Consider the following 57,671-nt stretch of genomic DNA (forward strand, 5'->3'; position numbering starts at 1 on the left):
TTTTATTGCCGATATTTAAAAAATATTGCTAAATTTTAAAAATTATTGATAATATTTTAAAAAATCAATCAAAAAAGGTTTTTATTATGGATAAAAAGATTTTTATAGTTAGCTTTATTCTGCTAGCTATTTTCACAATAGGGGCTGTTGGCGCTTCTGATGTATCAGAGCTGACAGCAAATGATTTAGATGATAATGCTTTATCTCTAAATGATGGTGAAGATTTGCTTGCTGGAGATGAATCTGGTGAATCTGGCAAGGAATCTTATTTTAATAATGATAATAACTATAATGATGAAAATAGGGTAAATGCGAATAATCTTGATTATGGTGCTGGTGATAATGATGCATCTAAAGACAAGGTCCTATCTGATAATGTTTCCGATTATATCTATGCCACTACCCTTAGCGTATCTGTCGATGACACTCCTCAAAGCCAGTATCCTACCGCCACTGTCAGCTTAAATGATTTGAGTGGCAATCCTGTTGCTGAAGCCAGCGTTTCCGTCAGTGTCGATGGTGATGATTATATGACTGTAATCACCACAACAGATGGTACATGCCCTCTTTCACTTGATAACTATCTGTCTGTAGGCAGTCATAAGGTTGGGGCAGAGTATTCCGGCGATGGGACTTATGGACCTTCAAGCGCTTCCACCACATTCAATGTATTGGAAGAATATTCCTCTTATCTAAATACAGATTTGTTCATATATACAGGCACTGGCAGGGAAGGGGGCTATACTTCTGTTACAGGTAAGCTGACTCATATAAATCAGCCTATATCCAATGCTACAATTTCCCTTTATGTCGACGATGACTTCTATTCTAATCTGACCACTGATAAGCAAGGCGAAATCGAGGGGATGTTATTCAATATAAGCGTAGGCCGTCATGAGCTTAGGGGAGAATATGTAGGTGATCGAGGATTTGAACCCTCAAATGCCACCAAATACTTCAATGTCTTGCCTAAGGATTCAGTTTCCAGCAATATTCAAATGACACTGAATGCCTCTGATGCTCAAGTGGGAACACAAGCTAATGCATATGTCTTATTGGAAAGACAATATGGAGGCCCTATGGAGGATGCTACAATTTCCATCAGCGTTGATGACGTATTTTATATGAATGTGACCACTAACGCCCTAGGTTATGCTTTCTTTGATTTGTCTGATGACTTGTCTGTAGGCAGCCATAAGCTTTCTGGAGAATATCCTGGCAATGAGTATACAGGCTCATCAAGCGCTTCAATCACTTTCAATATTTTACCAGTGGACGATTCCAGCTATAACTTCACTGTTACCGAATATGCAAATTACTTAGACACTAATACCACAGTTCTTGATATTTCATCAAAATACTATGTCAACGGAAGCTTTAATGTTTCAGTTGTCTCTCCAAACGGAACTCTGTCCACTTTCACTCAAGACTGCAGTCCTGATGGCCATAATAATTGGTCAATGGCTGATTTTGGAATTGATGGCATTGGAAGCTATATCATTTCCGGATCTTTAATCTTTAAGAATGAGACATTAACCCATTTTGACAATCAGACCTTCCATGCAATCTGCATCAGGCCGATATATATGGAAAGCACTGAAGCCAACAATCCGTTGGATATCCTGGTGGTATATAATTCAAGCGATGCAACCAAGGTCTCTGTGAATGGCTCCGGCCTATTTGAAGGACGAAAAATCACTGATGGTCCTATAGTCTGGAATCTTACAGACTTAAACATCACTGAGCTTGGAGACTATAACATCAGCGTTATGTCATATGACAGCAAAGGCAATCTCATTGACAGATTTGACTATAATCTGACCATTGGCCCTAATGGGGACGACTATAAACTCTATGCAAAGATAGATCCAAACTCTTACAGTACTGATGATGTGGCTGTAGCATTATATTGTCCAAATGCATCATGGGGAAATGACATAGAGGTTCATATTTATATGGGCAACCCTCTTGAAGTTCTCACCTTTTTCCCAGATAGCGTTAGTCCTACAGAAGCAGCGTCTTTTAAGAAATACACATTAGCTGATTTGAGAATTGAAAATAGCAATGATTATAGGGTTGAGATTAAGGACTTTGCTCTCAACCAATTCCCAGGGATTTCATTCAACATAAAAGTCTGCTATAGCAATATGATTCTCGTCAGCGGAAACGGAAGCTTTGAGATTGACTTTGATGGTGCGTCAGTCAATGCAACCCTAACAGATTCAAATGGAAATCCTATTTCAAATGCTAGCGTTTCAGCTTTAGTTAATGGAGTAGAGTCTAACTGCACTACAGATGATAATGGTAATCTAATAATTCCATTTGAAGGCAATACAACTGTAAAATTGACTTATATTGATAATAATGGAGTTGAAATAAAAGGCACCGGGAAGTATGTCAAGGAATCTGTCATTAAGAATAGAACTGAAACCAAGATTATCTATCAAAACATGACAACCACTACAGTCAATTCCAATGTAGACGGAAGGATAGGCAAGTACTTTGAAGTAAGTCTGCAGGACGCCGATGGAAACCCAATTGCAAACAAGACTGTATTCATAGGATTCAATGGAAAGGTCTACAACCGTACCACTAACTCTACAGGTGGCGTAAGCTTACAGATCAACCTTGGATATGCTGGAAAATATACATTTGCCATAGCATTCCTTGGAGATGATGATTATATGGGCTCATTTGAAGTTGCTTTAATCACTGTAAACAAGCAGACTCCTAAGATTACAGCAAGCTCTAAGGCTTATAGGCCTAATTCCAAGGCTAAGTCTTTAGTTGCTACATTGAAGTCTGCAAAGGGCAATGCAATAAGCGGCAAGAAGATAAGCTTTACCATTAATGGAAAGACCTATTCAACAACTACAAATGCAAAAGGACTTGCTACATTGAATGTTTCTTTAAGTAAGAAAGGAACTTACTCCTGTACTGCTAAATATGCAGGAGATGGAATGTATAAGGCAACTAGTACTAAGTTTAGTGTAAAAATAGCTTAAGAGGATTATTCCTCTTATTTTTTCTTTTTTTAGTTATTAAAATTTATTTTTTTAATCCCCTTTTTAGGGATAGGTATGATTTTTTCTTTTTTTAGAAGTAAACTATTCTTTTTATCTTTTTTTAGGAATAGGTTATTATTTTTATCTTTTTTAGGAATAGGTTATTATTTTTATCTTTTTTTAGAAATAGATTTTTTTGATAGTGTTGGCACTTTTTGGCACCTTATTTTGTGTATTTTTGGCACTTTCTGGCACTTTCTTTCAGTGTAATTAGAGACTGTTCCTTACTCCTTTTTCCTATTGCTTACTTTAGATAAGTTTTTCCACTTTCACATCAATTTTTACTTCAAAATATTAAATTGATTTAAAAGTGTTAAATTGATTTTATCCTGTTAGGTTTACTATATATTATAAATAGTAAACCGAGTATTATTTTTTTAAGATATGGGGTAATAATTAATCTTATTTTAACAAAAAAACTTATATAATAGTTTTTACACATCTATGTTTACAGATGTTTTTTATGGATTTCATCTTTGTAATTTGGATATAAATATTAGTGTAAAAGACGTATTTTTGAAAAGTATATTCTTAAGTGTGGAAATAAAGTTTAAAGATGTATTTTTTAAAAGTATATTCTTAGTTTTTTTTGAGTGAATGCGTATTTTGGAGGGGCTTTTAATGAAGATTAAAGGTGATTATATGACTGTAAAAGTCTTTATAAGCAGTAATCAAAATGAATTCTTTGAAGAAAGGAAGTTAATCAAAAAAGAGCTCGAATCTGATTCCATGTTTAAAAACTATGTTGATGTTTTTGTTTTTGAAGAAAATGAAGCAAGATCCTTATCTCCACAGGAAAATTTCATCGAAGGATTATATAATTCCGATGTATATATCGGTCTTATCGGATCATCTTATGGCGATATAAAGGACAATGGATTATCCTCTACAGAATATGAATATGAGATTTTCAGCAGACTTAAGAACAAACAGAATATCTATTTTTTTATAAAGGATTCCAATGAAAGAGAAGATAAGGCTCTGGATTTCATTGAAAGAATTAAAAGCGATACAAGCTTTAAAATTTTTCACAATACTGTAGAGCTCATTGAAGAGATAAAAAGGAGCCTAAAGGCACATATAAATCAGAGTCTAAGCAATCAGGAATTTGACTTTCAATTGTTAGCAGAATCCAGTTGTGACGATGTTAGCAAGGAAGCTTTAGATTTGCTTTTTGATTCCATTGATTATCAGCCTATACTGGATTTATTAGGTAATCGTGATATGGAGAGCATATTAGAAATCTTAAGCTTGGGAAAGAAAGATTTGTCAGGAACTTTTCGTTTAAACAATGCCGGTGCCTTATTTTTAGCAGAAAACATTGAAAAGTTTAACATTGAGCATGAAGTGAAACTGGTTAGGTTTAAAGGGAATACCAAATTGGAAATGATTGACAAATGCTATACCACCAGTCCTTTCTTTATTCTTTTAAAGGAGTTTGAACATTTCTATTGGAAAAACATTAAAGTGGGCTCTGTCATTAACGGCTTGCGACGTGTAAATATTCCAGAATATCCCTTTAATGCCATCAGGGAGGCTATGATAAATGCTTTGGCCCATAGGGATTATAGCTTTAAGGGCAGTTTCATTCAATTTTATATCTATGACGATAGGATTGAGATAATTAGTCCGGGAAATCTTTTGTATCCATTAAAGGTTTCTAATTTGAAGAATATTGAAGTCCCTGTGCACCGAAATAAGAATATTTGTAATTTGTTCTCCAAAACCATTTTTATGGAGCACGTTGGCTCTGGAATTCAGCGCATGTGTGATGAGATGAGAAAGTCTGGCTTGAGGGAACCTGAATTTATAAACGGCGAGGGATTCTTTAAGGTAATATTTTGGGGACCTAATGGAAAATTGATCTATCCGGAAGAGGCTGTGGATAATAATGTTTTGGACCTAACTAAAGTAGGGTTGAATGATAGGCAGATAAGAGCATTGTCAAGAATAGTTAATGAAAAAGTAAAATATTCCTATGAAAGATATTCTAATGAGTTTGATGTGTCTAAATCAACTTCTAAACGAGATTTAAATGATTTGGCTAAGAAAGGGCTAGTTATTGAAAATAAATCCAATAGAAGAAATTATTATTTTGTTGAATAATTTTTTCTATTTTGGTTTGTTCTTGGCACTTTTTGGTATTTTTTGGCAGTTTGTGGTTTTTGTCTGTTGGTATTTTTTGACACTTTTTTAGGTCTCTTATCAATGAATTTTTTAAGCAAAAATATTGATAATAAGTCATTTTATTTTAATGTATAGTTTACCATATATTACCAAACTCTTATTTTATATTTGTTTTTCTAAAATTTTAATGTATAGTTTACTATTTATAAAAATATTAGTTTTCAGACGCTCTCACATCATTTATAAGCTATTAAAATCAAAATAATTTTGCGGAAAAATGAAGAATTTGTTTTGAAAATATTTTTTTAAAGGGTGATATGTATGATAGACGAATCAATACTCAATTTATTTAAAGACGAAAAAATAAGGTCCATTTGGGATGATAAGACAGGAGATTACTACTATTCAATTGTTGACCTTATTTCAATCATTACCGAAAGCAAAAATCCTGATAAATATTGGTCTGATTTGAAAAGAAAGATGAAAAAGGATGAATACAACCTATTGAATAAATATATAGTTCAGATGGAAATGCCCTCCTCTAATGGCAAGATGCGTTTGACAGATGCAGGGGATATTGAAACGGTTTTGCGAATAATACAAGCAGTTCCATCACCAAATGCAGAGCCTTATAAGGAATGGCTAGCCCAAGTGGCCAACGAATGCCTTGAAGAGTATATAAATCCTGAATTAGCTATTGAAATGGCAATAGGCGCTTATCGCAAAAAGGGCTATAGCGAAGAGTGGATCAGTCGAAAGCTCTTTAGCATGGAGATAAGAAATGGCCTTAAGAAAGAGGGTTTTAAAGAAAAGACAAATAGGGAGCATGTTTTAGATAGTTTAGCTTAAGTTTCGCAAATGAAATCATAAAGGCTAAAAACCCTGAAGAACTTGAAAAAAGTGAAGAACTAGCTAAATATGGGGAAAAGATAGCGAAAAACGCAAGATGTGAAATAGAAGCTGGAATTGCTTATAGTATTTTAACTGAAGAAAATTCCAATCAGAGAGTATTTGGAAAATGATTTAATTAAAAATGTTTTTTATAGAAAACTTTTTTATATAATTTGGAATATTTGTTTCTTATAGAAAACTTTTTAATATATTTTTTATAAATAGTTTCTTATAGAATACTTTTTTATATAATTTAGAATATTTGTTTCTTATAGAAAACTTTTTTATACATTTCTTATAATTTAATTTTTTAGAAAACATTATTAATAATTTTTATTTTTTATAAAGAACTTTAATTAGGAGCTAAATCATGGTGAAAAGAGAATTATATATGAATAAAATCAATAGCTTCATTGATAAGGATTTAATAAAAATAATAACCGGTGTAAGACGTAGCGGCAAATCTTACTTTTTTAAATTAATCATTAATGAACTAAAGGAAAGAGGAGTGGCTGAAGAAAATATTCTTTTAATAGATTTTGAACTTCCTCAATACAGACATATAAAAACAAGTGAAGAGTTAGATGAGATTGTATTGGATTTCATTGATTCACATCCTGAAAAAACATATCTCTTTTTTGATGAGATACAAAATGTTTCCGAGTGGGAGCTGTCTGTAAATTCATATTATAAATTATCAAAAAGCGATATTTACATTACCGGTTCCAATTTTAAATTATTATCTAAAGAATTAGCTAGCTTTTTAACAGGGCGTTATGTTTCAATTAACATGTATCCTTTTTCATTTAATGAATTTATTGATTATAAAAAGGAGATTGGGTCTCTGCCTATAAATAGCAATGAATTAAATACCGAGCTTGAAAATTATTTCGATGAATATTTTCGCTATGGCGGTTTTCCTACAGCGATTTCTTCTAATGACCATAAGGAGATAATATTGAATGATTTATATTCATCAATTATTTTAAATGACATCGTCACAAGATATGAGATAAGAAATGTAGGCCTATTCAGTAGGATAATCAAGTTTTTAATTGAAAATGTAGGAAATTTGATATCTGCCAATTCCTTGTATAATTATTTAAGAGGACAAGGTATGGAAATTACCAAACCAACAATATACAATTATCTAAATTATTTGGAAAGTGCTAATATACTATCTAAAATTACAAGGGAGGATTTAGTAGGCAAAAGAGAAATTAACGGTTCTGAAAAGTATTATTTGATAGACCAAGGATTTTATAGGTCCCAGTTGGAGATTAAACAAGAAAATACTGGCAGAATCATAGAAAATATTGTTTACTTGGAATTACTTAGGAGAGGTTACACAATCACTATAGGATGCATTGGAAAATTGGAAGTTGATTTTGTATGCAAAAGGAACAATGAGAGGATATATATTCAAGTTGCATATTATTTAAGCAGTGATGAAACCATTGAAAGGGAATTTGAACCTTTAAGGAGAATATCAGATAACTATCCGAAATATGTTTTATCCATGGATAAGACAGACCAATCTCGTGAAGGCATTAAACATTTAAACATAATTCAATTCTTAAGATCTTCTGAAGATATTTGATTGCTTTTAAATTTCCTCAAAAAATGCTATTTCACTATAATCTCCTAGTTTATTTTATTTTACTATAATCAAACTAATCGTTTCTTTATTAACTATTTTACACCATACAAACTAATAATTTCCTTTTTAAATTAATTTAATTAATTCTTATAAAATATAAATAGAAATTTTTATATGTTTATATTATATACTTTTAATTAATAGTATTACATTTAATTAATATTATTTGACTCAATTAATATCTTTTGATGGAAGATGATGAAAATGACTAAAAAGAATCTTTTTTTAATTAGTTTAATACTACTAATTATTCTTACAATTGGTGCTGTCAGCGCAGCTGATGATTTATCTGCATCATCAGATCTGACAGTTGAAGATTCTGGAGAAGCCATAGCTACGGCTCCTGAAGAATCTGTTCTGATTAATGAAAATAATGGAGATTCGATTGCTGATAAGGGGCTTAGTGATCCTATCTCAAATGAAACTGCGAATATCGCAATAGATGAAAAGACTACAAATGATAAAGCTATTTCTGAAGAGGATAATTCCATTTATTCTAAAGACAAGGCTAATGTTCTTCGTGAAAATGAAACACCTGTTATTTTGACTATAAATGCTCCAAATATCTATTATGGTGAAACCGCTAATGTAACTGTTTCTGCAAGGTATGGGGCTGGGCCTTTAGCCAACAGTAGCATTAATCTTGCTCTTGATGGCGCAGCTGGTGAAAATATTTTAATTTTTGATGACGGTATTGCTCAAAAGAATTATACTGGTTTAGCTGCAGGCAATCATGCTGTTGTAGCATCCTTTAGCGGATATGGTCCTTATCCTTCTGCAAGTGCTTCAAAAAGCTTTGAAGTTTTAACCCCGACAGTCAATATAGAGATAGAAGCTAATGATATCTATTATGGGGAAAGAGCTTATGTCACTCTTCATGTAACCTATGGAAACCAGCCTTTTGCCAATAATACTATCCAAGTATCTCTTGATGGCCAAAGCAGTACAAGTTTTATCGTAGAGGATGATGGCAATATTCAAGTGACTTATTCCAATTTGGCTCTAGGCAGTCACACTGTTTCAGCATACTTTAGCGGATATGGTCCTTATCCATCTGCAAGCGCTTCAAAAGACTTCAAGGTTTCAAAAAAGGAAACTGCTGTATCATTGAGCGTGTCCAATCCTCAGCTTGATAAGGGTGATGAGCTTCGTTTCACTCCTAGCGTAATTTCAAACGGATTTTATGTTATGGCTAATTCCTATTCCATTATGGTTGATGGCATGAGTAATTATTCTTATTGGACTGAAAACGGCACTTATTTCCTTTCAACTTCCTCTCTTAGTAGTGGAAATCATACTCTTACTGTAAGTTATGCTGGAGATGCGAGTTTCTTGCCTTCATCTGCAAATGCCACTTTCACAGTCAATTCTTACAAGGCCACTTTATCATTAATGATGATTGAAACAGAGCTTTATCCGGGGGATGATTGTTATATTTTCATTGATCTCTATGACAGCAATACTCATCAGTCAATTGCAGCTAATATTACAGTAAGCGTTGGCAATAATTCTTATCTGTATCCTATTCGAGTGAATTCAAGCTTTAATCTTCCTACTGATAATCTTGCTCCTGGAGTTTACAATGTAACTGCATTCTTTGATGGAAATGGTCTATATGATCCTGAAACTGCAGTTGGAACCTTGACTGTTCTTTCTAAGAAGGAAACTACTTTATCATTAAGCATATCCAATCCTGTTCTTAGTATTGGGGATGAGCTTCGTTTCATTCCTAGTTTAACTGGAGATGGGTCTTACATTTGGGGTGCTTCCTATACAATTAAGGTTGATGGCATGGGCAATCAGACTTGTAGGCTTGTTAACGATACTTATTTCCTTTCAACTTCCGATTTTGCGATTGGTAATCATGCCCTTACTGTAAGTTATGCTGGAAATGGTGAATACATGCCTTCATCTGCAACCGGTTATTTCGAAGTTACTCCTAAAAAGGCCAATTTATCATTAAACATGTTATCAACAGAGCTTTATCCTGGTGATGACTGTTATCTTTACATTTATTTGACTGACAGCAATACTCATCAGTCAATTGCAGCGAATATTACAATAAGCGTTGGCAATAATTCTTATCCGTATCCTATTCGAGAGAATTCAAGCTTTAATCTTCCTACTGATAATCTTGCTCCTGGAGTTTACAATGTAACTGCATTCTATCCTGGAAATGATCTATACGGTCCTGAAACTGCAGTTGAAACCTTAACAGTTATGGAGGAAAACGCTACAATCAAAACAGAAACCTATCTAAGCATAATTATGGCTTCTGGAGATAAATATCTTGGAGACAATATACCATTCTCAGTTAGCCGAACTCCATCTGGAGTTTCACTCTTTGGAGATAATTACATCTTTAGCATTGACGGAGTTGAGTCTCAAGATATATTCTATGAGAATTTCTCCTATTTCATTGTAACTGAGAACCTTTCCCTTGGAAACCATAACCTTACAGCATATTATCCAGGAGATGAGATGTACTTGCCTTCATCTGCAAGTCAGAACTTCACACTTATCTCTAGGCCTAAATCAGATGTCTTATTAAGCATAGAGGCAAATGACACTTTCATTGGAGAGGATGCGACTATTATAATCAATATGATTGATGAATTAGGCAATCCTATTGATGGAGCTAACGTTTACCTTTATATGGATAATAAGGAATTTGCTCTTCCGTTAGTAAATGGTGTCGCTCAATTCTCCTACTCTAATTTATCATTAGGCACATATCTAGTTAGCGCATTATTTAACGGAACTGAATACTATAATCCTGCAAACGCTTCTGCAAGCTTTGAAGTTCTAAATGCAAACCTAACTGTAACCAAGGATAACTTCTTCCAATTCTTCAATAATAACGGAGTATTGAATACAAATGCAACTGACTTAAAATTTGTAGGTGAATTTAATGATTTAGGCATTACAAGCATAAAAATCAACAAGCCAGTTTCCATTGTAGGTGAAAATGCAAATATAATCAACATTCCAGTGATTGTCTCTTCAGATGACGTATCCCTTGCAAACATTGCATTTGCCTACAACGGTTCAGAGCCTATAATATATGCAAACAATGTGGCTAATCTAGAAATCATAAACAATGCATTCTCCTATAAATCCCCTTCAGATAAAAGCTATGCAGTAAACATTACAAAATCTGAAAATGTAACAATAATCGACAATTCCTTTAATGTAGTGGGTGGAAACAATACCTATGGTATTAATATAGATGCAATTGGCTTTGAAATCGATTCCAACGATATCTATGTTGAATCCACAGAGTATTATGCCTCAGCAATCAACATCAACGGTCCAAGTTCAGGAAATGTTTTAAACAACACCATTAATGCATACGCTCCTATGATGGTCTATGCAATCAATACAGACCCATCTAGCGGAACCCTTGAAACAAGCTACAGAGACAATGTAATTGAAGGAGAATCCTACTTTGCAATCGGTATTTACGACGATTCAGAAACAATCACCGGTAACGAAATCAAATTGACTGCTAACTATGCAATAGGAATTGTAGCTCTCTCTGAATCTAACATTGAAGACAATAAAATCAAGTTAGATGCTACAAATGTCGGTGACGAGGATGTTGAAGATGATGAAGTTGACGTTCAGACTGCAGGAATTGTAATCAAGAACAATGTTCAAGTTACAGGAAACAATATCGATTCAAGCGACGCATCCATTGCAGTTGTCTCAGGAAGCTCCACCATTAACAATAATGCATTGAATGGTCATGTAACCGTTGGAGGAGACAGCAGCGACAATAATATCGTAAACAATATCATCAACACAGAATCAGAATATGCAGTTGAATTGACCACAACAACCGGAAACACTGTATACAACAATGAGATCCATGCAGCTGATACTGTAGGTAACGATGCTGTAAATGCTGAAAATATAGGTGCAAACACTGTAGAGGAAAATAACGATTGGGTAAACATCACTAACTTGATATTGACAGTGAATGATGATTCAACTGAAGTCACTGCAAACCTTACTGACATTTGGGGAAATCCTATAAGCGGCATCATAAATGTTTCACTAAACGGTGCAGATCCAGCCGAATGCACAGTAAATGAAACTGGATTATATGTGATTCCAATCACCCAAAACTCAACCGTTTACGCTTCTTATATAAATGTAGACGGCAGTCTTTCCTTTGATAAGATAAAAGTAATTGTATTTAACTTCCCTGTAGAAGTTCTTCCTAATGCTACCATTGCATTGACTGACCTTGATGGCACTGTTGTTGCTAATGTGACTGACCTTGAGGGTAATGCTATAGCTAATAAATTGCTTGCAGTTACCGTTAATGATATTCCGGTTCTTGGTGCTCAAACTGATGATGAAGGTATTTATTCTATTGATGTAGTAGGCAATGCCACTGTTGTTGTAAGTTACATTGATGCTAATGGAATTACTGTTAGCAGTTCAATTCAAATAATTAACAATGTTGAAACTGAAACCGGAACCATAATTATTCGTCCTAATGCTACTATTGCATTGACTAATGTTGATGGCACTGTTGTTGCTAATGTGACTGATCTTGATGGCAATGCTTTAGCTAATAAGTTGTTAACTGTCACTGTTAATGGTGCTTCTAAGCTTGGAGCTAAAACAGATGAAAATGGTATTTATTCTATCGATGTTGATGGCAATGCCACTGTTGTTGTAAGTTACACTGATGCTAATGGAATTACTGTTACCAGTTCCATTAATGTGGTTGTTAATACAGTAACAGAGACTGAAACTTTACGTCCTAATGCTACCATTGGTTTGGAAAGGGATGGAAATGTTGTCATTATTACTTTAGTTGATTCTGATGATAATCCTATTTCTGGTGCTGATGTGGTTGTTTATGTTAATGATATTGAAACTTTAGTTGATCCTACTGATAGTGAAGGTAAAACCAACGTATCCTTTGAAGGAAACGCTACTATTGAAGTTATTTATCTTGATGATAATCTTATAGCTGTTTCTAGCTCCATTGAAATTATTAACAATACTGAAGTTGAGATTGAGAGTGAAACTTTACGTCCTAATGTTACCATTGGTTTGGAAAGGGATGGAAATGTTGTCATTATTACTTTAGTTGATTCTGATGATAATCCTATTTCTGGTGCTGATGTGGTTGTTTATGTTAATGATATTGAGACTTTAGTTGATCCTACTGATAGTGAAGGTAAAACCAACGTATCCTTTGAAGGAAACGCTACTATTGAAGTTATTTATCTTGATGATAATCTTATAGCTGTTTCTAGCTCCATTGAAATTATTAACGATACTGTTGAAGGCGAAACCATTATTATCAATCCTGACGCTACCATTAAGTTACATCATGTTGATAATAAGGTCATTGTTAATTTGACTGACCTTGAAGGTCATCCTTTAGCTGATAAGGTGATTTACGTATATGTTAATTATGAAGAGATAGAAGGTGCTAAGACTGATGAGAATGGTCTTTATTCTGTTGATATAGAAGGCAATACATCTGTTATTGTCACTTATGTCGATCCTGTTGGAAGAAGGGTTACCAGTTCCATTGATGTGGTTGTAAATACTGAAACTGAGACCGAGACTGTTGTTATTCGTCCTAATGCTACTATTGCATTGACTAATGTTGATGGCACTGTTGTTGCTAATGTGACTGATCTTGAGGGCAATGCTATAGCTAATAAATTGCTTACTGTTACTGTTAATGGTGCTCCTAAGCTTGGTGCTCAAACAGATGAAAATGGTATTTATTCTGTTGATGTAGATGGCAATGCTACTGTTGTTGTAAGTTGCACTGATGATAATGGCATAACTGTCACCAGTTCTATTATAGTTGTCAACAGCACTGAGATAGTGGAAGTTGAAAAGATAGTAAACCAAACAGTTGAAGTTGAAAAGATTGTCTATGTAAACCAGACTGTAGAGGTTCCTGTTGAGGTTGAAAAGATCGTTTATGTAAACCAAACAAATAATAACACTATTGAGGTTGAGAAGATTGTCTATGTAAACCAGACTGTAGAGGTTCCGGTTGAAGTAGAGAAGATTATTTACATCAACAATACTGTAGAGGTTCCTGTTGAAGTTGAGAAGATTGTCTATGTAAATGAAACCGACAACAGCACCATTGGAACTGAAAAGATTGTCTATATTAACCAAACTGTTGAAAAGATAGTTTATGTAAATCAAACAGTTCCTATTATTCCAAATAGAACTGCCACTAATATTATATGTGATAATATGACTACTGAGGCAGTTGCTACAGTTGACGGAAGAATAGGTAAATACTTTGAAGTGACTTTGGTGGATGCTGATGGAAACCCATTGGTCAATAAGCCAGTCGCCATTGGATTTTCAGGCAAGATCTATAACCGTATAACAAATGAGACAGGGGGCGTAAAGCTACAGATCAACCTTGGATACAAAGGTTCATACACCTTTGCCATAGCATTCCTTGGAGATGATGACTATAACGGTTCATTTGCAGTTGCAAACGTTAAGGTAACTGATCAGAATGCTAAACTTACAGCAAGTGGAAAAGCCTATAAGGCTAGCGCTAAGACTAAAGCAGTATCTGCTACCTTCAAGTCTGCAAATGGAAATGCAATAAGCGGCAAGAAGATAAGCTTCACTGTCAATGGAAAAACCTATTCAGCGACTACAAACGATAAGGGAGTCGCTAAGGTCAATGTTTCATTGAATAAAAAAGGAACTTACACTTGCACAGCCAAATTTACAGGAAATGGAATGTATAAGACAACAAGCACTAGTTTCAAAGTAAAAATATTTTAAGGATAGTTTTATAAACTATTCTTAATTTCCTTTTTTTAAGTCATTTTCAGTTCTTCTTTTTTATTTTTTTTAAGTCATTTTCAGTTCTTCTTTTTTATTTTTTTTAAGTCATTTTCATATTCTTCTTTTTTTTATTTTTTTATCAGTTTTTCTGATTGTTTTTTGTATGAATTTTTATTTTTTGAGTTTGTTTTTTTCACTTTTTTTCTGATCATTTTTTTTCAGTTTTTCATATTATTTTTGTCATAATTTTAATTAATTTTAGCTATTATAATTTGTTAAGTTCATTCTATTTTTGTAATTTTAAATAATCGTAAATTTAATATAATTCATTCATATTAAAAATAATTTAAAATATATTTGCTCGATGAGGATATCAGTTTACTATTTATTATAAATAGTAAACAAAGTACTAAAACATTTAAAATAATTACTAAAAAAGAATGAAAATTTAACAATGTTTAAAATTTTTCAAAATATTAAACATTTTTTAATAAAACTTAGTTTTTATATAATTTCATTTATAGTTTATTCAAAACCTTATCTATCTATTCAAAAACATATAGAAATTTTTATTAGATATATAAAATATAAATTTTAAATGTAATTAATCAATTAATCTAATATTACTTACCAATATTATTTTAATGGAAGATGGTGATTATGAATAATAAAAAGCTTTTTATTGTTAGTTTGATTATACTAACTATTTTGACAATAGGCGCTGTCAGTGCAGCTGATGATGGCCTGGCCACATCAGATGAGATAACAGTGGATGATTCGTCAGTAGCCGTTTCTACGGCTTCTGCAGAGTCAGATATTTATGAAACTAATGGAGATATAGTTGCTGACTATCAAAGTGATTCTATCTCAAATGTAACTGTGGATGATGATAATACTAAAGATGAGATAATACGCTCTTCTCCTGCTAAGGACAATCTTCTTCTTGATGATGATGACGATCCTGGTGCTGTAAATGATGATGATGAAGGGGATGACGATGAAGACTACCTTGATGATATCTCAGTGTCTATCACAAATGAATATGACGTAACCGATCAGGATGCGGTTATAGTTTCCATATTCGTTCCAGATGTTGAAGAAGGAGAGGATGGCATTGAAGGATATTTTGTCGTTTGTCTTGATGACGATGATGAGATATTCTTAGGTCCTTTCAATCATACAATCACTCCTGATGACTATGGGACTGATGTTACTTTTACTGCTTCTGATTTAGAGATTACAGAAGCTGCGAATTATTGGGTACGTGTTTTCTATGTTAGCGATCTGGCTGAACCTCTTATCGATAATGATGAGGAAGATGGATACAATATGATTTTTGATGGGGATTGTATTGCAAGAGATTACACTCAATTTTATGTAATCGTCCCTCCAGATGGCAGAATAAGCATTTTTGACACTAGTGCTATCTATACCGTTTACTGCCCTCCAGGAAGTGAAGGCACAGTCACCTTAACTCTAAGGGATGAGGAGGATGTAGAGACTTCATTTACCCAGGAAATTGAAGATGCTGATGATGAAAATCAATTATATTGGGATTTAGATTATATGGGATTGAACACTATAGATGCCGCCGGCAACTATGAGGTAACAATCACTCTTGAAAATGGCACTCTCATTTGTGAGGATGATATAAGAATTATGGATCCTATAGAAATTCCTGAAGTCTCTTACATCAACTCTACAGACTATGACCATGCAACTTTAGTCGCTCTCATTAAGATTCCAAGTGAGCTTGATGATGATTTGGAAGAACTCATTGATGGAACAGTCATTATTCAAATAGACGATGAAACAGTCTTCGAAAAGACATTAAGCGAATTTGTCGAAGGAGAAAGCCCTGATGACCCATTTTGGGTTTACCCAAAAATACATTGGAGTGATGAACTAGACACTTCAGTTAAATTATACTATGTCCTCAACAATCAATTGGATATAGATTTAGAGCCTGGAACATATGATGTGACAGTCAAGCTTGACCTTGACGGATGGGATGAAGTCTCAAGTACTGAAGAGGTTCGCTTGGTAGAAAGCAATGTAGTCATCGATGAGGACATTGGCGCAAGCATTGAAATCTTTGACCAAGAGGATATCCTCAATGATAATGAGGTAAGAATCATCGCTATCACTGTAACCGGCGATAAGAGTGGAAGAGTTAATTTAGCAGTAGAAGGATGTCCTGAATGGGAATGTCCATTAGATGAATTGGAGAATGAAGGCGACATCTATTATATTAATTCCGGCTTTGATATTGAAAGCGGTGAACATGAGGTTGTCGTCTCCTATGTCCTAAATGATGATAGATCTGTTTCAAACAGCGCTATCCTTAACTTTATCGTCTATCCAAGAATTTTCATTTGTGGAAATGGCGGTGAAGACATAGTAAACTATTTCGCTGATGAGGATAGTGCAATTCACATATATCCTAAGGGAGATGACGTCTCCACCATAAGGATTGTGGTAACAATTGGAGATGAAGTTGTTCTAGATTCCACTATAGATGATTTAGGATTAAGCCCTAAGATAAACGATTGGGGAGAAACCTATTATACAGTAGGTCCTGCTAATTTCAACAAAAAGCTTGAATTTGGCCATTATGAGCCAGTGGTTGCTTATTATTATAGTGATGCATATGAGCTTAGCACTGAGGATGGGGAACTTTCATTCATTGACATTATCGGAATGGTCCATGTAGCTGACATTGAAGATGATGAAACTCCAGTACTGGCTGTTTGCTCTGACCGTGATGGTCAAATTGGAGTATATATTCGCCAATATACTGAAGATGGCGACCAAGAGTTAGAGCCAAAATACTTTGAAGTTGAAAAACATGGCTTCATAATGCCTACCATAGACCAATTAGGCCTTGATGAAGGACAATATCACATTGATGTTGCATATGCCGATGACGAATGGATCTTTGGCAACGATTTAATCGTTGTAAACAGTTCCGAATACTTTGTGCTCTATGGCTGTGACTGGCTATACACTGAAGAGAGTGTAGTCTATGTATGGTGTCCGGATGATGCTGAAGGAATCATTAGCCTCACTAACAATGATGGAACAATAAATGTCGATCATGAAATTACAGATGAGGATAAGGGCAAATATGTCGAATTCACCTTAGAGGAATTAGGCATAAGCGGACCTGGCTGGTATGAAATCAGCGTAAGGGTAAATGGCAATGAAATCGATCATATTGGATTTGATGTTCCAAGCCCTATCTACATGCCTAATTATAATGTATATCTTCCAGAGGAAGGATACGAACCTGATTATTCAATGATTATTGCCAAACTTGAACTCAATTCAGAATTAGAAGGCAACATTACCATAAACCTTGATGGAACCATTGTCTTCAATAAGGATATTGAGGATATGGAAGCTATTAAAGATGGCTCCAAATGGATTTACACCATCTACACTTCTGATTTGGATGAAGCAGAAGAAGGAATGCATGATGTTACTGTCACCTTCAACGATTTAAATGAAGAAAGATCCATAGAATTCCTTAATAGAACAACTGAATCTGATGGTAACTTAAGCATCATAATGCTTGGAGGAACCTATTGCATTAACTGGAATGATGTAATTGCTGAGGTCATTGCTCCAACTAACTATAATGGCAGACTTGTCCTAAGGCTTCAAGGTGAAATAATGCAATCTTGGGATGAATTGCATTGGGTCAATTGGGATAACTACAATGACACTCACAATATCTATTATATTTATGTAGATAATTTAGATAAAATGTGTATTGAAAATCCAGGAGAATACACTGTTTCTCTAGAGTACTATTCAGATAGGGAAGATGAGAATCCATCCCTTCAAAATAGCGAGGAATATAGATTTGTGAGAGATGAAGAGCCTTCAGGTGACTTTGAATGGGAGGTCTATCATTGGGCAGACTATGAAGATGAAAACAGCCTGCTCGTTACAGTCAGATATAATGATAATATAGTTGACGGCAGAATAGAAATCAACATTGAAGATCCAAATGGCATAACTTTAACAGATTCAAGGGATGTCGGCGAAGGATATGAGGACACTTGGCTTGTTTCAGACTTGGGAATTCAAGAATATGGAGTTTACACAATAAGCGCAAAACACATTTTAGGTGATGATGAGGAAATCATATTTGAAAATGAACCTGTATATGTAACTAAAATACAGATTAGAGGTGAAGAGGAAGTTTATGTAGACGACCCATTATTCGTATTGGCCATATATCATGCCGGCGATAGGACTACAGTATATCTAAATGGCGCAGGAATTGAAGGCAGAAGATTGCCTAATGGAGGTCCTCTTGTATGGTATCTCTCTGATTTGTATATCAATGAACCTGGGGAGTATGACTGCACCATTCAATTGTTTGATGAGGATGACAATTTATTTGCACAGACCGAATATTACTTAAATGTTATTGAAGGGGATGACGGCTATAGATTGATTAAAAACCTTGATTGGGACTATTTCACTTCAAGCACTCCTGTTGCTGCATTATACTGTCCTGAAGGTTCTGTTGGAGACATATCAATTGACATTTACGCTCCAGATGACAATGATGATGATTACCGCAGCCGTGATATAGTAAATACAATACTAGATTCCATTGGCTCTGAAGACGTTGGTGGCTTCAAGATATGGACTTTAGGCGATTTGGGAATTAACGAAGGTGGCTGGAACTATGGATTTGTCCTTAATGACGCTGATGGTGACACCATTACCGATGAAAATGGTGAAAACTGTGAATTTGGCTTCGGAGCAGTGCTCTATCATGGAATCGGCATTGCCATATGGGATCAAAATCCTGTTGCCCTTGATAACGAATGGCTTGTGGATATCTACTCTCCTTTAGACAATGACGGTGATGTAATTCTTATGATTGGAGATGAGGTCTACTTCAGTGACACTTTGCAGAACTTAGCGATGTATCAATATGATGAAGATATAGAGCAAGGCTGTGCCCACTTCCACTTTGGAGCAAACAGCTTCAACCGCACAATAGAAACAGGCCATTATGAAGAGGTCATAGTCTACTATGATGGATTTGATGGATATAGTACAGACAGTACTGCTTTCGATTGTCCAACTGTCTTAGACTTTGGCAAGCCTATGAACTTTGACTGGTCTGTCAAAGGCGCTTATTATGAATATTATGATAATAATGTGATTAACGTTTGGTATAATGAGGAGATAAATGGCGGTCAAATAAAAATCATTGCAAGAGCTGAAAATGGCACTGAATACGAATCTGTAAAAGATTATAATGACAATCGCAATAACGAGTGGACCATCACTGACTTTGGCATAAGCGAAATCGGAAAATACAACCTTACCTTGATATACATTAATGAAGGCGATGAAGAGATTGTCCGTGACGATAAGGTATTGCAGGTTCTAACCTTCGACCCTCGTTTTGCTAACTGGGTAACTGTGGACCATCCATATGACGTCCTTGCAATATACCAAGCTACAGAAGAAATCAGGGTCTATGTAAACGGCGAAGGCCCATATGAAGGTATTAAAATGCCTAATGATGGTCCTTTATCCTGGGATCTTGAGGCTTTAGGAATAAGCGCTGCAGGTGAATATGAGATTCTTGTAGAGTCCTATGACGGAGAAGGCAATCTCCTCAGCAGCTTTGAAGATGTATTGTATGTAAGTGATGAGATGAATCCTAATGAATACAGGGTAGAGTATGCAAATGATTGGGACTTCTACTCTTTAGACAGTCCTGTATTTGGATTGTATTGTCCTGAAGGAAGCGAAGGCCCTATAACAATTGAAGTCTATGGTCCTGATGATAATGATGCTCTTTTAAACACAATCAATGATAATATCGAATCTGGAGATATTGGCACAATCAAGAGCTGGACTGTCGGAGAATTGATCACTAACTTAAATGGCTGGGACTACAGATTTGTAATCTCCGATGCAAATGGCATCATTAAGAATGGAAATGATGAGGATATCGGAGAATTTAACAGAGGAATCAACTTCCATGACTCTATAGATTATATAAGTATTAATGAATGGTCTTACCTTGATGATGAATGGTTTATAGACATCTTTGCATACACTGGAAATGATGGAGATGTTGCCGTTGAGTTTGATGGTGCAACTGTATATAATGGCAGATTGAGCGATCTTTTATTCTTCCAATCAGATGAAGATATGCAAAGGGGCATTGCCCATTACCACATCCCTGTATCATATCTCTCTAATGAAGGAAATCCAATTGAAGCAGGCCTGTATTTAAATATAATCGTTAAGTATTATGGTGATGACGGCTATAACACTACAGGCTATACATTACAATCATACATTGATGAAAATGGTTTCGATTGGGCTAATGTAAGGTTAAGCGTTGGTGACGATCCTAATACAATCATTCTCACATTAACCAACTCCCATTGGGAACCTTTAGCAGATAAGGAGGTATATATTTCTGTAAACGGAGGAGAAAGACAATGGGGATTAACTGATGAGTATGGTATAGCCATTTTCACAATAGATGGTGGAAATTGCACAGTTCGTGGAGAGTATGAGAATGCAGAGAATCAATGGTCCGCCTATGAAATGACTCTATGTGTATTTGGGGAGCCTATATATCCAAATGCTACAATTAGATTAGAATTTGTTGACGGTGAGGTTATTGTAACTCTAACTGATGGCGATGGTGCACCTCTGGCTAATAAAGGTCTTGGTCTAGCTATCGATGGTATCGTAGTTATTGGCCCTAGCACTGATGATTATGGTATTTATAGAATGGGTATAGAAGGCAATGCAACTGTTGAAATTAGCTATCAAGATGAAAATGGAATTGTTGTTTCAAGTTCCATTACTATAGTCAATAATACTGAGACTGAAACTGTTTATGTTGGCCCTAATGCCACAATCCGTCTTGAAATTGTTGATGATAATGTTATTGCAAGCCTTAGTGATGGAGATGGCGCCCCTATAGCTAATGAGTTTATTGATGTCTCTGTTAATGGAGTTCCTGTTAATGGTGCAATGACCAATGCCAGCGGTCTTTATTCCATCTCTGTAGAGGGCAATGCAACTGTTGAGGTCAGCTATACTGATGATAATGGAATTACAGTTTCAAGCTCAATTAGGATAATCAACAATATTGAGACTGTTCCTGAGCCTGTTAATGTTCTTCCTAATGCTACTATCGGTCTTTCAAAAGATGGTGATAGTGTTGTTATTAGTTTGAAAGATGGTTCTGGTGCTGCTATTGCTGGTGCTAGTGTGAATGTTTCTGTTAATGGTGGAGATGTCACTTTAGTTGGTCCTACTGATGCTGATGGTAAGGCTAGTGTTGAAATCAGTGGTAATGCTACTGTTGTGGCCAGTTATGTTGATAATAATGGTATAACTGTTTCCAGTTCTATTGTGATTAATTCTGAGACTGTTCCTGAGCCTGTTAATGTTCTTCCTAATGCTACTATCAGTCTTTCAAAAGAGGGTAATAGTGTTGTTATTAGTTTAAAGGATGGTTCTGGTGCTGCTATTGTTGGTGCTAGTGTGAATGTTTCTCTTAATGGTGGAGATGTCACTTTAGTTGGTCCTACTGATGCTGATGGTAAGACTAGTGTTGAAATCAGTGGTAATGCTACTGTAGTGGCCAGTTATGTTGATAATAATGGCATAACTGTTTCCAGTTCTATTATAATCACCAATAATACAGAAATTGTGGTAATTGAAAAGTCTCATACTGCTGATGCTCTTTTCAATGTAATTATTCAAGAGGATAAACTTGGAGTATGGCTATACAATAACAATGAGGAAGAGCTTGCAAATAAAAACATTACAGTTGTATTTGATGATGATGAAGAAGGACAAAACTACCTTACTGATGGACAAGGATATACATCTATTCCTATCGGCGATCATTCTATTATAAAACTTTCATACACTGATGAAGATGGCGCTAGCGTTTTCTACACAGTTCATCTTTTTGAAACCGGCGAGGTAGTCGATGCTGATTATGTAGTCATATACATAACCCCTCTTGACGATAGCTCACTTGAAGTAAGTGTCTCTGTCAATGGTGAAGACCTTGAGGAAGGTGAAATTACATATTATCTTGGTGAAGATGCCGAAGGAATAACCGTTGACCTAGAGGATGGTGTATATGTCATTAATTATGACAACACTGTAAATCAGACAATTGCTGTTGAATACATTGATGACGATGATGTAAGTTGGTATGCCTACTATGAAGTGGTCGTATACAACAATACTGTCACTGAAACAGTTTACCTAAGCCCTAATGCTACTATCAGCTTATCTAAATCTGGTAATGATGTTCTTGTTAGCTTAACTGATAATGATGGTAAAGCTATTGCTAATGCTGACTTGGATGTATTAGTAAATGGTGCCAAATCCACTGCTAAGACCAATGCAAAAGGTGAGGCTACCATTGCTATTAATGGAAATGCTACTGTTGTTGTAAGCTATAAGGACGCTAATAATATCACTGTTACAAGTTCTATCACTGTAGTGAATGAGACTGAAACAGTTGTGATTGAGAAGAACAATACCATAATTGAGTATGTAAATCAAACAGTTCCTCCTAATGCTACCGTTTCCCTATCCCTTGTTGATGGAAAGGTTGTTGCTGAAGTAACTGATGGCGATGGTGTTCCTTTAGCTAATAAGCTTCTTGCTGTAACTGTTAACGGCGCTCCTAAACTTGGTGCTGAGACCGATGCAAATGGTATCTATTCCATTCCTGTGGAAGGCAATGCAACTGTTGTTGTATCATGCACTGACAATAATGGGGTAACTGTCTCAAGCTCAATCACTGTCCTTAACAATAGCGAGACTGTTGTAGTTGAAAAGAACAATACAATAGTTGAATATGTAAATCAAACCGTATATGTTCCTGTTGTTTCAAACTCAAGCTTTGATATAGTTGGAGATGAAAATGGAATAAGCGCAATCCTGCTTGATGAAGATGGCAAGCCTATTAGCGGTGCTGTTGTTGAACTTGATGTAAATGGAGCAAAATCCAATATAACTAGTGATAAGAATGGTGAAATTGTGATTCCAACAGATAAGAATGGAACCATAACCATGACCTATACTGATGAGAACGGCGCTAAGCTTATCTACACAACCAAGGTGATTACTCAAACAGAGATAATCTATCAAAACCAAACCATAGAGGTCCCTGTTTATATCAATGTAACTCCTAATAGAGCTTCAACAAAGGTCATTTACAACAATATGTCTACAACTTCAGTCAATTCCAATGTTGATGGAAGAATTGGAGAATACTTTAAAGTTCAATTGGTTGACTCCAATGGAAAGGCATTGGCTAATAAGACTGTATACATTGGATTCAATGGAAGAGTTTATGTGCGTCAGACAAATGAGACCGGCGGAGCACAGCTACAAATCAACCTCGGTTATCAAGGAGATTACACATTTGCTATAGCATTCCTTGGAGACGATGATTATAATGGATCCTTTGAAGTTGCTATAATTAAGGTAAGCAAGCAAAGCGCTAAGCTTACAACTGCTGCTAAAACATATAAGACAAGCGCTAAGACCAAAGCATTAAGCTCTACATTCAAATCTGCTAAAGGTAATGCAATAAGCGGAAAGAAAATAAGTTTCACAGTAAATGGAAAAACCTATACTGGAACCACCGACTCAAAAGGTGTTGCTACAGTCAAGGTATCTTTATCCAAGAAAGGAACTTATAGTTTCACTGCAAAATTCGCAGGAGATGGAATGTATAAGGAAACTAGTGTTAGCTCTAAGCTCACTTTAAAATAAGAATATTTTAGAATAGTTTTTTAAAACTATTCTTCTTTATTTTTTTATCAGATTTCTTTATATTTGATTATTTTTACTGACTGCTCATTTTCTAGGTTTTTTTTACTAATTTTTGCTGTTTTATAATTTCATAATTTTTAATTCCTCTGTTTATTCTCAAAGATATTTTTCCATTATGAATTGAATTCGTTGTATTTCTTGGTTATTTTTTAATATAATTTAATTAATTTTAGCTTAAATAATAATCATAAATTAACTCTTATCTATTGTTTAATTAATCCTATATTGGATTAAATGATATTAATATTATTTTTTGACATTATGGGGTTATAATATCTCCTCAGTGACGTTTGTGATAATTTTGTATTAAAACAGCTATTGAGGCGTAGATTTGCTAGATTTCCACTATAATTCATTGCATGATAACTTTTAATAGCTAAAAAACTAGTTTTTTCAAGGTATTTTTTTTTTGTATTGGCAATGATTTTTTCACAATTGTGTTTTTTCACATTTGTGATTTTGTGTTTTTGTGTTTTTTCACAACTCTGTTTTTGTGTTTTTATTAATTTGTGTTTTTGTGTTTTTTCACAACTCTGTTTTTGTGTTTTTATTAATTTGTGTTTTTGTGTTTTTTCACAAAATCGCATCATAATAATCTTTTAATACTATTTTAGAGATAGTAAATTCACCGATTTTTTTAATAAAAGAGATATTGGTAAAATTAGCAAAAATTATTGATTTTTTCAATAGGAAATTATGGATGAATCTTTGCAAAAAGATTTATCTATGACTGGTTTTTAAGTAAAATCCTCTTTTATTTTAAAGAAAACAAAATAAGATTTTGGTTGTGATATTATGTCTAATTTAGAAGTAGTGAAATCATTATTTTATCCTTCAGATGATGGAGAAGAAACAGTAGAAGTAATCATTCACTGAGAAACACTTTGGGCTACACAGAAGTCTATTTCAGAGTTATTTGGAGTAGATAGATCCGTAATTTCTAAGCACTTGAGGAACATTTTCAATGAGGGTGAATTGGATAAGGATTCAGTATGTGCAAAAATTGCACATACTGCCAGTGATGGTAAAATCTATAAAACCAATTTTTACAATCTCGACGCCATGATTTCTGTAGGATATCGTGTAAATAGCATTAAGGCAACAAGGTTTAGGCAATGGTCCACATCTGTTTTAAAGGAATATATGGTTAAAGGATATGTCTTGGATGATGTTTTATTGAAAAATGGCACTCGCTTTGGCAAGGACTATTTTGATGAGCTCTTGGAAAAGATTCGTGAAATAAGGGCCAGCGAAAGAAGGGCATATCAAAAGGTGACTGACATATTCTCCCAGTGCAGCTATGATTACAATCCCAAATCCGAAGTTGCAAGAGAATTTTATGCTAAGATTCAAAACAAGCTTAATTTTGCAATCACCGGACATACTGCAGCAGAAATCATTAGTGAGCGAGCAGATAGTGAAAAAGAGCATATGGGTCTAAAGACATGGAAAAACTCTCCTGATGGAAAGATTCTTAAGTCTGATATATCAATTGCCAAGAATTATTTAAGCGAAGATGAGATAAAAAGCTTAAACAGATTGGTCAATATGTATTTGGACTATGCTGAAAACCAGGCTTATATGCATAAGCTAATGGGGATGGATGACTGGGCTTTAAAGCTTGATAGCTTTTTGGAGTTTAATGATTTTGAAGTTTTGGATAATAAGGGCCATATTAGCATGAATGAGGCTCAAAAGATTGCAGATGCTGAATTTGATAAGTTTAGAGTAAAACAGGATAAGTTCTATCAGTCTGACTTTGACAAATTATTGGAAGATGTTAAAAGATTAAAATAAATCGGATTTTAATAAGTTCTTTTAATTGTTCGGATTTTGATAATTTGGATTCTAAGAGCTCTTTAAATTCGTTTAGGTTTTTTATAGTTTTTTGGCTTTTGGAATTTCTCATATAACTTTTAGCTCTTCTGTAACTTGAACTTTGTTTTATTGTTCTTCATAATTTTATTGTTCTTCATAAAATCAAATATAAATATATATTAATTAAGTTAAGCAAATTAATTATCATAATAGTAATAATTTTTTATTGTTATTTATTCAAAATCTAAAAAAAGTCAAAGTAATTAAATTTGTGAAATTAATTAACTGATTAAATATTTAATCAGCGAATTTTCAAGATTAATTATTTTGAAAATTAAATTTAATTAATTATTTTTATATTTTCTATCTTCTAGAGATATTTTTATATTCTCTATCCTCTAGAAAGATTTTAATTTTTCTATCATTTTGAAAATTACTAGAAAATAATTATTACTTAATACTGAGTGATTCTATGAAGTTTAATAAAAATAGGGGCATATCTGCCATATCAATAATTTTAATTCTATTTTTAAGTATTTCTATGGCATCTGCTATAGAAATAAGTGCAGATGATGCTGATATGGATTCTGGAGACTTATCCGTTTGTGAAGTCAGCACATCTGATTGCTACGGCGAGACTCTAATCAGCGCTGATGCATCCGGTGCTGATTCAAGTGATGAAATTATAATCAACGAAACAATTGCAGATGAAAAGACAGACTATCGCAGCTCAATCCTTGCTGATGGTGAGAAGAAAAACCTTCATGTTGAAGTCTCTAATGATGTTTTCACACCTGATAACGATTATGAGTTCATGCTCTATGATGAGGATTTTAATCAAATCGGAGGATATTTGGATATATATCTTAATGATGAACTAACATACTCTGATTTTACCGTTGATAGTAGTGAAAGTTCTTCTATTAGCTTAAGTGGTCTAGAGTGCGGATTAAATAAGATAACTTTCATATATGATGAAGATGATGTTTATAATCGCCTCAATCAAACAAAAGAATTTTACATTTATGGAGAAAATCCTGAATTTGTCATGATACCTCATTACGATACCATAACATTAAATGGCAATTATTCTTCTAGAGTATATCTGAAGGAATATGATGAATGGGGATACTATGATGAGGATAATGAGGGCGATATTGAACCTATCGATGATAAATTCAATGTATACATATATAAAGAAAATCCTGGTGATGAATATGAACTTGTTTGGGAAGATGAGTTCGAAGCTAATGGAACCATTAATTTCGATGATGCCATCAAAACCACTGGAAACTATTTGATTAGATATGTCTTTAATGGAAGCTCCGATTATAGCTATGCTCCATACAACTCATCTAACATTATAAGATGTGTCAATGTCATAACCGATTTTATCATTAATGATACCTACTTTATTCCGGATAAGGGTTTCGGATTCTCAGTTTATCTGGTTGATAATGCCACTGGAGACATAATAGATAAAGAATTTAAGCTTATGGTTTATTATATTCTTGATACTTCAAATCCTGTAAGAATCGTTGAAGAGGAAATGGTTAAAGGAAATAAAACCTACACATTTGATTGCAGCGAAATTCCAGAGAATATTACTTATTTATTCATCGGATGTATTTTTGATGGGGATAGGGATGAATATTCCTCTGCAGATAAAGAGTATGCTCTTGAATTGACTGATAGTAGAATAGAAACTTCTATTAACGCTAACATTGGTGATTCTGTCATAGGAAATTCAAGCAGTTTCCGCGTATATGTCCAAGATGAGGAGAATTGGGGACAAATCGATGCAACTTTAGACATTTATCTTAATGAAGAATATTCCCAAACTGTTACTGCATATGCCTATCTTGAAAACGAAGTTCTTATTGAGAATCTTAAAAAAGGTGAAAATACTCTTAGAATAGTATATAACGGAACTGATATTTATCAAAATTCTGAAAAGTCTTATAACTTTACAGTATCTGATAAGAGAGCTAACATTGAAGTTGACGTTAGCAACATAATCGTTGGAGATGTGACAAAAATCACTGTTAATCTGACTGATGAGGATGGCAATATTCTCAATAAGGAATTCAATGTCTCTATTTATAAGGGCGGCTCTTATTATGATGAAGACAGTGAATTAATATACTCCCAAGTTTATACTGGATCTGCCAACATATCACTTCCAGACCTTGAAATTGATGATTATTATGTTAGAGCAGAATTTGTAGATGAAAGCTTTGTCTATTCTCAAGCAGAAGATAGCGAGTACTTCAATGTTTATTCTAAAGGCAGTTACATAGACCTTGGTAAAACTTATTGGCCTGATAATGATGATGTGGTTTTAAACATAAGCCTTAGGAATTATATTGAAGAAAATATTAATGGAGAAGTCCTTTTCCAATTCAATGGCACTGATTATCCATTGACCTGCACTGAAGATGGGGCAATCTTAAACCTTGGCAAATTGCCTGTAGGCAAATATCAAATCTTCGCTAAATTTGATGGTGATGGAGAATATGAAGCTTCCAATTTAACCGATCAATTAAGAATAGTTAAAGCAACAATCATTAATGTGGAAGCTTGTGATGTCTTAAAAGGCCAATCTGAAACTGTAAACATCACATTCACTGACGGCGACGGCAATCCATTGGATGTCAAAATGTTAGATATTAACATTTGGGATACTGATGGAAACTGGCTGGATTATGGACAATTGAGAAATTCCATTGAAATTAAGAATATTCAAACCGATTATATTATCCGTGCTATGTTAAGTGATAGTTATGGAGAGATTGGTTATTCTGACTATTATCCTTCAAGCGCATATGGATTCATCAGAGTCTTAAACGGAACCGACCCTACTGTAATTACAGTTACAAACACTGCTAACATTGATTTGGCTATCGATGGCCCTAAAGTGATTATCACCCTTACAGATGAGGATGGAAAAGCTATTTCTGGTGCTAAATTAAATGCAGCTGTTGGAAATATGGAATCTATTCTAACAACTGACAGCAAAGGCCAAGCTGTTTTGGCTATAGGTGCAAATGACACTGCTAAAGTGACTTATACTGATGAGAATGGTGCTGGTGTTAGTGCTTCCATTGTAAACAATGTGATTAACACTACAGTTACTGAAATCGTTGAAAAGAACATAACTGTTCCTGTAACTGCAAATGCCACCATTGATTTGGCTATTGATGGATCTGATGTAGTCGTAAGCCTTAACGATCTTGATGGTAATGCAATTGCTTCTGCTAGCTTGGATGCTACTGTCGGCACAACTAACTCTACCTTAACCACTGATGACAAAGGTCAAGCTAAAGTTGCAATCGGCGTAAACGAAACCGCTAAAGTGACTTATACTGATGAGAACGGTGCTAGTGTTAGCGCTTCCATTGTAAATAATGTGATTAACAGCACAGTTGTAATCAACAATACAGTTAAGAGAAATGCAACTAAGATCATTTACAATAATATGTCTACTGTCTCTGTCAATTCTGAGGTTGATGGAAGAATAGGAGAATACTTTAATGTGACTTTAGTTGACTCCGATGGAAATGCATTGGCAAATAAGACTGTATACATTGGATTCAATGGAAGAGTCTATGTCCGTCAGACAAATGAGACAGGCGGAGCACAGCTACAAATCAACCTCGGTTATCAAGGAGATTACACATTTGCTATAGCCTTCTTAGGTGATGATGACTACAACGGATCATTTGAAGTTGCTATCATTAAGGTAAGCAAGCAAAGCGGTAAGCTTACAAGCTCTCCAAAAACCTATAAGGCTAAAGCTAAGACTAAAACAGTTTCAGCTACATTCACTTCCTCTTATGGAAATCCTATCCCGGGCAAGAAGATAAGTTTCATAGTCAATGGAAAAACCTACTCAGCTAACACCAATGATAAGGGAGTTGCTACAGTCAAGGTTTCCCTATCCAAGAAAGGAACTTATACCTGCAATATCAAATTTGCAGGAAATGGAATGTACACTGAATCCATTGCAAAATCTAAGATAACTATTAAATAGGTTTTTTTAAGAATAGTTTTTTAACTATTCTTCTCTTTTTTTATTTGGTTTTTAATTTTTTTATTACTTATTTTCTTCTTTATGCTTTTTTTTAACTATTTTCATCGTTTTTTACTTATTTTCTTCTTTATGCTTTTTTTTAACTATTTTCATCGTTTTTAATCAGTTTTTATTTTGTGTTTTTTCACACTTGTGATTTTGTGTTTTTGTGTTTTTTCACACTTGTGTTTTAGTGATTTTGTGTTTCTGTGTTTTTTCAGATTTGTGTTTTTTCACAAAATCGCATCATAACAATCTTTTAATAGTATTTAAGAGATAGTAAGTTTATCTATTTTTTTAATAAATAGTTATAAGGAATTTTTTTAAAAAATAAATAATTTTATGAAGATTTGATATATAGTTTAAATTATTGCTTATGGTTTAAGTTTTATGAAGATTTGATATATGGTTTAAATTATTGCTTATGGTTTAAGTTTTATGAAGATTTGATATATGGTTTAAATTATTGCTTATGGTTTATGTTTTATGGGTTTTGATATATGATTTAAAATGATTAATTTGAATGGAGTATAAAAAGATGCTTGCCGAAATTGATTTTTCAAAGGATTTGATTGGTTTTTTTGAAGATAAAAACTTATGCATAATTAATGAATCTCTTCTTGATGGTACTTTCGGTCTTTCAAGGGATATTTTGTTTGATAAACGTATTCTCTTTAACAATGATTCTCTAATCGATAGTTTTCTCTTAAATGCTAAAGCTTATAATTTGAATAATGAATTTTTTATTTTATTAAGCAATATCATTAGAAATGACTTTCAAGAAGCCATTTCCAATAAATCTAATAATGAAATTTTGGATTTTGAAGAAACTCTTGAGAAAGAGAGCCCATTTTATTCTGGAATACCTGTATCCAAAGAAATGTTTGTAGGTCGTAAGGATAGCATACATAAGATATTAAGAAACTTCCCACATATTTTTAAGGGACAGACTAGACATTTCTTTTTAACTGGGGATAGGAGAATGGGGAAAACATCCCTTATTGATTTTATAGGAGAATATATGAAATCATATGGTGTTGTAAGTGTTTATATTTCCAATAAGGGTAATGATTCTGTTGAATTTTTAGCTTATGAGATTGTTGAAGGGCTTATTGATGAATTAACCCTTCCTGATGAATCCCTTAAAACAAAGATTGTTGACTTCTTTCAAGATCATGTGGAAAGTGTGGAGTTTAAAGGAACAAAAATAAAGCTAACGGTAGATAAAAATCTATCTGTATCTTTTAAAGAAGATTTCATTAATCATTTAAAATCAATCTATGATGAATTTGGAATGGATAAAAAAGGAATTCTGATAGTTGTTGATGACATTAATGGCCTTTCAAATTCAGAGGAGTTTGTTCATTGGTATAAAAGAATGGCTGATACAATACAAGTTTCTCATATAAATTTGCCTGTTTATTTTTTACTTGCTGGGTATCCCGAGAAATTTTATAATCTTACAAGGCTTGATGAGTCTTTTGGAAGCATTTTTGCTTACGATAACTTGGATAGATTATCCAATATGGAAGTTTTGGAATTTTTTGAAAGTTCTTTTGGTGAAAAATCCATGCTTATTGATAAGGATGCCTTATTCTACATGATTTTGTTTTCTCAAGGTCAGCCATTAATGATGCAAGAGCTAGGAGAATCAGTATTTTGGGAATGTCCTAATGGCCATATTGATAAATATATAGCAATCAGAGGAATCATAAATGCTGCAAATGTTTTAGCAAGCAGGCAGATAAAATATACTTTAAATATCCTAAGTGAAGATGATAAGGCAATTTTCAAGTCTTTAATTTCAGATGGAAAGTTTTTTTTCAATTCATCAGATATCTGTGATGAGGGATTTTTAGAGTCTATGTTTGATTTAAGTCTGATTGAAGTTTCCAAAAAAGAGGATTATGACTTTTGTTTTAAAAATACTTTGGTCTTTATCTATTTTTGGGTAGAAGCAATACAAGGTCTTATTGAGAAATAATTTTTAATTAATTATGTCTTAGCCATATCCTATTTATTTTTCTTTTTTGTTGTTTATTTTAGATTTTATGCGCCATTGGGTTAAAACATGTCTTTAAATTTTCATAATTTGAATTAATATTGATTAATTCATTAAAGTATTTAACCGATATTCAAGCTTTAAAGGCTTATTAGGGCTTTAAGAATATTTTCTATTTCAGTGAAAAAATAAAATTTATATACTAGGTAAATCTAAAATAAATGTGGACAAGGAAATTACTTGTTCTTTGTTTAATTAATTAAGCAAAATGTTATTAAATAAGAATATATAAAACGAATGAAATAGTTTACTATTTCACTTTGGGTTGGTTACAATTATTCTTTATGAAGAAATGGAAGTTATAAATATTGCTGTCCTTTAAGATTAGTTTTTAGCTACTATTAAGGGAGGGTAGTTAATGATTGATTTTAAAGATTGTTGACATTTATAAAGGGGATTTCTTAGTAAGGATAATTTTCTTTTTTAGAAAATTTTAGTTCATCTATTATTGTAGGGGTTGGTTTATACTTCTTATGGTTTTGCTTAGTTAAAATAATTCTTTTTTTCTATATTTCTCTTATTTTACTTTATTTTACTTATTTTATCTTATTTTACATTATTCTAGTCTAATTTTATTTTATAATACTTATTTTTCCTAAATTAATTTTCAAGTTCAATTTTAACTCTAAATCTTTCTTTTTAAGATGAAAAAATGCATGGGGAAAAGTCTAAAATCTAATTAAATTTAGTTAAAAATTAAAAAAAGAGTAATATATAATTAAAGAAATTTAGAGAAATTAAAATAATTTTTTGATTAAAAATAGCAAATTAAAAGAGTTAGAACCATTCAGATTCCTTAAACTCTTTTAATATTTATTTAAAATTATTATTTTTCAACAGGAGATTAATCTAATATCCATAGCTTAAAACATTTCCATCACTGTCAATCACTCTAGAATATCCATCATCATAATTGACTCTATACTCACCCTCTCCTAAATACTCTCTAGAAACCTCATGTTCTGAAGGATCCCAACCATCTATAACATCATCTGCCTTATAGTCACTCGCATAATCTCCATTATTGGATGTGGCAGTTGTAGTTGTGCTAGTGGTTTTAGAGCTTTGCTCAACTTCCTTAGGGCTTACAATGAATTCATAGGTTAATCCATAGCCTTCATATTGGCTTGTTCCATCGTATTTGGCTATGAGAGTATAATTTCCCCTTTGCAGGTTTTGAATTTGGCTTTCACCATTCTCATCTGTTTTAATGACTATATCGTCATTAAAGTTTCCATCCTTTGATTGGATCTTTAAGCTAATCTTTTGATCGGCTATTCCCTTTCCATCCTTATCGCATAGCTTTAGTTTTAATGTGTCTCCTTCTGTAAGGTATTGGCTTGTTAGAATGGTTATATGGGTTTCTTCCTGACCGTTCATATGGGATATGAGAAATAGGCCAAGGCATACAAGAATAATTAATGTAACACATATTATGATTAGGTTTTTAGTTTCCATATTCTTATCTCCCTTATTGGTCTAGAAAATTTATTTAAATCTTATTAAACTTTCTATAGTTTGATTTTGTTTGTTTTATATTTTTTAATTCTTATTTAAACTTTTTATAATTTAATATATTAAGTATTTTTCTTATTGCTTGCATGATTTTAAAATTTGAACTTCTAATAATTTTTATCCCATTCAATTCTTCATTTTCAATTTTAATCAACAATATTTCTATTCATTTTTTTATTATTTTATGCATATCTATTATCAAAAATGCTTATTTTTTTATTATATGAGTTCAATTTATCCATTTATTAAAAATATTAATTATTTGCTTTATTTTTAGTAATATTAATATATCAAAACACTAAATATATAATATACTAAAAAAGATTTTATACAATTTTATAAAGATTAGGTTTATATTTAACCCTAATGGGTGATTTAATTTATTTAAAAAACTCTAATCAAATTATTCAAAATTATTAATTTATTATAAACATTGAGGTGTTTTTATGAAATTAAACATAAAAAAGAAGCATTCTTCTATTGTCCATACTTTCTGTTCTATTTTTAAGCATGGCAATGGTATCTGCTTCTGATATTAGTGCAGATGATTCTGTATCTTTAGATGCAGCAGATTCAGACATCGTAAGCACTGATTCTATAAGTGTTGACTCTGTAAACACATATTCTGCAGATTCAGCTATATCTTCTAATGAAGATAAAGACAATTATCACCCTTCCAATCTAAAGGATGATGATAATAAGATTTCAAAAATCAATTATGAACTTAATGACACCGTCTTTTATGGAGATGATGTCATAATAAACGCAAATCTTACAGATATGGACGGAAACATAATCGATGAGTTTTTCCAAGTTACAGTTTATGATGAAGGCAATCCATTGCAGTCAAACAGCTTGAAAGGCAAGGGGACCATGATTGTTCCTACAGTCTCATTGACCGAGAGCAGTTATTATGATGTTGCCCTAAGTTTTGCAGGCAATGAGGAATATGCTTCCTGCAATGAATTTACAAGCTTTAACGTGACTTTTAAGGAAAATTCATATCTTGCCATTTCTAATTATGATTCATATTCTAAAATAAATTCAACTAAAATAAACTTCATCATATATGATGTGGATGACGAATATATCAACGACACAGCTGACATTTACCTTAATGGAGAATATTATACAAGCGTCCTTACAAATGGAAATGAGAATGAAGTGACCATTGAAAACCTCCAAGTGGGAGAGAATACTGTTTTAGTTAAATATAACGGCTCTAATATATATAAGGGCTCAGAAGACTCTGCTACCATAATGGGATATGAAAAGGATACCTCCATTGGAATCGATGCTCCAGATGTCCTTATTGGAAACGATGCACGGATAAAGATTAATCTAACTGATGAGGACGGCAATATTGTAAATGGCAGAGTGGATGTGGAAATTTACGAATACTATACTGGTGACGACGAATCTTATGTTCCATTTAAAGACGATTATGTCGTGAATGGAGAGGCAATAATTGTTATTTATCAATCCAAATTGCGTGCAGGCGTTACATATTTCATAAGGGCTGATTATGAAGGAAATTTAACTTATTTCAGATCAGTTGGCTCTGACTACTTTGATTGTTTTAACAGAAGCACTGAAATAGTAATCGATGGAAGAATCGCATCTGATGATAAGGATATCACTCTTGAGATTGGTCTTTTTGACCAAAGACAAGTGATGATTGCAGGGCTTGTCAATCTAACAGTTTTCGACAATGAATCCAATGTGGTCATTGACACAATTTCTGTTGAAACAAGCGCTGATGATTATGTCAATGTGACAATCGGCAAATTGCCTTATGGCCATTATATGATCAATGCAAGCTTTGAAGGTAATGAAGAGTATGAAGGATGCGAATTGGAAGCTAATTTGCATGTCTTTAAGGCAACCAACCTAACCATTGAAGTTCGTGACCAAATCAAAGGAGAATCCCAAATAGTCAACTTCTCTTTAGTCTCATCTGATGGCGGATTAAATGAAAGCGCAAGTCTTATCATAAGAAATATGGAAAATGACTTGATTTATGATGGTATAATCAACTTTACAGATGGTAAGGCTTCCTATAACTTAGACAACCTTGAAGAAGGTCTTATTATCTTAGCAGATTATAACAATGGAATGGACTTAGTAGGACCATTTGAAACAGTCTATGATTCAGCTTCCAAATTTGCAACTGTAAGGATTATAAAACAGCTCAATGGAACCATTGAGTTTGAGCCTGTCAATGATTCCATCATTGTAAACTTAAAGGACATTGATGGAAATCCAATTGCAGAGGCTCCTCTTAGTGTGGATGTCAACGGACAAGTATTTGAATTAATTACCGATGATAACGGTCAGGCAATGCTTGACAACATTCCAAACAATGTCACAATCGAGGTTAAATACACAGATAACCAAGGTCTTGTAGCAAGCAATAAGATTGTTGTCCTTGTTAAGGAACAAATCAAGCAAAGGGCTGCAAGCAAGATTGTCTGCAAGAACATGAGCACTGTAGCTGTAGCTACACCTGACGGCAGAGTCGGTGAGTATTTCAATGTCACCTTAACCGATGCAGATGGAAATCCTTTAGTCAATAAGACAGTTATGATTGGATTCAATGGAAGGGTATATACCCGTACAACCAATGAGACTGGAGAGGTTAACTTACAGATCAACCTTGGTTATAAGGGATCCTATACCTTTGCTATGTGTTTCTTAGGTGATGAGGATTATAATGCATCCTATGAGGTATGTGTGATTAAGGTTTCATCTCACCAGCCTAAATTGACCGGAAGCGCTAAGACCTATAAGGTATCTGCAAAGACTAAAGCGATATCTGCAACATTCAAGACATCTAATGGAAATGTAATAAGCGGCAAGTCTTTAGTTTTCATTATAGACGGCAAGCTTTATAATGCTAAGACCAATTCCAAAGGAGTTGCTACTGTAAATGTTTCCATCTCTAAAAAAGGAACTTATTCCTGTACCGTAAGGTCCAGTGATGATGGAATGTATGCAGCTACCAGCACTAAGTTTAATGTAAAGATAGTTTAGATTGACTTTAAAGAATAGTTTTTTAACTATTCTTCTTATCTTTTTTTAAGCTTTTTTTAGTTCTTTTTTATTATTTTAACTTGCTTATACAAGTTTTTTTAACTCTTTTTTTATTATTTTAACTTGTCTCATAGTTATTTTTTCAAACTCTTATTCTAGTTTTTAAAAATTGTTTCCATTTCGTAACAATTTTGATTTACTTATAGAAAACTATTTTTATTAGTTTAAATAGAATATTAATGATAATGATTAATCTAATCTCGGAATTATTTTTAGTATTAATCATTATTATCTAAATCATTGTTGAGTAACTATATTTTTATAGTTACTCTTTTTTAATGGAAGATAATTTAGTTTATCATTATACGAACTTTTTTTAAAGAATTAAATTTTAATTGCTATTTTTTCAAAATAACCATCATATACTTCTTATTTGTACTATTAAATAATTTTTAATCTTAAAATAACAAATAAGTTATTATAATCAATATTTGATTTTTTCATCTTCAAGTAAAAATTGATTTAAGAATGTTAAATTGTTCTAATATTAAATCAATATTGTTCCACCTTAATTAAATTTGTCTTATTTGAAATCAATTTTGGCTTTAAAAATTTTACAAATTACTTTTACAAAGGCTAATAAGAGGCCATTTTGACTATTGCAAATCAATTACAACTCTTTTTTTATTAACCAATTTAAGATATTTTTTCAAGAAAAAAAATATTAAAATATAAATATCATATTGGAATTAAATATATAATAATAATTAAAAAAGGTGTTTATTTTGAAATTTGAAATTAAAAGAAGTTTAATATTCATTTCAATATTAGCAATATTGATCTTATCTATTGGAATGGCATCTGCTTCTGAAGAAATTTCTGATTCTGTTTCAACTGATATAGCATCTGAAGATGTTACAAGCGAAATTCAAACAGATAATGTAGAAATTACTAATCTAGATGAAGACTCTTCTTTAGATGATGCTGATTTAGAAAAGGATACAGGCGATAAAGTCAAAAAGGCAAAGAAAAGAATTAATACTAAAATCATCTACCAAAATATGAGTACCACCGCTGTAGTTAATGAATATGATGGCAGAACTGGGGAATACTTTAATGTAACTTTAGTGGATGAAGACGACAAGCCTGTAGTTGGCGAATTGATTCAAATTGGATTCAACGGTAGAATTTATAATCGTACCACTGATTCAAACGGTGGAGCCCAACTTCAAATCAACCTTGCTTATTCAGGTCCTTATACCTTTGCTATCTGCTATTTAGGTGAAGATACCTATGAATCTTCCTTTGAAGTTGCAGTAATTAATGTTGCTGCTAAAAAGATGACTTTAACTGTTCCTTCCAAAAGCTATAAGGCATCTGCTAAAACCAAAACATTAACTGCTACCTTAAAGGATAATAAGGGCAATTTAATTAAAAGCAAACAGATCAGCTTCACTGTAAACGGTAAGACATACAGTGCAAAGACCGATTCCAAAGGTGTAGCTACTGTTAAAGTAAGCCTTTCCACTAAAAAGACTTACAGCTTCACAGCAAAATTTGCTGGAGACAAGTCATTTGGTGCGGTTACTAAGACTGGTAAGGTTACTATTAAATAATCAAGCTTTTTTTGGCCGAAGGCCAAAAAACCTTGACTAAAATTTTTTTTCTTAAGGATTCAAACACGATTTTTAAATGGGTTTGTTTAAGTTCTTTTTTTTTAAATGGGCTACTTTAAACTCTTTTTTTAAATTAAAATTCTTTTATTCATTTACTTTTTGTCTTTAACTCTTTTTTTTCACTTATTTCTTATTTTTTAACTAAACATTTGCCTTCAATTCATTCACAGAATTTTAAACTTTAATTATATTGGGCTAATTTTAAAAATCGTTAATAAATTATATTAATTATTTATATTTGATTATAAGACTGCTCTTTTTTTCATTTAAATCTTATTCATAGATTTTATCTAAATTTTATTATTTGGGACTGCTCTTTTTTTAATATAAATTTAATCCATACATTTCATATTAATTTCACTGATTAAAACTCTCTTATTTTCATTCACAGATATTATTATCCATTTGATTCGCTAAGAAAAATTCATTTTTGAATAGATTTTAAAATTTTTCATATAAATTTGACTGTTTTTAAAAATTTTTAAAAATAAGTCTTCATTGTATAATTATAATTAAGATTCATAAATTTTAATTGTATTAAAAAATTATTAATATAAATTAAAAATGTAATACTTTAAAAAGATATATATAGGTGTGGGTACTATAAATAATATCAATAAAGTATAATGGATATCTTTTCAATTATGCTTTATGGTAAGGTTTTATTTATTAAGGGAGGAAAATTAAGTAATTATTTACCCTAAAACTATTAAAATTATAAAATTATAAAACTATCAAAATAAATTAAATAATCAGAATTTATAAAGATTTAGAAGATAATTTAATGTTTAGAAGATAAATTGTTTATTTTATTAAATAAGTTTTTACTACTTTTTCTATAAACTTTAAATTTTAATAAACTCTCCTCATAAGCAATGGATTTGAATTTTTATTTATTTTGGGTACGAATCAATTTTGAACTTTTATTCCTAAAATTTCTTATCTTATAGTGTCTTGAAAAATAGTTTAATATCCATTTATAAAATTAGATTTTATAATCTAAGTAAATGAAAATAATCTTTCATTGCTTTAATTTATCTTCTTGTATCAAAGTCAAATTTCATCAACTCTCTTTATAAATCTTTTCTCCCTTAATAGTAATTCCTTATTTTTTGTAATTTGAAGTTGAATTAAAACCTTATAGCGAGGTGGTCTTTAACTTTTAATTAATTAGCTTTGTTTATTGATATTAAGCTTATTCATTATCTTTTTAAATTGATTAGTAGAATATTTTTTCTCTTAATAAAACCTTACTAAATTAATTAAAATTAGTTTATTATTTTTTTAAAGAAGTTTATAGCTTTAGACAGTTTAAGGGTTGTTTTTTTTTCAGGTATTTGATTTTAATAGTTTTTAACTATTTTTTCAGCTATGATTTTAATAATTATTAGCTATTTTTATTCAAGTCTTTTGATTTAAACAGTTAATTCTGTCTTATTCGACTTTTTTAATTAAATATAAACTTTTTTTTATTTTTTTAATTAATCTTTTACTAATCAATTTTTAAGATAATTATAGACTTATCATCAATGCAAGCAATTATTCCAGTTAAAGACAATTTTCTAATTTTAGTGACAAATATGAAGAAAAGTGATTTTAAACGTATATTCATATGTTTAGTTCTTCTTACTTGCTTGATTGGTGCAGTAAGTGCTGCTGAAGACGTTTCAGTCGATGATGTTAGCACAGATGCTGTAGCAGTTGACACAATCACTGAAGATGCAAGTGACCCTACAGATATAAGTACGGTCAGCGAGCCAGTCTCCAATGATGTTCAAGCAAACACAAGCCAAGAACTAAACAAAGAACCCGCTACCAAGTCTACAAATGTCTTGAAAGATGGCACATCCACTAACATTTATGTGGCGACTACTGGTAGCGATGAAAATGACGGTTTAACTCAATCTACTGCTGTAGCTAGTCTTGCTAAAGCAGTTGAGATTGTAAATGCTACCGCTGGTACAGATTTTACTATTAATGTTGCAAACGGTGACTATAATATTAGCAAAATCGAAAGTCCTGCAGCTAAAAACGTAAATCTTATTGGTGAAAGCAAAGAAGGAGCGATTCTTCACGCTTCTGATACATATGGTATCAACGTTTACGAAGATAACATTGCATGGACTATTGAAAACTTGACTATCTGTGATTTCAATAGTACTACCAGTACAAGTGCGGCTGTAAGATGCTTTGCTATAGACAGTGTTTTCAATATAAACAACTGTATATTCAAAAATATCGGTTCTAAAAACGGTGCTATTTACATAACTTCCACTGGAACAAGGACAATCTCCAATGTTCTTATAGAAGACTGTTTCGGTACTTATTCAAGTTCATCTTCCATAATTCACTTATATGGTGAAGGTCCAGTTACTTTGGATAATATTGAAATACGCGGTTCCTATATGGATCCTTCTGTAGGTACAGCAACATATTTAAGGTCTGTTATCTATGCCGACCAAGCTCAAACCAATGTTACTTTAAAGAATTCCCGAATTGTTGACAATATCGGTGCTATGGGTTCATTGATCGAAGCTAAAGGAGCATTTAAAGTCATTAACACCACTTTTGAAGGTAATTATCTCAATACTTCTTCTAATGGTGTAAATGGTGGTACTTTCATGTTCTATAGTGGAACCAGCTCCAATTCTGCATCCAACATTGACATTAGCCAATCAGTAATTAAGGACAATGTCCTTGCTGGTGGAAGCATCGGTCTCTTCAATTGCGTATATGGTACTCACAACATTGACCACAATGTAATCATGAACAACAAATATGCAAATGGAAACGACGTTCCATTAGGTAGCTTCAGCGGAGCTGCAATCAGCACTGACGACAACTACTGGGGAACCAATGAAAGGCCTAACACCAAAACAACTGAATGGGTTATATTAACTGTAGATACTCCTGAAATGGCATTTGTTGGCGTATCAGAAGCCATACCTGTTAATTTAAACACCTATAAAACTACAAACAATGAAACAGGTGCTGTGGAAGGCATGCCTGATGTTGACTTTGGCGTAACATATGCTCTTAATCAAGCAAATCCATCTACTGTAACCGTTGCAAATGGTCAAGGAACCATTAACTATCTTGCAACTGTTGATGGAAATGAAACATTAACCTTTTCCACTGGAGATGCTTTCTCCTTTGATGTGAAGGCGGATATTGCAAGTTTAATCTATGTAGATGGCCTAAACGGCAATGCTACAGGTCCTGGTGACAGTGAACATCCTTATAAGACCATAGCACAAGCAATTAATGTAGCTGCCGATGGAAAGATTATCGTTATCAAATCAGGCACTTACACAGAAAACAGTTTAATAATTGCAAATAACATTACTTTAAAAGCTGATAAAAACGCAGAAGTAATCATTGATGCAAACAACGAAGGAAGAATATTTACTGTACAAAAAGACGCTATAATCAGAGACTTAACCTTAATTAATGGAAAGTCCACTGGCAATGGAGGCGCAATATCTCTTGATAGCGGCTTATTAACTTTAAACAATGTTAAAATCTACAATTCAACTGCCCAATCTGGCGGTGCAATTGTTAGTTTATCAGGTTCTCAATTATCAGTTTCCAATTCTGAGTTCATTGACAATAATGCAAGCAATGGCGGTGCTATATATGTAGCAGGCGTTGCTGATATTACAAACAATAAGTTTATCTCCAATGATCCTGAAGATGGAGGTGCCATATATGTAGCAGGCGTTGCTGATATTGAATCCAACGAATTTACTTCCAACCATGCTACTAATGGTGGAGCAATCTACATTGACAGTGAAAACAATCAAACTATCAAGGATAACACTTTCACTTCCAACACTGCAGATAAGGGAGAAGCCATTTATATTAAAAACGCTAATGTGAGCTTATCTGGAAACACAATGGGTGAAAATGATTCAATATATCTTGATGGTGCAAGCTTAAAAACCACTCTTACTTTCTTAGGCGGAAAAACCATTGCTGCTGAATTTGGACAAACTCTCAATTTAACAGCTACCCTTACCGATGAAGATGGAAACAATATAAGGGGCGGAATTGTAACATTCACCGCTAACGGTGAAACCATTGCAACTATTGACTTATCCACTGACGCTCAATTGAAAACCCAATATACTGTTCCTAATGATGCCGCTGGTGATATAACAATTTCCGGTTCATACAGTTTAGACAATGGCGGAGCTGTCATATCCGGTAAGATACACCCTGCAGTTCCTCATTGGTTCATTGAAGGGGGAAGCGGATACGAAACATTGGCTGATGCCATTGATGGTGCAAGCGCTGGAGACATTATCTACTACGACCTTCCAGAGGACTACACTGAAGTGATTAGCAGCAAGACCATCAACAAGGCATTGACCATTAAAAACAATGGTACCGGTGTCGTTACTTTAGATGGTAATCTTGATAGGATACTTAGCATAAGCTCTGCTTCAGTCAATTTGGAAAATCTGATTTTCATTAACGGGGCCACTGCCACTAACGGAGGCCTTATCTATTTATCCGGTTCAGCATCTAATGACCTTAATATAAGTGGATGTACATTTAAGGATTCTAAATTTACCACTACAAGTACTTACACATATGCTGTAGCCATTTATGCTAATGGCGGAAACATTAATATCAAGGACAGTGAATTCAGAAACTTAACTGCTCCTAAAACAGGAATGATCTATCAATCTTCAAGTTCAGGTGCTATAACTATAGAAAACTCTCTATTCGATAACATTACAGGCGCATATGATGGAGGCTTAATTAACTCAAATGGTGATGTATCCCTAGTTAAAACCAATGTGACCAACATTTTCGGTTCCACTTCTACAAGTGATTATGGTTTAATTTACATTAGGTCTTATGGAGGCTTTTTATTCATATCTGAGTGTCAATTTATAAATATAAGTAATGCTGGTGCCCATCCTGTCTATTACAGAGGAAGCGGCGGTTATAACATTACCCAATCCTTATTTATGAATATTAACTCAAATAAGATAATAGATGCAAGTGCAAAAGGTTATGTAAATTATAATATATTTGCAAACAATTCCAATAATTATGTTTTATATGGAAGTTCCTCTTCAAAAATTTCTGCAGATTATAATTTCTTTGGAAGCAATAGCAAGCCTACAAGTTATGTAAGCAATGTTAATTACACTTACTGGACTATTGTAGAATTGTCCTCTGCAAGCGATACAGCATATGTAGGAAATCCTACAGACATTGCTATACAGTTTGTAGGAACCGATGGAAGCGAAAACCTTACTCTTGAAGGCATAATGCCTGAATACACATTCACTTTAAATGTTACAAACGGAACTATCGTTCCTAACACTGTAACTCTTGAAGATAACGAAGCTAATGCAGAATTCACTCCAACAAGCGTGGGAAAGGTAAACATTACAGCCACTCCAGGTCCTGCCCAATTGACTCTTAATGTAATCGACCCATCCATATTGCTCGTTGTATCCACAGATGGTTCAGACACTAATCCAGGTACTTTAAACAGTCCATATAAGACCATTGCACATGCTTTAACTCAAGCGAATGCAACAAGAAACGTCATTTATCTCTTATCAAGTGATGATGCTTACGCAGAACATGGATTAACAGTTTCAGACAATATAACTATCCGAGCTGAAGACAATACTGTTACAATTGATGGCGGACAAGAGGGACCTATATTCACTGTCACAGGCACTTTAAGCATAGAAGACATTATCTTAAGCAATGCTAAGGTTGATGAAGATAATGGCATTGGTGGAGCTATCTATCTAAATGGCGGTAATCTAACTGTCAATGGCGTGGTTTTCTCTGATTGTATTGCAGCTTACGGTGGTGCAATTGCTACAACTGCAGGTTCAAATTTAACCGTTATTAACTCTGTATTCAGTGATAATAAGGCTAAATATGGTGGAGCTATCTATGTGGCTGGTGAAGCTAATATCTCAAATAGCGAATTCAGCGACAATAATAATGAGATTACTTATGGCGGTGCCATCTATGTAAACGGTACTGGCCCTGTAGTTATCTCTGCAAACGAATTTGATAACAATAAAGCAAACAAAGGAGAAGCAATCTACATTGAAAACGGTGCTGTAAATGTATCTGAAAACACAATCCCTGCAAACGAAACAATTTATCTTGCAGGAGGCAGCATAAACTCTGTTCTCATATTCCTTGCTAATGGCACTATAAGTGCAGAATTTGAAGAAGAGGTTAACTTAACTGCTACCCTTACTGATGATCAAGGAAATGCCATTAAGGGAGGTATTGTAACATTCACTGCTAACGGCGAAACCATTGCAACCGTTGACTTATCTACTGACGCTCAATTGGAAACCCAGTACACTGTTCCTAATGATGCAACTGGAGACATTCTCATTTCCGGTTCATACTCTTTAGATAATGGTGGAGTAGTTGCTACAGGTATTGTTCACCCTGCAGTTCCTCACTGGTTCATTGAAGGCGGAAGCGGATATGAGACCTTGGCTGAAGCTGTTGATGCAGCAAGTGCTGGAGATGTAATCTACGGTGATGCTGGAACTTATGATGTAAGTGATCTTATAATTAATAAGGCTGTAACCATTAAAGCAAATGAATCAGGTTCTATCGTCTTAAATGGTAATGGTAACCAAATATTCAATACCCGGGCTAATGTCATTTTAGATAATTTGACATTCATCAATGGTTCAGCAAGTTCCAACGGTGGATTTATTTATGTATACAGCGATTCCTTGGTAATAAACAATTCAGTATTCAAGGATTTAAAAGCTACTGGAGGATTAGGCTCTGCAATCTATGTTGCTACTGGAAGCTCAAACATCACAATTGAAAATTCAGCTTTCGACAATATTAAGGCAGCTACTGGTTTAATAAACTGCAGATCCAAAACAACAACATTTACTCTAGTCAAAACCAATTTCACTAATATTGATGTAAGCACTAATGGATTATTCTATTTATACGAAGGAGGACTTCGTGCATACGAATCTCAATTCATAAATGTTTCAGGTGGAGACGGTGCAGTAGTTTACTTCTATGGTCAAAGTGATAATATAGTTACAAAATGTCTATTCGACAATGTAACAACCACAAAAACCACTGGAATTATTTATTCCAACAGTAAATCTGCTAATATAACTTATAATGCTTTCTTAAATGTCAATTATGGAGTTTACTCTTCATCATCCTATGGTGAAGTCATTACTGCAGATTACAACTATTGGGGAAGCAATGACAAGCCTGGCACAAGCCTTGTAAATTCAAACAGCAAATTAAATAACTGGGTGGTCATGACTGTAAGTCCAGACACTCTTGACAGCTTGGATTCAGGCGCTACTCAAGCATTCACTGTAGACTTCACTCACTACACTGATGGCACTGCAAACTACACAATGGCTGACACCATTCCAGAGCTTACAGTCTCTGCAAGTGCAGTCAAAGGCAGCTTAGACCAAAGCGAAGTTGAAACTCAAAACAATGTCGCAACATTCACTTACACTGGAAGCCAAAACGGTGAAGAAACCGTAACTTTCACTAATGCAAATCTAAGCATTCCTGTAAAGTTCGTTGTTGGTGAAGGATACTTTGGAATTGTTTATGTAGCTAAGAACGGCAGCGATGAAAATAAGGGTAGCGAAGATGCTCCTGTAGCAACTATTGCAAGAGCAGTTGAAATTGCTCAAAGAGGTTCTGGCCAAATCATTATCACTGAAGGCGTCTATAATGAAAACAACATCACTATAAATAGCGAAATCCCTATTTCCATTAAAGGTCAAGGAGATGTGGTTATTGATGGTGAAGGATTGTCCTCATTAAGCATTTTCACTATTAAATCCGGTGAAGTTTCAATTGAGAAAATCTCATTCAGAAACAATAAGGCTAAATTTGGTGCAGGTGTAAATGTTCAAGGCACTTCCGGTTCATCATTATTGGATGCAAATGTCTTAATCAATGAATGTAACTTTGATAATCTTAGCTCAGATGCTTCAGGCAGTCAAGGTGGAGCAATATATGCAAAATACTTAAAAGGAAACCTAGTAATCAACAATTCCAACTTTACAAACTCTATTGTAAAAAGTGGGGGTGGAGCTTTAACTGTTGCATACTGTGCATATGAAGATGCTCTTGACTTGGTGATTTCCAATTGTAACTTTGAAAACAACACTGCTAATAATGGTGGTGCTGCATACTTAATGGCTAATACAATCAATATTGTAAACACTAGCTTTATTAACAACAATGCTACATACAGCCCTGGTGCACTTGAATTGTATAATTGTACTGGAACTATGGACAATTGTTCTTTCATAAATAACAGTGCTAAAAATACAGCTGCTGCATTTAAACTTGAATTTGTTAAAGATCAACCTATAACCAGTTTAATAGTTACTAACTCCATATTTAAGGACAATGTTGGTAGAGATGAAGTCGCTCCTGCAATATTCGTTGACAGGGCAAGCTTAAACATCTCCAATTCCATTCTATTAAATCCTTTGAATATTAATACCAGCACAGTTACCGGATACGGTGCTGTACCTGGCCAAGGGGTAACCGTTGCAAACAGTAACTGGTGGGGAACCAATGAAAATCCATCTAACTTAACTGCAGGCAGTGGTGACAATGTCAATACTACAATAGACAATTGGGTAATCATGAATGTCAGCCCAACTGAAGCTATCGGATACACTGGTGAAGCTCTAGAAATAACTGTTGACTTTAAATACACTATGAGTGCTGATGGCACTATTGAAACATTAGCAGGTACTTTACCAGAAGAGTTTACTGTAAATGCTAATGCGGCTAATGGTACTTTAGATAAAACCACAGCAGATACCAGCAATTTACAAGCTAAATTCGCATTCACTCCTGAATTTGCTGGAGAAAACATCGTTAACATATACACAACAGAATCCAATACCGTACCTGTTACAATAATGGTAACTGAAAAATACGCAGGCCCTATCTATGTAACTAAAGACGGTGACGATGAAAATGAAGGTTCAGAAAACTTACCTGTAGCAACCATTGCAAAAGCAATTGAACTTGCCCAAGGCAAATCTGGCTTAATCTTCATTGGTGAAGGTACTTATGTTGAATCCAACCTCACAATCAGCAAAGACTTAAACATCACTGCACTTGGAGAAGTGATTTGGGATGCTAACGGTCAAAGGGCATTCTCCATGTCTACAGGTAGTGTATCCATTTCAAACATTACATTCATAAACGGTAACTACACCCGCAATGGTCACTTGATCTACTGTGCTGGTGACAGTCTCAAATTCGATGAATGTAAGTTCTTAAGCAACGGTGGAAATGTAACTGGTACCAACGGAGTCATCTATGTAGAACTTGCAAGTGCAAACTTCAACAACTGTTACTTCGAAAACAACACTGCAGGTACTGGAACAAGCTATGGTTTGATTTCCGCTAAAGATTCAGTTATTATAGTAGATGGCTGTACATTTGTAAACAACTTTAATAAAAACGGCTGTATTTATGTAAGCGGATCTAATATTGGGTCCATGGCTGTCATAAATAATACCAAATTCATTGGAAACAATGCTACCTCTGCAAGCGGAGGTTCTGGTGGAGCTATCTATGCAAGCGGTTCAATGGCTTACCAATACTCTAACGGTACTGTAAGACCTGGTGCTCAATCTGCTGTCTATGTAATTGACTGTGACTTTATCAATAACACTGCTTTCGGCGGTAAATACTACAACGCTGAAGGTGGAGCTATCTTTGTAAATGCAAATGCAACATTATATGCATCTAATTCAAGATTCATCGATAATACTGCTCTTGATTATGAAGAAACTAATAAATCAGGTCGTGGAGGAGCTATTGCGGCCACAACAGGTAATGTACAAATTTCAAATTGTATATTCCAAGGCAACACTGCTAACAATGGTTCTGTTATCGCCATGAAATTTGCAAACAAAGACCTTACAACTGTAAATGTCTTAAGCATAAGCAACTCTGTAATCATGGGCCCTGGCGAAAAATTAATTGTCTCTGACTTCACTAACGGTTCTTTAGTTGCCAACAACAACTGGTGGGCAGCGAATGAAAACCCATCTGATAGGGTAAGCGAAGGAATCACTGTAGACAGTTGGGTAATCCTAACTGCAGATCCAAGTGAAATCACTGGAACTCTTGATGAAATTATACCAATCGTTGCTAACTTCAGACACACCAACAGCACTGATGGAACTATCGGTGATTTGGAAGGAGAATTCCCAGAACTAGAAGTATTCGGAATGACTTTAGATGAAGGTGAAATTACTGAATCCAACCTTACTGTAGACAATGTAGCTACCCTTTACTACACTCCAGAAGAAACTGGTGAAACCACTGTATATGCTATTTCAGGCAATGCAATGGTTCCAATCAAAGTAACTATAACCGACACTCCTCAACCTGTTGCAGATGTTATCTATGTATCACCATCCGGTGCTGATACCAATGCAGGTACATATGAAGCTCCTGTTGCAACCATTGCACACGCAGTGGAACTTGCAGGTGCTGAAGGTGCTTCAGGTTTAGTCGTCATTGAAGAAGGTATCTATAACGAAAACGGCATTGTAATAAACTCTGCTATACCTATTACCATTACAGGTAACGGAACTGTTATAATCAGAGGAAACAACCATGTCGTTAACGGAAACGGAGCTGGAAGATTTGGCGATGTAAGCGAATCCACAAGCATAATAATTGTAAACACAACTGAAGCTGTTGTTATTGCAAACATTGCATTTGAAGACAACATTGCAGCAAACGGTGGTGCAATACTCATTGCAGGAACCAGCAGTTCCAACTTATTCGATGCTGATGTATTGGTTGAAAACTGTAGTTTCAATAACTTGCAAGGAAGAAATGGTGGTGCTATCTATGCATACTACGCTATTGGCAACCTAACTGTAGCCAATTGTGAATTCACAAACATCAACGCAACTTGGGCTGCTTTATGCGCATATCAAGCTGCTTATGGCGAAGGGCTCACTGTAGAGATAAAAGATTCAAGCTTTACAAACAACTCTGCAAACAATGCTCCTGCACTTTACTTGCAAGCAACTAATGTTGTAATAAAAGATTCCAACTTTACAGACAACAATGCAACCTACCACCCTGGTGCTATCTACTTGCAGAACACTACTGCAACAATCGACAATTGTATTGTTGCAAACAACTCTGCTAAATACGATAAGGCAGCTATTGCAATCCATGGAGGCAATATCCAATACAACCCAGTAATTGTAAAACCTTCTGAAGTAACAATTACAAACTCTATTATTGAAAACAACATCGGTAGGGATAAAGCAGCTCCTGCTATCTACTTGGAAAACTCCATCTTAAACATGTCTTACTCTTCTGTAGTAAACGAAATCAACATTAACAATACCGTTACTGCAACCTATGGAGATGAAAAACCTGGACTTGTTTTAATCAACAACAACTGGTGGGGAACCAACGACCCAAGCACTACCATATTCGGTACAAACATCACTATGGACAATTGGGTCATCATGAATGTAGAAGCAAACGCTACTGAAATCCTTGCTGGAGAAGAAGTAAAATTAACTGTTGACTTTAACCATGTAAACACTACCGCTGGTGAGATTGAAGAATTAACCGGTGGAGTTATTCCAAGAGAATCCTACAGTGTAGCACTTTCTGTAGATAATGGTACTGTTGCACCTGAAACATTAACCATTGCTAACGGAGCTACTGGCGAAGCAATTTTCACTGCAGCTAATGCTAATGCATTAATAACTGTAACAAGCGAAAATGCAGTTGAAACTATATTGATTAATGTTGGAGAACAACCAGTTCCATTCACTGGAGTTGTATATGTCTCCAAAGATGGTGATGACGCTAATGAAGGTTCTGAAGATGAGCCTGTAGCAAGCCTTGCAAGAGCTATTGAAATCGCTACAGCTGAAGAAGGATCTGGTCAAATCATCATTAAGGAAGGCACATACATTGTTGACGGATACAACATTACCAAAGACTTAACCATTACTGGTGAAGGAGATGTAATACTCGATGCTCAAAACCAAGGCAACAGATTATTCAATATGGCCTATGGTACTACTGTATCCAATTTCGAATTGCATAACCTTGTTCTTGCTAATGTAACTGCTATGTATGGCGCAGTTGTTTACAGCTATGCAGCTAATGCAGTCTTAGACAACATTACAGTTGCTGGAATCAACCATGAAATGGCTAGGCTCATTTCAAACTATGGTAATTTAACAATTAAAGACTCTGTATTTGCAAACAACACTGTAAGCGGAATAATCACCCACTCTGGAAACAATAATTTAAATATTGTCAATACAATATTTGAAGGCAACAATGTAACATATGATTCATCTATCATGGGTGTGGTTTATGTTTCATCAGGCAGAGGAAACATAACAATCGAAGATTCCAAATTCTATGACAACCTTGTACGTCAATCCACAGTACGCGGTTACACAGATACTAACATTACAGTCAAAGGTACTGAATTCATTAACAACACTGCAGACAACTCTCCATATTACTGCTCTGGCGGAGCTATTTTTGCACAAGCTAATTTGGATGTAACAGAATCCATATTCATCAATAACAATGCTAGAAGAGAAGGAGGAGCAATTTATATTGGAATCAATGGTGTGGCAAACATCACCAAATCCGAGTTCATCAATAACACAATCTATGATAATGAGTACTATGGAGATGCAATCTACACTAAAGGTACAACTGCCATCAATTACTGTATATTCTTGACAAATGGCACAAGATATGCAGTTTACAATGGCGGATCCAAAGAAGTAAATGCTCAATACAACTGGTGGGGCACTAACGACGATCCTCAAGGATTTGCTTACTCTGCAGATGCATCTAACTGGATTATTATGACTGTAACCGCTCCAAGCACTCAAGATATTCAAGCAGGAGACGAATATGAATTGACTGTTGACTTCAACCATTACACTGATGGCAGTGACATTTTAGAATTGCCAGATAGCTTAGCTCAAGAATTGACTGTAGAATTCACTTCTACCACAGGCACATTTGACAATCCTGTAGTAACTACTGAAAATCAAGTGGCTACTGCAAAATACACTGTAGTTGCAGGTGAAAACAGTATCACAGTAAAATCCACTGATGCTGTATGGAACACTAGTTTCACTGCTGGAGAAAAGGCTAAGGCTAAGATGAATGTTTCAATGGAAAACAATACAATTATTGTAACCCTTACCGATGAGGAAGGAGCTCCTATTGCAGGCAAAACCATTAGTGTGCTCATTAACGAAGACACATTATCCAACGAAACCAATTCAAGCGGTATTGCTGCAATTTCACTTGGCACTTTAGATGCTGGCACTTATCCAGCTACAATCAGCTTAGCTGACAGCGAATATCAAGCTCCAGAGCTAACTGTATTTGTACTTGTAGAAGAGACTCTTGTAGACAACCCTATAGGTGCAGTCATTGAATTGGCTCTTGCTGAAAATGGCACTTCCATTGAAGTGACCTTGAAGGACATTAACGGTCAGCCTATTGGCGATACTATTGTTAGATATTACATTGGAAGCACTGATGGAGCTCTCCTTCCTATTGATGCAAACGGTAAAGGATCATTTGACATTGACAATACAGTCAATCAAACCATTAAGGTCAGCTACACTAAGGAAGGCACTGAATGGTCTTCATATTATGACTTTATTGTAAACAATGAAGTAACTCCTGTTCCTGTTGCCAATAACGCTAAATTCGATGTAATTGTTCGTGAAGATAGCATTGATGTATTCTTATACAACGATAACTTAGACGATTTCGAAGGCGCTAAGATTATGGTTACTATCGGTGAAGAAGATCCAGTTGAATATATTGCTGGAGAGAACGGAAATATAACCATCCCTATCAATGGCGATACCACTGTAGAGCTTTCATACACTGATGAAAACGGAGCTACTGTCTACCACACTGTTAAAGTTTCCACTAGTGGTGTGGATCCTTCTGCTGAAATTGAAATTATCGTCGAATCTCATAACGACACTTCTATTGAAGTAAGCGTAACTGTTGATGGTGATGATGTCAGTGATGGTGAAATTACCTATTACATTGGTGATGATGACGATGGAACAGTTGTTCCTATTGAAGATGGAATTGCTATCATACCATTCGACAATACTGTAAATCAAACCATCGAAATCACATACTCAGATGGTGACGCTACAGAGTCAGTATACTACACTATAGTTGCATTCACTCACGAAGTTCCTGTTGAGCCTCCTGTAGCTAATGGCAGCTTTGATGTTGAAACAACTGATGATGCTATTGTTGCTACTTTAGTTGACTCTGATGGTAAACCTATTGCTGATGCAACTGTTTCTGCTATAGTCAATGGCGAAGAGCAAAACTTCACAACTGATGCGGATGGTAAGCTAAGCGTTCCTATTGATGGCAATGCAACTGTTGAGCTTAGCTACACAGATCCTGAAAACGGTGCTGTCTTAAAATATGTAACTGATGTGGTAACTAAAGAAGTTCCTATTGAAGTTCCTGTTGTTGCTAACGGCACTATGAGTGTAGAAACAACTGATGATGCTGTTGAAGCTACCTTAGTTGACAGTGACGGAAACCCTATTGAAAATGCTACTGTCACTGCTGTAATCGATGGTGAGGAACAAAACTTCACAACTGATGCAGATGGTAAGGTAAGCATTCCTGTAGGTGAAAACGCTACTGTAGAGCTTTCATACACTGACCCTGAAAACGGTGCAGTTGTTAAATACAGCACTAAAGTCGTAACTAAAGAAGTGGAAGTTCCTGTTGACGTTCCTGTTGTTGCTAACGGAACATTAACTGTTGAAACAACTGACGATGCTATTGTCGCTACATTAGTTGACAGCGACGGCAAACCAATTGCTAACGCTACTATCATTGCAGTTGTAGATGGCGAGGAAATGGAAATACCTACCGACGAAGATGGTAAATGCAGCGTTCTTATCACAGGAAACAACACTGTAGAGTTCAGCTACACAGATCCTGCAAACAACGCTACAGTTTCATACTCCACTAAAGTGGTCACTGAAGTCGAAGAAGTAATCGTTCCTGTTCCAGTAGTTGCTAACGCTACAATCTCCTTAAGCACTGAAGACGGCAGCTCAATCGTTGCAACCCTAAAGGACCTTGACGGCAACGCAATAGCAAACGCTACACTTGATGCTAATGTCAATGGCGAAGAAACTAAGTTAACTACAGATGCAAACGGAATAGCAACTATTCCTGTATCTGCAAACACAACAGCAGTAGTCTCCTACACAGATTCTAACAAAGCTACTGTAACAAGCTCAATGAGCCTAACAGTAATCGAAACCATCGTAGAAATCAACAAGACAATTGAAGTTCCTCCAGTAAGAAACGCATCTCAAATCGTTTGTGAAGACATGAACACAATTGCAGTTGCAAAAGATGATGGAAGAATCGGAGAATACTTCTACGTAAAACTAGTTGACGCAAACGGCAATGCATTAGTCAACAAGTCCGTACAAATCGGATTCAACGGCAGAGTATACAACCGTACAACTAATGAAACAGGTGATGTAAAACTACAAATCAACCTCGCATACAAAGGAACCTACACATTCGCTATCGCATACCTAGGCGATGACAACTACAACGGTTCATTTGTCGTTTCAAAGATTACAGTAAAACAACAAAGTCCTAAGATTACTACAACTTCCAAGACTTATAAGGCTAGCGCAAAAACAAAAGCATTGACCGCTACCTTTAAGACAGCAAATGGAAACCTAATAGCTGATAAGACTATTAAGTTTACTGTAAACGGTAAGACATACTCTGGCAAGACCAATGCAAAAGGTGTAGCAACTGTAAAAGTAAGCCTTAACACTAAAGGAACTTACAGCTTTACAGCAAAATACGCAGGAGACGACACCTTTAAGGCAACTAGTGCAAGCGGTAAATTAACTATTAAATAAATATTAAATGGGTTTGGTCAATTAAGGCCAAATCCCTCTCTTTTATTTTATTTAAGTTGATTAATTGCTTAGTATGGTATAAAACACAATATTTAATTTCAGCTTTTATTTTTTATTTTAAAAGCTGATTCTTTTTATTTTTTTATTTAAACACTTTGATTCTATTTATTTTATTCTTAACTTAATAATCGTTCTTATTTATCGTAAATGGTTTAATTTAAGTTATTTAATGGCTTATTGGAAGTTATTTATTTAACCTTTTTTTAAGCTTTAAGTAACTTTTATTCAAAGTTCGATTCTTTGATACGATCTTTTAAAAAATACAATTATCAATTTATAACTATATAGGAGAGCTTAAATGAACTTTAAAAAACTTTTAATGATTTCATTAATCTTATTATTTGTCTTATCAGTAGGATTTAGCACAGCAAGCGCTATAGACTCTGATAATCTATTAGATGAAAATAATAATATTAATGTTAATTATATTGATTCTGATAATTCAGATTCTATTTTAATTTCTGACAATTCAAATGATGCTAAATCAAATAATTTAATATTAAATAATTCTATAAATAAAAAAGAATTAAATGATAATTCTAATTCTAATTCTAATTTAGAGTGTGATTCTTCAATCAATGAAAATTTAGATTTAGAAAATAATTACAAAATTAATGAAAAATCTGCAGGTCTTAAAGACAATACAAATACAATATACGTATCTGTAGACGGAAATGATGAAAATGATGGTTTGACTCTAGAAACAGCAGTTGCAAACATATCAAAAGCTGTCTCACTTGCTGGAGAAGGATACACCATCCACATATCCAGCGGTACTTATGAACAAAACAAGTCCACACAACTGTCTCATGCATTTAACTTTATTGGAGAGGATGGAACAATAATTAAAAGAATAGGCACAGCAAATGCCTTTACATACACTTCAGACACTAAAAAGACAATAAGCTTTAAAAATATAATATTTTCTTCAACCACTCCAAATCCAAGCAATCCAATATTAAGCATGGCTGGAGGCGCCGATTTGCAAATAGACAACTGTACATTTACAGATGCAATTGCAGGTAGAAACGGCCTTATCAGATATTTGGGATCAAGTACAGGAAAGATTACAAACACCAATTTCATTGGATTGACCGGCTCTACAAGCGCTTCATCCAGCTATATCACTGCACTTGCCCAATCTAAGGTAAAGGTTGAGAATTGTACCTTTGCAAATATCAATGAACCAGGCTTTTTAAATTCACTTGTTTATGTCAATAACAATGAGACTAATTTAACATTGGTCAACTGTGTTTTTAATAATATAACCGGCAATTTGAATGCTGTTGTTAATAATAGAGGGTATATGCAGATTAAAAATTGCAGTTTCACTGATATTTCATTAAGCGGAAACAGCCCAAGAGGAATTGTATGGTCTTCAGAAACCATTTCAAAAAATTCAATCACTTATATAAACTCATCTGTATTCATTAATAATTCTGTAAATACAGAAGTGGTTGTAAACAGTTCAGTCATTCAAGCCAAATCTCCTACTATAGTTGAATACAGTGCATTTTTAGACAATGATGTTGTTTTTATAATCAACAATGACAATGACACTGATGTAACTGCAAATTACAATTGGTGGGGAACTAATGAGGGCCCTAAAAACTGCAGTGTAAATAGAGAATCTTCTGCTAGTTCTAATCCTTCCTCCTCTAGTGAAGAAAAGATATCTCTAGTCTCAGATGGAGTTACAGTTGACAATTGGGCCATTATGACAGTAGATCTAGAAACTTCAGGCCTGATTGCAGGTGAAGACTATCCAATCATAATCAATATCAATAAATACATGAATGAAAGGGGAGAGATAGACTCTTCAGTAGAATATGGAATAAGCGGTGCCGAAATATTATTAAGCTCTCAAATAGGGACCTTCAATTCCGATTTCATAATTTACAATGAAGATAATGGAAACATAATTCAAAATCAGGCGAAAGTCTATACAAATAATGGAGCTGTAACAGTTTTCTATAAAGCTACCGAAGAAGGTTCAGATACACTTAATATCAGTTCCGGATATGAAGAAATAGTATACAACCTTGAATTCGGACAATCAATTGAATATAATGACATTTATGTTTCTAAAGATGGAAATGACAACAACGATGGTCTTAGTAATGAAACCTCTGTATTAACCATTGCAAGGGCATTGGAGATAGGAGAAAATCTAAATTCAAATATAAGAATTCACATAGGCAGTGGAAGCTATCATGAGAGTGGATTTGAATTAAATGGAACTTACACAGTTCAAGATGGTGTCTTGCAAGTTAAAAGAACCACATACTCATTCATCGGATATGGAAATGTGGTAATTGACGGAGATGGCCAAAACAAAAGCCTATTCACAGTTCGAAACAATTCAGTTTCATATAAAAACATCAGATTTACAAATGTTGACGGTGCCACATACGGTGGGGCAATAAATGGTGACAACTTATATCGAAGGACTGCGTATATTGATTTGACAATTAATAATTGTACCTTTGATGACCTGCATGTTAAATCTAGTGGAGGCGCTATTTATTTAAATTACGTCAGTGGAAGGATCTCCATAAACAATACCAAATTTTATAATCTTACTACCAATTCAAGTTGGGGTGGGGCCATAAGCGCTGAAGAGGCCTTTGATCTTGCAAGAGTTAAGGTGACTAACTCTGACTTTAGGGACAATTATGCAAACAATGCCCCTGCAATGTATTTGAGGGTGAGCAATGTAACAGTCTTAAATAGCAATTTTATAAATAACAGCGCTAAATATTATCCTGGAGCCATTCACTTTTATAATGCCTCTGCAATTATAGAAAACTGTGTCATAGCAAATAACTCTGCTAAGAAGGATTCTGCTGCAATAAAGATAAGCGAAGGCACTAATGATGTTGGAAATAAGATAATCATCAAATCATGTATCATTGAAAATAATAGCGCTCGAGATGAGATTTCCCCTGCAATCTATGTTGAAAAGGGTGCATTGGACATATCCTACTCATCTGTCGTTAATGACTTGT

15 protein-coding genes (1 of these 15 cut by a window edge) are annotated in these 57,671 nt (G+C 34.2%); 13 read left to right on the top strand and 2 right to left on the bottom strand.

Annotation, left to right across the window (positions count from 1 at the left end):
* Positions 1-86: 86 nt before the first annotated feature.
* The 6 genes from MRU_RS00370 to MRU_RS00395 all read left to right on the top strand — a co-directional run bounded on the left by MRU_RS00370 (position 87) and on the right by MRU_RS00395 (position 24,360).
* Positions 87-3,005: an Ig-like domain-containing protein gene (locus tag MRU_RS00370; protein WP_012954880.1), complete on the top strand. Its 2,919-nt coding sequence runs from the start codon at positions 87-89 to the stop codon at positions 3,003-3,005.
* Between the two features lie 681 nt (positions 3,006-3,686).
* The gene (locus MRU_RS00375) at positions 3,687-5,171 is read left to right on the top strand and encodes an ATP-binding protein (protein WP_048812331.1); all 1,485 of its coding nucleotides are present in this window, start codon (positions 3,687-3,689) and stop codon (positions 5,169-5,171) included.
* Between the two features lie 342 nt (positions 5,172-5,513).
* Positions 5,514-6,041, top strand: coding sequence for a BRO family protein (locus MRU_RS00380; protein ID WP_012954882.1), 528 nt, complete (start codon positions 5,514-5,516; stop codon positions 6,039-6,041).
* 412 nt (positions 6,042-6,453) lie between these two features.
* Positions 6,454-7,683, top strand: coding sequence for an ATP-binding protein (locus MRU_RS00385; protein WP_012954883.1), 1,230 nt, complete (start codon positions 6,454-6,456; stop codon positions 7,681-7,683).
* Positions 7,684-7,947: 264 nt separating this feature from the next.
* The gene (locus MRU_RS00390) at positions 7,948-14,544 is read left to right on the top strand and encodes an Ig-like domain repeat protein (RefSeq protein ID WP_048812332.1); all 6,597 of its coding nucleotides are present in this window, start codon (positions 7,948-7,950) and stop codon (positions 14,542-14,544) included.
* A 663-nt stretch (positions 14,545-15,207) separates the two neighbouring features.
* Positions 15,208-24,360 carry a hypothetical protein gene (locus MRU_RS00395; protein ID WP_048812333.1) on the top strand — a complete coding sequence of 3,051 codons (9,153 nt, stop codon included), beginning with the start codon at positions 15,208-15,210 and terminating at the stop codon, positions 24,358-24,360.
* Positions 24,361-24,650: 290 nt separating this feature from the next.
* On the opposite strand, the gene MRU_RS00400 is transcribed toward MRU_RS00395, so the two are convergent.
* Complete coding sequence (locus tag MRU_RS00400; protein ID WP_048812334.1) at positions 24,651-25,010, bottom strand: hypothetical protein; 360 nt, start codon at positions 25,008-25,010, stop codon at positions 24,651-24,653.
* 385 nt (positions 25,011-25,395) lie between these two features.
* Here MRU_RS00400 and MRU_RS00405 point away from each other — a divergent pair, with 385 nt between their 5' ends.
* The 3 genes from MRU_RS00405 (at position 25,396) to MRU_RS00415 (ending at position 32,294) form a co-directional block, all read left to right on the top strand.
* Positions 25,396-26,217 carry a virulence RhuM family protein gene (locus MRU_RS00405; RefSeq protein WP_227717040.1) on the top strand — a complete coding sequence of 274 codons (822 nt, stop codon included), beginning with the start codon at positions 25,396-25,398 and terminating at the stop codon, positions 26,215-26,217.
* A 493-nt stretch (positions 26,218-26,710) separates the two neighbouring features.
* Entirely contained in the window at positions 26,711-30,271 is a 3,561-nt protein-coding gene (locus MRU_RS00410) for an Ig-like domain-containing protein (protein ID WP_012954887.1), read from the top strand.
* 577 nt (positions 30,272-30,848) lie between these two features.
* Positions 30,849-32,294: an ATP-binding protein gene (locus tag MRU_RS00415; protein WP_227717041.1), complete on the top strand. Its 1,446-nt coding sequence runs from the start codon at positions 30,849-30,851 to the stop codon at positions 32,292-32,294.
* Between the two features lie 927 nt (positions 32,295-33,221).
* Here the strand turns inward: MRU_RS00415 and MRU_RS00420 are convergent.
* On the bottom strand, positions 33,222-33,830 hold the full coding sequence (locus MRU_RS00420) for a carboxypeptidase-like regulatory domain-containing protein (protein ID WP_012954889.1): 609 nt from the start codon (positions 33,828-33,830) through the stop codon (positions 33,222-33,224).
* Between the two features lie 567 nt (positions 33,831-34,397).
* Between MRU_RS00420 and MRU_RS00425 the strand changes: the two genes are divergently transcribed.
* The 4 genes from MRU_RS00425 to MRU_RS00440 form a co-directional block, all read left to right on the top strand.
* Positions 34,398-36,920, top strand: a complete 2,523-nt coding sequence (locus MRU_RS00425; RefSeq protein WP_012954890.1) for an Ig-like domain-containing protein — start codon at positions 34,398-34,400, stop codon at positions 36,918-36,920.
* A 785-nt stretch (positions 36,921-37,705) separates the two neighbouring features.
* The gene (locus MRU_RS00430) at positions 37,706-38,536 is read left to right on the top strand and encodes an Ig-like domain-containing protein (RefSeq protein ID WP_048812336.1); all 831 of its coding nucleotides are present in this window, start codon (positions 37,706-37,708) and stop codon (positions 38,534-38,536) included.
* Between the two features lie 1,640 nt (positions 38,537-40,176).
* Positions 40,177-54,603: a right-handed parallel beta-helix repeat-containing protein gene (locus MRU_RS00435; RefSeq protein WP_048812337.1), complete on the top strand. Its 14,427-nt coding sequence runs from the start codon at positions 40,177-40,179 to the stop codon at positions 54,601-54,603.
* 358 nt (positions 54,604-54,961) lie between these two features.
* Positions 54,962-57,671: the beginning of an Ig-like domain-containing protein gene (locus MRU_RS00440; RefSeq protein WP_012954893.1), read on the top strand. It continues 5,321 nt past the right edge of the window; only the first 2,710 of its 8,031 coding nucleotides appear in the window; the start codon lies at positions 54,962-54,964; its stop codon lies off the right edge, out of view.

It is taken from the genome of Methanobrevibacter ruminantium M1, from assembly GCF_000024185.1.
Lineage (GTDB): Archaea > Methanobacteriota > Methanobacteria > Methanobacteriales > Methanobacteriaceae > Methanobrevibacter > Methanobrevibacter ruminantium.

Coding starts and splice junctions, on each gene's coding strand:
- MRU_RS00370 (WP_012954880.1), top strand. CDS start 87: ATGGATAAAAAGATTTTTATAGTTAGCTTTATTCTGCTAGCTATTTTC.
- MRU_RS00375 (WP_048812331.1), top strand. CDS start 3,687: ATGAAGATTAAAGGTGATTATATGACTGTAAAAGTCTTTATAAGCAGT.
- MRU_RS00380 (WP_012954882.1), top strand. CDS start 5,514: ATGATAGACGAATCAATACTCAATTTATTTAAAGACGAAAAAATAAGG.
- MRU_RS00385 (WP_012954883.1), top strand. CDS start 6,454: ATGGTGAAAAGAGAATTATATATGAATAAAATCAATAGCTTCATTGAT.
- MRU_RS00390 (WP_048812332.1), top strand. CDS start 7,948: ATGACTAAAAAGAATCTTTTTTTAATTAGTTTAATACTACTAATTATT.
- MRU_RS00395 (WP_048812333.1), top strand. CDS start 15,208: ATGAATAATAAAAAGCTTTTTATTGTTAGTTTGATTATACTAACTATT.
- MRU_RS00400 (WP_048812334.1), bottom strand. CDS start 25,010: ATGATGCGATTTTGTGAAAAAACACAAAAACACAAATTAATAAAAACA.
- MRU_RS00410 (WP_012954887.1), top strand. CDS start 26,711: ATGAAGTTTAATAAAAATAGGGGCATATCTGCCATATCAATAATTTTA.
- MRU_RS00415 (WP_227717041.1), top strand. CDS start 30,849: ATGCTTGCCGAAATTGATTTTTCAAAGGATTTGATTGGTTTTTTTGAA.
- MRU_RS00420 (WP_012954889.1), bottom strand. CDS start 33,830: ATGGAAACTAAAAACCTAATCATAATATGTGTTACATTAATTATTCTT.
- MRU_RS00425 (WP_012954890.1), top strand. CDS start 34,398: ATGGCAATGGTATCTGCTTCTGATATTAGTGCAGATGATTCTGTATCT.
- MRU_RS00435 (WP_048812337.1), top strand. CDS start 40,177: ATGAAGAAAAGTGATTTTAAACGTATATTCATATGTTTAGTTCTTCTT.